57 protein-coding genes (1 of these 57 running past the window's edge) are annotated in these 57,323 nt (G+C 55.7%); 39 read left to right on the forward strand and 18 right to left on the reverse strand.

What is annotated here, in order from left to right; translation table 11 throughout:
* On the reverse strand, positions 1–170 hold a 170-nt coding region (locus B5M42_RS25705), incomplete at its 3' end, for a transposase (RefSeq protein ID WP_407946119.1).
* Between the two features lie 133 nt (positions 171–303).
* On the opposite strand from B5M42_RS25705, the gene B5M42_RS08155 reads away from it, so the two are divergent.
* The 6 genes from B5M42_RS08155 to B5M42_RS08180 all read left to right on the forward strand — a co-directional run bounded on the left by B5M42_RS08155 (position 304) and on the right by B5M42_RS08180 (position 8,125).
* A complete protein-coding gene (locus tag B5M42_RS08155) occupies positions 304–1,029 on the forward strand; it encodes a hypothetical protein (protein ID WP_230632805.1) in 726 nt (241 codons plus the stop codon).
* Positions 1,030–1,114: 85 nt separating this feature from the next.
* On the forward strand, positions 1,115–1,681 hold the full coding sequence (locus tag B5M42_RS08160; RefSeq protein WP_134755205.1) for a hypothetical protein: 567 nt from the start codon (positions 1,115–1,117) through the stop codon (positions 1,679–1,681).
* A gap of 215 nt (positions 1,682–1,896) precedes the next feature.
* Entirely contained in the window at positions 1,897–2,298 is a 402-nt protein-coding gene (locus B5M42_RS08165) for a hypothetical protein (RefSeq protein WP_134755207.1), read from the forward strand.
* Positions 2,267–5,518 (forward strand): polymorphic toxin-type HINT domain-containing protein, encoded by a 3,252-nt coding sequence (locus B5M42_RS08170; protein WP_134755208.1) that lies wholly within the window; start codon positions 2,267–2,269, stop codon positions 5,516–5,518. Before B5M42_RS08165 ends, B5M42_RS08170 begins: the two co-directional genes overlap by 32 nt.
* Positions 5,519–5,527: 9 nt before the next feature.
* Positions 5,528–6,079 (forward strand): hypothetical protein, encoded by a 552-nt coding sequence (locus B5M42_RS08175; protein ID WP_134755210.1) that lies wholly within the window; start codon positions 5,528–5,530, stop codon positions 6,077–6,079.
* Positions 6,080–6,757: 678 nt separating this feature from the next.
* Positions 6,758–8,125, forward strand: a complete 1,368-nt coding sequence (locus tag B5M42_RS08180) for a hypothetical protein (protein ID WP_134755212.1) — start codon at positions 6,758–6,760, stop codon at positions 8,123–8,125.
* 172 nt (positions 8,126–8,297) lie between these two features.
* On the opposite strand, the gene mtnA is transcribed toward B5M42_RS08180, so the two are convergent.
* Both mtnA and mtnK read right to left on the reverse strand, forming a co-directional pair.
* The gene (gene mtnA, locus B5M42_RS08185) at positions 8,298–9,374 is read right to left on the reverse strand and encodes an S-methyl-5-thioribose-1-phosphate isomerase (RefSeq protein ID WP_134755214.1); all 1,077 of its coding nucleotides are present in this window, start codon (positions 9,372–9,374) and stop codon (positions 8,298–8,300) included.
* 165 nt (positions 9,375–9,539) lie between these two features.
* Positions 9,540–10,763, reverse strand: coding sequence for an S-methyl-5-thioribose kinase (gene mtnK / locus B5M42_RS08190; RefSeq protein ID WP_134755216.1), 1,224 nt, complete (start codon positions 10,761–10,763; stop codon positions 9,540–9,542).
* A 216-nt stretch (positions 10,764–10,979) separates the two neighbouring features.
* On the opposite strand from mtnK, the gene B5M42_RS08195 reads away from it, so the two are divergent.
* Positions 10,980–11,429: a Dps family protein gene (locus tag B5M42_RS08195; RefSeq protein ID WP_134755218.1), complete on the forward strand. Its 450-nt coding sequence runs from the start codon at positions 10,980–10,982 to the stop codon at positions 11,427–11,429.
* A gap of 135 nt (positions 11,430–11,564) precedes the next feature.
* Here B5M42_RS08195 and B5M42_RS08200 read toward each other — a convergent pair whose 3' ends face one another.
* Positions 11,565–11,741, reverse strand: coding sequence for an asparagine synthase (locus tag B5M42_RS08200; RefSeq protein WP_134755220.1), 177 nt, complete (start codon positions 11,739–11,741; stop codon positions 11,565–11,567).
* 163 nt (positions 11,742–11,904) lie between these two features.
* Here B5M42_RS08200 and B5M42_RS08205 point away from each other — a divergent pair, with 163 nt between their 5' ends.
* The 7 genes from B5M42_RS08205 to B5M42_RS08235 all read left to right on the forward strand — a co-directional run bounded on the left by B5M42_RS08205 (position 11,905) and on the right by B5M42_RS08235 (position 20,308).
* Entirely contained in the window at positions 11,905–12,474 is a 570-nt protein-coding gene (locus B5M42_RS08205; RefSeq protein WP_134755222.1) for a DUF1802 family protein, read from the forward strand.
* Between the two features lie 244 nt (positions 12,475–12,718).
* Positions 12,719–13,549 (forward strand): Fe-S cluster assembly ATPase SufC, encoded by an 831-nt coding sequence (gene sufC / locus B5M42_RS08210; RefSeq protein ID WP_134755224.1) that lies wholly within the window; start codon positions 12,719–12,721, stop codon positions 13,547–13,549.
* A gap of 13 nt (positions 13,550–13,562) precedes the next feature.
* Entirely contained in the window at positions 13,563–14,855 is a 1,293-nt protein-coding gene (gene sufD / locus B5M42_RS08215; RefSeq protein WP_134755226.1) for a Fe-S cluster assembly protein SufD, read from the forward strand.
* Positions 14,852–16,078 carry a cysteine desulfurase gene (locus B5M42_RS08220; RefSeq protein ID WP_134755228.1) on the forward strand — a complete coding sequence of 409 codons (1,227 nt, stop codon included), beginning with the start codon at positions 14,852–14,854 and terminating at the stop codon, positions 16,076–16,078. Before sufD ends, B5M42_RS08220 begins: the two co-directional genes overlap by 4 nt.
* Entirely contained in the window at positions 16,065–16,496 is a 432-nt protein-coding gene (sufU, locus tag B5M42_RS08225; protein WP_134755230.1) for a Fe-S cluster assembly sulfur transfer protein SufU, read from the forward strand. Before B5M42_RS08220 ends, sufU begins: the two co-directional genes overlap by 14 nt.
* 31 nt (positions 16,497–16,527) lie before the next feature.
* Positions 16,528–17,925 (forward strand): Fe-S cluster assembly protein SufB, encoded by a 1,398-nt coding sequence (gene sufB, locus B5M42_RS08230; RefSeq protein ID WP_134755232.1) that lies wholly within the window; start codon positions 16,528–16,530, stop codon positions 17,923–17,925.
* 262 nt (positions 17,926–18,187) lie between these two features.
* Positions 18,188–20,308, forward strand: coding sequence for a methyl-accepting chemotaxis protein (locus B5M42_RS08235; protein ID WP_167690127.1), 2,121 nt, complete (start codon positions 18,188–18,190; stop codon positions 20,306–20,308).
* A 314-nt stretch (positions 20,309–20,622) separates the two neighbouring features.
* Here B5M42_RS08235 and B5M42_RS08240 read toward each other — a convergent pair whose 3' ends face one another.
* A complete protein-coding gene (locus B5M42_RS08240) occupies positions 20,623–21,003 on the reverse strand; it encodes a hypothetical protein (protein WP_134755236.1) in 381 nt (126 codons plus the stop codon).
* 178 nt (positions 21,004–21,181) lie between these two features.
* Here B5M42_RS08240 and B5M42_RS08245 point away from each other — a divergent pair, with 178 nt between their 5' ends.
* The 6 genes from B5M42_RS08245 (at position 21,182) to B5M42_RS08270 (ending at position 25,727) form a co-directional block, all read left to right on the forward strand.
* On the forward strand, positions 21,182–22,282 hold the full coding sequence (locus B5M42_RS08245; RefSeq protein ID WP_134755237.1) for a C40 family peptidase: 1,101 nt from the start codon (positions 21,182–21,184) through the stop codon (positions 22,280–22,282).
* Positions 22,283–22,431: 149 nt separating this feature from the next.
* On the forward strand, positions 22,432–22,662 hold the full coding sequence (locus tag B5M42_RS08250) for a hypothetical protein (protein ID WP_230632806.1): 231 nt from the start codon (positions 22,432–22,434) through the stop codon (positions 22,660–22,662).
* Positions 22,663–22,703: 41 nt separating this feature from the next.
* Positions 22,704–23,495: a hypothetical protein gene (locus B5M42_RS08255; RefSeq protein ID WP_134755241.1), complete on the forward strand. Its 792-nt coding sequence runs from the start codon at positions 22,704–22,706 to the stop codon at positions 23,493–23,495.
* The gene (locus tag B5M42_RS08260) at positions 23,495–24,700 is read left to right on the forward strand and encodes a glutathionylspermidine synthase family protein (RefSeq protein WP_134755242.1); all 1,206 of its coding nucleotides are present in this window, start codon (positions 23,495–23,497) and stop codon (positions 24,698–24,700) included. Before B5M42_RS08255 ends, B5M42_RS08260 begins: the two co-directional genes overlap by 1 nt.
* Complete coding sequence (locus tag B5M42_RS08265; RefSeq protein WP_230632807.1) at positions 24,697–25,338, forward strand: hypothetical protein; 642 nt, start codon at positions 24,697–24,699, stop codon at positions 25,336–25,338. Before B5M42_RS08260 ends, B5M42_RS08265 begins: the two co-directional genes overlap by 4 nt.
* On the forward strand, positions 25,338–25,727 hold the full coding sequence (locus tag B5M42_RS08270) for a DUF350 domain-containing protein (protein WP_134755244.1): 390 nt from the start codon (positions 25,338–25,340) through the stop codon (positions 25,725–25,727). The genes B5M42_RS08265 and B5M42_RS08270 overlap by 1 nt, the downstream gene beginning before the upstream one ends.
* Positions 25,728–25,881: 154 nt before the next feature.
* Here the strand turns inward: B5M42_RS08270 and B5M42_RS08275 are convergent, their stop codons facing one another.
* The 3 genes from B5M42_RS08275 to moaD all read right to left on the reverse strand — a co-directional run bounded on the left by B5M42_RS08275 (position 25,882) and on the right by moaD (position 29,088).
* Positions 25,882–26,937 carry an HD-GYP domain-containing protein gene (locus tag B5M42_RS08275; RefSeq protein WP_134755246.1) on the reverse strand — a complete coding sequence of 352 codons (1,056 nt, stop codon included), beginning with the start codon at positions 26,935–26,937 and terminating at the stop codon, positions 25,882–25,884.
* A 93-nt stretch (positions 26,938–27,030) separates the two neighbouring features.
* Complete coding sequence (locus B5M42_RS08280; protein WP_134755248.1) at positions 27,031–28,119, reverse strand: ThiF family adenylyltransferase; 1,089 nt, start codon at positions 28,117–28,119, stop codon at positions 27,031–27,033.
* A gap of 225 nt (positions 28,120–28,344) precedes the next feature.
* Positions 28,345–29,088: a molybdopterin converting factor subunit 1 gene (moaD, locus tag B5M42_RS08285; RefSeq protein WP_134755250.1), complete on the reverse strand. Its 744-nt coding sequence runs from the start codon at positions 29,086–29,088 to the stop codon at positions 28,345–28,347.
* 160 nt (positions 29,089–29,248) lie between these two features.
* On the opposite strand from moaD, the gene B5M42_RS08290 reads away from it, so the two are divergent.
* The 9 genes from B5M42_RS08290 (at position 29,249) to B5M42_RS08330 (ending at position 40,631) form a co-directional block, all read left to right on the forward strand.
* Positions 29,249–29,710 (forward strand): molybdopterin-binding protein, encoded by a 462-nt coding sequence (locus tag B5M42_RS08290; RefSeq protein ID WP_134755252.1) that lies wholly within the window; start codon positions 29,249–29,251, stop codon positions 29,708–29,710.
* 68 nt (positions 29,711–29,778) lie between these two features.
* Positions 29,779–31,260, forward strand: a complete 1,482-nt coding sequence (locus B5M42_RS08295) for a bifunctional metallophosphatase/5'-nucleotidase (RefSeq protein ID WP_230632808.1) — start codon at positions 29,779–29,781, stop codon at positions 31,258–31,260.
* Positions 31,261–31,585: 325 nt separating this feature from the next.
* Positions 31,586–32,395 carry an undecaprenyl-diphosphate phosphatase gene (locus B5M42_RS08300; RefSeq protein WP_134755254.1) on the forward strand — a complete coding sequence of 270 codons (810 nt, stop codon included), beginning with the start codon at positions 31,586–31,588 and terminating at the stop codon, positions 32,393–32,395.
* A 262-nt stretch (positions 32,396–32,657) separates the two neighbouring features.
* Positions 32,658–33,758 carry an HD-GYP domain-containing protein gene (locus tag B5M42_RS08305; protein ID WP_329959274.1) on the forward strand — a complete coding sequence of 367 codons (1,101 nt, stop codon included), beginning with the start codon at positions 32,658–32,660 and terminating at the stop codon, positions 33,756–33,758.
* 67 nt (positions 33,759–33,825) lie between these two features.
* Positions 33,826–36,069: an MMPL family transporter gene (locus B5M42_RS08310; RefSeq protein ID WP_134755258.1), complete on the forward strand. Its 2,244-nt coding sequence runs from the start codon at positions 33,826–33,828 to the stop codon at positions 36,067–36,069.
* Positions 36,070–36,305: 236 nt separating this feature from the next.
* Positions 36,306–37,433, forward strand: coding sequence for a radical SAM/CxCxxxxC motif protein YfkAB (yfkAB, locus tag B5M42_RS08315; RefSeq protein WP_134755260.1), 1,128 nt, complete (start codon positions 36,306–36,308; stop codon positions 37,431–37,433).
* 45 nt (positions 37,434–37,478) lie between these two features.
* A complete protein-coding gene (locus B5M42_RS08320; protein ID WP_134755262.1) occupies positions 37,479–38,813 on the forward strand; it encodes a hemolysin family protein in 1,335 nt (444 codons plus the stop codon).
* A 16-nt stretch (positions 38,814–38,829) separates the two neighbouring features.
* Positions 38,830–39,876 (forward strand): sporulation integral membrane protein YtvI, encoded by a 1,047-nt coding sequence (ytvI, locus tag B5M42_RS08325; RefSeq protein ID WP_134755264.1) that lies wholly within the window; start codon positions 38,830–38,832, stop codon positions 39,874–39,876.
* Positions 39,877–39,929: 53 nt separating this feature from the next.
* Positions 39,930–40,631, forward strand: coding sequence for an HAD family hydrolase (locus B5M42_RS08330; protein WP_167690129.1), 702 nt, complete (start codon positions 39,930–39,932; stop codon positions 40,629–40,631).
* A gap of 80 nt (positions 40,632–40,711) precedes the next feature.
* Here the strand turns inward: B5M42_RS08330 and B5M42_RS08335 are convergent, their stop codons facing one another.
* Positions 40,712–41,392 (reverse strand): C40 family peptidase, encoded by a 681-nt coding sequence (locus tag B5M42_RS08335; protein ID WP_134755268.1) that lies wholly within the window; start codon positions 41,390–41,392, stop codon positions 40,712–40,714.
* 189 nt (positions 41,393–41,581) lie between these two features.
* Between B5M42_RS08335 and B5M42_RS08340 the strand changes: the two genes are divergently transcribed.
* From B5M42_RS08340 to B5M42_RS08355, 4 genes are all read left to right on the forward strand, one after another.
* Positions 41,582–41,812 carry a spore coat associated protein CotJA gene (locus tag B5M42_RS08340; RefSeq protein ID WP_134755270.1) on the forward strand — a complete coding sequence of 77 codons (231 nt, stop codon included), beginning with the start codon at positions 41,582–41,584 and terminating at the stop codon, positions 41,810–41,812.
* Positions 41,805–42,074, forward strand: a complete 270-nt coding sequence (locus tag B5M42_RS08345) for a spore coat protein CotJB (RefSeq protein ID WP_134755272.1) — start codon at positions 41,805–41,807, stop codon at positions 42,072–42,074. The genes B5M42_RS08340 and B5M42_RS08345 overlap by 8 nt, the downstream gene beginning before the upstream one ends.
* An 18-nt stretch (positions 42,075–42,092) precedes the next feature.
* Positions 42,093–42,662: a manganese catalase family protein gene (locus tag B5M42_RS08350; protein ID WP_134755274.1), complete on the forward strand. Its 570-nt coding sequence runs from the start codon at positions 42,093–42,095 to the stop codon at positions 42,660–42,662.
* Positions 42,663–42,910: 248 nt separating this feature from the next.
* Positions 42,911–43,153, forward strand: a complete 243-nt coding sequence (locus B5M42_RS08355; protein WP_230632809.1) for a hypothetical protein — start codon at positions 42,911–42,913, stop codon at positions 43,151–43,153.
* 116 nt (positions 43,154–43,269) lie between these two features.
* Here B5M42_RS08355 and nagA read toward each other — a convergent pair whose 3' ends face one another.
* The 3 genes from nagA to B5M42_RS08370 are packed head-to-tail and all read right to left on the reverse strand — an operon-like array spanning position 43,270 to position 46,082.
* Positions 43,270–44,457, reverse strand: a complete 1,188-nt coding sequence (gene nagA, locus B5M42_RS08360) for an N-acetylglucosamine-6-phosphate deacetylase (protein ID WP_134755276.1) — start codon at positions 44,455–44,457, stop codon at positions 43,270–43,272.
* Entirely contained in the window at positions 44,454–45,182 is a 729-nt protein-coding gene (nagB, locus tag B5M42_RS08365) for a glucosamine-6-phosphate deaminase (protein WP_134755278.1), read from the reverse strand. The genes nagA and nagB overlap by 4 nt, the downstream gene beginning before the upstream one ends.
* Before the next feature lie 42 nt (positions 45,183–45,224).
* Entirely contained in the window at positions 45,225–46,082 is an 858-nt protein-coding gene (locus tag B5M42_RS08370) for a MurR/RpiR family transcriptional regulator (RefSeq protein WP_134755279.1), read from the reverse strand.
* A gap of 184 nt (positions 46,083–46,266) precedes the next feature.
* Between B5M42_RS08370 and B5M42_RS08375 the strand changes: the two genes are divergently transcribed.
* The 5 genes from B5M42_RS08375 to B5M42_RS08395 all read left to right on the forward strand — a co-directional run bounded on the left by B5M42_RS08375 (position 46,267) and on the right by B5M42_RS08395 (position 49,184).
* Positions 46,267–46,959, forward strand: coding sequence for an HAD family hydrolase (locus tag B5M42_RS08375; protein ID WP_230632810.1), 693 nt, complete (start codon positions 46,267–46,269; stop codon positions 46,957–46,959).
* A gap of 66 nt (positions 46,960–47,025) precedes the next feature.
* Positions 47,026–47,250: a spore germination protein gene (locus tag B5M42_RS08380; protein ID WP_134755281.1), complete on the forward strand. Its 225-nt coding sequence runs from the start codon at positions 47,026–47,028 to the stop codon at positions 47,248–47,250.
* A gap of 312 nt (positions 47,251–47,562) precedes the next feature.
* Entirely contained in the window at positions 47,563–47,877 is a 315-nt protein-coding gene (locus tag B5M42_RS08385; protein ID WP_230632811.1) for a hypothetical protein, read from the forward strand.
* Positions 47,853–48,695: a cation diffusion facilitator family transporter gene (locus B5M42_RS08390; RefSeq protein ID WP_230632812.1), complete on the forward strand. Its 843-nt coding sequence runs from the start codon at positions 47,853–47,855 to the stop codon at positions 48,693–48,695. The genes B5M42_RS08385 and B5M42_RS08390 overlap by 25 nt, the downstream gene beginning before the upstream one ends.
* Before the next feature lie 42 nt (positions 48,696–48,737).
* Positions 48,738–49,184, forward strand: coding sequence for an ArsR/SmtB family transcription factor (locus tag B5M42_RS08395; protein WP_134755283.1), 447 nt, complete (start codon positions 48,738–48,740; stop codon positions 49,182–49,184).
* A gap of 43 nt (positions 49,185–49,227) precedes the next feature.
* On the opposite strand, the gene B5M42_RS08400 is transcribed toward B5M42_RS08395, so the two are convergent.
* The 5 genes from B5M42_RS08400 to B5M42_RS08420 are packed head-to-tail and all read right to left on the reverse strand — an operon-like array spanning position 49,228 to position 55,526.
* Positions 49,228–50,385, reverse strand: a complete 1,158-nt coding sequence (locus tag B5M42_RS08400; protein ID WP_134755285.1) for a YheC/YheD family endospore coat-associated protein — start codon at positions 50,383–50,385, stop codon at positions 49,228–49,230.
* 6 nt (positions 50,386–50,391) lie between these two features.
* Positions 50,392–51,519, reverse strand: a complete 1,128-nt coding sequence (locus B5M42_RS08405; RefSeq protein ID WP_134755287.1) for a YheC/YheD family endospore coat-associated protein — start codon at positions 51,517–51,519, stop codon at positions 50,392–50,394.
* Positions 51,519–52,883, reverse strand: coding sequence for a YheC/YheD family endospore coat-associated protein (locus B5M42_RS08410; RefSeq protein WP_134755289.1), 1,365 nt, complete (start codon positions 52,881–52,883; stop codon positions 51,519–51,521). Before B5M42_RS08410 ends, B5M42_RS08405 begins: the two co-directional genes overlap by 1 nt.
* A gap of 12 nt (positions 52,884–52,895) precedes the next feature.
* Positions 52,896–54,143 (reverse strand): YheC/YheD family endospore coat-associated protein, encoded by a 1,248-nt coding sequence (locus B5M42_RS08415; RefSeq protein ID WP_134755291.1) that lies wholly within the window; start codon positions 54,141–54,143, stop codon positions 52,896–52,898.
* A 9-nt stretch (positions 54,144–54,152) separates the two neighbouring features.
* Positions 54,153–55,526, reverse strand: coding sequence for a YheC/YheD family endospore coat-associated protein (locus B5M42_RS08420; protein WP_134755293.1), 1,374 nt, complete (start codon positions 55,524–55,526; stop codon positions 54,153–54,155).
* 176 nt (positions 55,527–55,702) lie between these two features.
* Between B5M42_RS08420 and B5M42_RS08425 the strand changes: the two genes are divergently transcribed.
* Positions 55,703–56,038, forward strand: coding sequence for a YlbF family regulator (locus B5M42_RS08425; RefSeq protein WP_134755295.1), 336 nt, complete (start codon positions 55,703–55,705; stop codon positions 56,036–56,038).
* Between the two features lie 257 nt (positions 56,039–56,295).
* Here the strand turns inward: B5M42_RS08425 and B5M42_RS08430 are convergent, their stop codons facing one another.
* Positions 56,296–57,323: the 3' portion of a sensor histidine kinase gene (locus B5M42_RS08430; protein WP_134755297.1), read on the reverse strand. It continues 562 nt past the right edge of the window; 1,028 of the gene's 1,590 nt are visible here — the last part of the coding sequence; the start codon falls outside the window, past its right edge; its stop codon occupies positions 56,296–56,298.

The following is a 57,323-nucleotide window of genomic DNA, read 5'->3' on the forward strand; positions in this document are numbered from 1 at the left end:
TAAGCGCGTCCGCTCCCGATATGCGCTCCGTCTCCGTGCAGGGTTCTTCGCTTTCTCCACTCTTGCAACGTATAGTAGGATACGCCTAGCTGCTCGGCAGCTTTCTTGGGTCCCATCTCATCGCTCAATCTTACGGCTTCTTCTTTGAATGCTTTGTCGTATCGATTCATTGTCTCCCGTCCCCTCGTCAACTTTCATTTTATTTCATACGAGGGTATTTTTCGACTGCATTTTTATCGTATCACTCCAAATCATTCTGTATTGAGAAAAGCATCATTCATTACATTCATCGTTGTTATGGTATTGAGTACAACGGCTTTAGCCAAATCAGACACACCTCAAAATGGTGAAAAAGGAAATAAAAATAACAAGTCTGTTACGTATAGCGATGGTTTGCAGTACACGCCAGATCAAGCTACAGTCATTGATGAAAGTAATATTTTGAAAGCTTATTCAGTGGACTCAGATGGAAAAATTACAAAGGGTTATCAAAACATCCCGAGTAAATCAAACGGGGGTGTGAGTGTTCAAGGTTTCACGGATGGTTCATATTTCTACGATTGGGCTTATTACAATCCTAATACATACCAGACATCCTGGCAGGACCGGAAGCACTTTCCGATTGGATCTGTTTATGCGCAGAATAATAGTCCAAATCCGATGGTAATTTCTTATTCACAAGCTAATACGAAGACGACTACATGGACCTTTACCGGTAAAGTATCTGGCGAAGCTGGATTTACAGTTGCAGTTTTGGCATCGGCTAAACTTACGGTAGGTTTTGATGTAAGTACACAACGCACCACGACTTCTACTTCCACAATTACGTCTACAGCAACGATTTCTGCTTATAAACAAGGGGAAATCGATGCCTATCACACCGGTGTGTATAGTGGTGGATACGGGGTCTGGAATAAATATTATGTGACTCCGCAAGGAACTCATATTAACGCAGGGACGTATAATGAGTTTGGTTCGGCATGGACGGTAGGACTGAACAACATTAATTATTTCTTTACACAATGGTAAGATAATTTCGTTTTATGAATTTACTGAAGATACCACTAACAGAGTGATTTACAGAGATAAAATCATCAAGACTAAGGAGCAGGATATGAGAAAATATACTTTAATGATATTCGTACTGATGCTTTTGCTTGCAGGTTGTGAAGATGAACTGAAAGTATCTAGGGAGACTGTCTCACCGAGTCCGAGTCCTACCAATCAATATGAGGAATATCAGAAGCTTTACAACAAAATGGTCGATTCTCTGCAAATTCCAGACTTTAAAAAAATTGAAGACAACAAAGAATTTCCATATCTGATTCAGATTGATAAATCGGTTTCTTTTGATAAAAGGGAGTATATGAGCGTTACAGGAGATGCTACGAACCAACCGACGCAAAACAGGATTGTGTATTCAAGCAATGACGGGAACTATACGCTCTATATGGATTTGATTTATTTGACGAAGGACATCGGAAACGATATGGTTTACTCTGATGTTGTATCCAAAAGTACGTTGAATAATGAGAATGCACAAAGATTTCGTCAAGATATTCTAAGTTATAAAAACAATCTCGTCAGAATTACTCTTTTTTCTAACAAAGACCAAGCGGTTAGTATTGAAATACATAATCGTATTGACAGGGCGATCGTTGATTTTTTGAAAAAGGAATAAAGAATCAAATGAATATGAAAGAAGCTGCAATTTCTTTTTCGAAATGTAGGCTTCTTTTTTATTTCTCGAAAAAGGTCATCGTAGTCTGCGGATAGCGTAAAAACATGCGATAAGGCTGACGAGGGGCATAAAGCCAAGAAAAAACTGTAGAAATCTCTAATAGCGAGAACGACCTACTCGTATAAAAATCGTATCTGAACGATACGACGCCTTCGGTGTTCTACAACCAGAAAATCACGCAGCAAGCAGGGACGGAGAAGCAGGAGACCCAGCAAACCTTTGACGAGGCTCATCAGCGCGCTGTACCGACACAGCTGACCGTAACGCATACAAGCGGTACAACGGTATCCCCGGCGACAACAGTCACTCGCACCTTCGATGATTATGGCAATGTGACCAGTGAAACCGATCCGGACAATCATACGAGCATCTACACCTATGACGTGAATACACATCTGCTGCTCAGTCAGCTCGAACCGATCAACAGCACCTTGTCACGTTTGGTTCAATACCAGCGCAACGTACAGGGGCAGCGTCACACAGCTTGCTATTCGCGACGCTTCGCCAGCCGGAGCGGCTGGAGAGTTGAAGTCGCAGGTCAATTACGCCTACGATAGCTTTGGTAATGCCGTGCAGATCACGATCAAGGATGACAACAATCGAAACACGGTCATCAACCGCAGTTACGGTACGGTATACATTAATGGATTCTTGACCAGTCAATCGACAAGCGTTACGGATGTGAACGGTCAGGCGTCTACGGTGACAGAGAATATGCAATACAACCTGTTGACTGGAGCTATGACAAGCTATTCGGATGGCAAGGGAAACGCAACCTCCTACCAGTACGACGTTTTGGGCCGGCTCAAGAAAGCGACTTTTGCCGATAACAGTCCAATCAACGTCACGTATGACGATGTGAATAATCGGGTTACAGCGGTAGACCCCACAGGTTTGACGACGATCACCCAGTGGGACCCGCTTGGTCGCAAAACCTCGGAAGGGATTAGCGGTAGCGGTACGATCACTTACGGCTACGATGCTTACGTTCGCAACGTTTGGGTGCAGGATGCGCTGGGGCATCGGACCTCGTTTGGCTATGACGCTTGGGGACGCTTGACGCAAACGGTATATCCCGATGGTTTTGTGGCAGGCGTAGCCTATGACGATGTTCATTTGACGGTTACCCCGACGGATGCGGAAAGCAATCAGACGCGGGAAACCTACGACCGGATGAAACGATTGATGAAAAAGGAATGGCTCCAAGCAGGCGGTCCGGTCACGTTGGGTAGCTATACGTATGATTATGCCAGCGATCTGCTGACCAGCACGGATGGCAAGCAGCAGACGACGACGTATACCTACGATAGCTTGAATCGCTTGACGGCGGTGACGGATGCGCTGGCTCAGACCACCTCCTACACGTACAACTTGGCCAGCCAATTAACGCACATTCACTATGCCGACGGCAATACCCTGCAAAAGCAATATGATGAAATGGGCCGCTTAATCAGAAGCATCGATCCGTCCGGGCAAGCGGAAACGTACACGTACGATGCCAACAGCAACCTGATTAAGCAGGTGGATCGCAACGGGAACGTACAAACGAATGCATACAACAACCGCAATCTGCTTACCAGCAGCCAACTGGGATCAGAAATGATCACGTACAGCTACGATCTGGCAGGTCGCCGTGTAACGATGCAGGACGCAACGGGTACGACCGCTTACGCCTATGACCCGGTAACCAAACGAGCCAACTCCGTGACTTTCCCGGATGGCAAGAGCATTGCGTATCAATTCGACGCACAGGGCAACCGGACACAAATGACGGATCCGTTCGGCCATACAACGGCCTATGGCTATGATAGCCGCAATCGCTTGACCGGCGTCGGAGCGGCTATTGGCAACTGGGATGAAACGTACACGTACCAAAAGGATGACCTGCTGGCAGGCGTCCAGCAAGCCAACGGGATCAACTGGACGTACGGATATGAGGGCGCCAACCTGACGAGCCTGATTCAGCGGAAGGGCAGCACCCTCGTAAACAGCTTTGGTTATGGATACGACAACAACTTCAACCAGATCAACAAAACGGAGAACGGCACAACCAGCACGTATACGTATGACCCGCTGAACCGGATCGCTACGGCCAGTCCGTTCCAGGAGCAGTACAGCTATGACGCGCGGGGCAATCGACAGACGCTACAAACGGGCAAGCTGCTGGATTTGAGCGGAGCGAACTACACGTATGACGAGCGGAATCGGCTGAAGCAAGTCACCACAGAAGATGGCAAAACGGTCTCTTACAGGTATAATGGAGATGGGATGCTTTACGAACGCACCGAAAATGGTGTGACCACGCGATATTACTACGACGGGACGAGCATGATCGCAGAGGGGACGGTTGCCGGAGGCACGGTCGCTTTGAAGGCTCGATACATCCGTGGTAACGGCTTGGCTGCACGTGTAGATGCGTTGGGCAGCAAGCAATATTACCTGACTAACGGTCACGGTGACGTGGTGGGGCTGGCAGATGCGACAGGAAATGTGATCAACCAGTACACCTACGATCTGTGGGGCGGTCCGCTGACGACAAGCGAAACCGTGGGGCAGCCGTTTCGTTACAGCGGAGAGATGTGGGATAGCAGCGCTAATCTGCAATATCTCCGAGCGCGTTGGTATAGCCCGGCAATGGGGAGATTTATTAGCGAAGACACGTATGAGGGGCAGATTGATAATCCGTTGAGTTTGAATCTGTATACGTATGTTCATAATAATCCATTGACGCAGATCGATCCGACAGGTCATATGCCATTCTTTCCCGTAAGCACTTATGTTTGCATGGTTTCTAAAGGGGATTGTCAACGGCAAATTGAGGTAGAGAAAGCCATAAGTGAAGAATTTATTAGTGATATAAAGACGCTTCTAAATCCAGATGCGTCAATAGCTGATAAGGTTTTAGCAGGGGCTGGGTTTATCCCCTATTCTAAGATTATCCGTGGTGCCAAACTATTTATACGGCTTACAAATGGAGAACGATACGCTCAAAAGGCCGTTGATATCAGCGGAGAGGCAATTGAATATGCGAAAAATCTACCTTGTAATTGCTTTACTGCCGGCACTAAAGTCCAAACGGACAAAGGGGAGACTAATGTTGAGGACATCAAAGTGGGAGACAGGGTTCTTTCCAAAAATGAAGAAACCGGCGAAATAGCTTACAAGGAAGTTACTGCAACATTCAATCATGAAACGGATGAGATATATAAAATTTATGTAGGCGAGCAGATTATCGAAGCAACTTTTAATCATCCGTTTTGGGTTCAGGGCAAGGGATGGACGTTTGTTAAAGACCTAAAAGTTGGTGACTTGCTGGTTCAGAGTGACAATAACACCCTGAAAATCGATATAATCGAAAAAGAAAAGAAACAAGTTAAGGTCTACAATATGACTGTAGATGGATTCCATACTTATTTCGTCAGTGATCTTAGTATCTGGGTGCATAATACAGACTGTGGGTTCATACTAAGCAAGAATAATATTGAACACTTTAAAAAGCACATTGCAAGTGAGTTTGCAAATCAAGTTGGTTATCTTTCCGACAAACAACTGGAGTCGAAACTGGCGAAAAACAGTTTTTTTAATCCAAACTGGTCAAAAGATGACGTTATAATTGGAGTTCAAAATGGAGTAAACGAAGCAATAGAAAACGGGGTTAGCAATGGATACTACTACTATCAATACCGGGGAGAAACTATTTCGATTTTTATGAAAGATGGAAATTTTGACACAGCGTTTGGTTTACATAAATTAACCCCGGCTGATTTTGGAAGGTAGGAGAAGGCTTTGTTTAAAATTAGTTACCGCATTATTACTGAATCAGACTATTGGAAAAAACTAGAGCCCGAACAGATTGAGAGAGAAGGAGGAATTTCTGGTTTCTTTCAGATGAGATTCTGTACTGAAGAATATGGTTACTATCATGAAAGGGACTTAGCTTCGGGAGAGGAAGGCTTTGACATCATTTCTACTTGGCTTGATAATTTGCTTTGGGTGTGTAAATCAATTCATATTGCCGACTATACTGCGTTAAAGGATATTGAGTCATACAACACATGGATTGAATTTGTTCGTAAAGGCGATTATTTAGCGGTAAGTATGATGGAATCGGACGAATTAATAACTGAATATTTAGTGACGTGTCCACCGAGTAACCGGACCTACCCTCAATGGAAAGACGTCCTTGTCTCAAGGGATGAATTTCAGAATGAGGTGCTTGAGGTCACAGAAAGTTTCATCAGGGAAGCTGCGACATTGAACGCATTTCTCCCCCATTGTACTAGATTTAAAAAAATGGCCCAGCTACTCAACGAAATAAAGGGTCATATTGGAAGGTAAATTAACTCTGCAGAGACCGTTAAGAATTTTGAATAGTTCTACGAACCGCCTGGTGATCATCGCTGGCGGTTTTTTCTTGTCGGTCATGCTACCGACAAGAAGTCGCTTTTGGCGCTTCACATACCGAAGCGCTGCCCCCGAAGGATCACAGCCGATTGCCTTCGGCAGCCAGCTATGGCCTCACCGCGCCTTCGGCGGGACCGGCGATCTGTGGAGTGCTACGATAAAAATGCAGTCGAAAAATACCCTCGTATGAAATAAAATGAAAGTTGACGAGGGGACGAGAGACAATGAATCGATACGACAAAACATTCAAAGAAGAAGCCGTAAGATTGAGCGATGAGATGGGTCCAAAAAAGCCGCCGATCGTTGATTTTTTGAAAAAGGAATAAGAAATCAAATGAATATGAAAGAAGCTGCAATTTCTTATTATAAATTGAGGCTTCTTTTTTTATTTGCGCGAAAATAGGTCGTCGCAAGCTGAGCAGAGCGCAAAAAAATTGCGTAATGCGAAAAAATATGTGATACGGTCGACGGGGGCGTAGCTCGCATTTTGTAGAAGGTGGAGGTCTCATTATGAATCATATCAGCAATAGGCCAGAGCCGTGAAAACTTCCTCCGATTTCACCTGGATTTCACACAACGTGTGTAAGCTAATTGAAAAGGGAGGCGATTCATATGACAAGAAAACCCCTAATCACAATGATACTGGTCACGGCTGTTTTGACGGCTGTCTCCACATCCGCGATTGCCGCAGCATCCTATAAGCAAGCCAATCGCCCGTCTTCCAACGCAGCTGTTAAGCCCGCGGCAAAAGACAATAAAGGCTACTCGCTGGAGCAGGCGATGAGCGATAACGCGCAGCTTTCCACCATTGCTTTTAACGGGTTGGCGTTTATTACGGGAAGCAGTGGTGCGGACAGCTTTATGCCGCCGGGCAAGGTGGCCGATTTCTTCGGTTTCCAGTACATGCGAGACGTCGACACGGCACAATATGGACACAACACGACATTCCTTACGCGGGTCGCGAGCAACGTATTGTTCATTCTGAACAGCGAGCAGCGAGCCAAGCTCATTGCGCTGGCGAAGGTACAGGCACCGTTGTACGACAGCTTCGCTTATAATCGCCTTCCGTTGATGGATGCATTTCGCCGTAACCTCGAAGGCAAGCTTCCATCGGGAGCCACGGGGCTGGATCAGGAGGCGGTGGCTGCGTATACGGCGAGTCTTTACACAACCGATGCGGAGCTAAGCTATCATCGCGCGGTGGTGACTGGAGAGATTATTCAATCCTTTACGGAGAAGCAGAAGGCTTATTTGGGCAAGATGGATTTCAATAACTATTTGACCTGGCCCGATGTTCCCGAGAATGAGGAGCTGAAGCGCGGCCTCAAAAATAGCGAATATGTTGCGTTAATGACCTATGCGAGTGAGCTTTTTTCCTGGTATAAAGGCAGTCTGGACGCGGATGTTTACTTCTGTCCAGAGCGGCACGGCACCTACTTCGGCGGTTTTTATCTGAAGGATTATCCGGCGATGGACAACCCTGGCTATTTTATCAGCACGAATTTAACCGGAGATAGCGGCCAGCAGTTCTTGCAGATTTTGAACGGGGAGCAGCGCGCACTGATCACGGGGATCGTCGAGCTGCAGCACGGTTGGCTGCAAGAAGCGGCACAAACCCGATTAGAGATTGCAACCGAGCTGCGGGGCGCCATGCAAGGCAAGAAGGTTGATAAAGAGCGAGTATTTGCGCTGATTCACAGCTATGGGGAGCTGGATGGGCGGATGTCCGGTCTGTACGCCTCGCGGTTTGCGGCTGTAAATCGTACGCTTACGGCCGAGCAGCGGGCAGCACTGGTCAAGCTTCGCAACCTGGCAGTTGTCCCAAACGGTGTCTATCGGTTTGCAACTCCGGTTGCCACGCCGCCGATCCCGAATAGCGATTTCCTGTTCGGCCAAAGCGAACTGCTTCAGCAAGCCGGCCAATTCACCCCACCGGCCAGCTTCACCTTGGAGGCGAAACAGCCGGAGCGGCAACGATGAAGAAGAAATGGGCAGTCTTAAAGATCATCTGATTGAGACGGATTTTAGAGATGGTCTGAATGAAATCGTTAAAGAAGCAATCATCCAGCGGCTAAAATCTTAAAATTCGCGCTAAAAAACGGCCTTCCTCCTGAACATCCAGAAGCGAAGGCCGTTTTTCTATTTCCTCATTCTATTCAAAAAGCTTGCGCAAATTGTCCGTATACGGGGCGCGGACAATGCCTTTTTCCGTGATGATCGCTGTCACGTATTCGTTTGGCGTAACGTCGAACGCCGGGTTGAACACCTTGACGCCCTGCGGCGCGGTACGCTTGCCGAAGCCTTGCGTGATTTCGTCCTCATGGCGCTCTTCAATCGGGATATCGGCGCCGGTAGGCGTGTTCAGGTCGATGGTCGACATCGGGCAGGCGACGTAAAACGGAATGCCGTGCGCCTTGGCCAGCACAGCTACGCTATATGTGCCGATTTTGTTGGCGACGTCGCCGTTGGCGGCCACGCGGTCCGTACCGACGATGACCGCTTGCACCCAGCCCTTGGCCATGACGGCGCCGGCCATGTTGTCGCAGATCAGCGTCACGTCAACGCCGGCCTGCTGCAGCTCAAAAGCGGTCAGCCGTGCGCCCTGCAGCACCGGCCGCGTCTCATCGGCGTACACCTTCAGGTTGACGCCTTTCTCCAAGGCCAAGTAAAACGGCGCTAACGCCGTGCCGTACTTGGCCGTAGCCAACCCGCCCGCGTTGCAATGCGTGAGGACGCCGAAGCCGTCCTCAAACAGCGTTAGCGCGTGCTCGCCGATCAGCCGGTTCGTTTCCTCATCGGCTGCCTGAATGCGAATCGCTTCATCCAGCAGCGATTCGATAATCGCGCCGGCGTCTGCTCCCGCGTCCGCCAGCGTCTGCGCGTGGGCCTGCATCCGGTCCAGCGCCCAGAACAGGTTCACCGCCGTCGGCCGCGACGTTGCCAAATAGCTGCACTGCCGCTCGACCTCCTGCAGCAGCGCAGCGACCCCGCCGTCCGCGGCAAAATCGCGGACACCCAGATACACGCCGTAAGCTGCGGCGATGCCAATGGCGGGCGCGCCCCGCACCTTCAGGTGGCGGATCGCTTCCCACACCTCGACCGGCGTCTGCAGCGGGAGGTAGACGATTTCCTCCGGCAGCAGGCGCTGGTCGAGCAAATCGAGCTGCTCGCCGCTCCAGCGGAGCGACTGGAGCGCTTCTTTTTGCCCGGATAATGCCGTGTTTGTCATAAGTAAGCCTCTTTCTATTTCATAATGAGAGGGAGGTTGGCGTCGTATCAAGCCCCGGTACCGCCCATGCGGCGGACGGTCTGACCGCCCGATTCCCTGTCGTTCCTTCCGTCAGCCGCCGTACGTTCAGCGCCGGCGCACTCCTTTTGCCAGCACAACCCGATACTATTCTTGCACGTCCGCAGCGGCGCTTGCGGCAACGTCGATCAGCGCTTCGATCGATTCGGCCGAACGGTGGCCGTGGATCAGCGCCGTGCCAATGGTCAGCGCCAGACGTTGGGCGCGCTCGCGAGCAGCGGCGTCTTCGATTTTGTCGATGTCGGCGACGTGGGCCAGACCGATGACGCGGCGGACCATTTTGGCACCGGCGAAGCCGACTGTATCCTTGAGCAGCTCGTCAAGGTAGCGGTCCTGATAACCCGGCGTTCGCGCCATACGGTCTGTGCAATGCTCGTCCCACAACGTGCGGAAGTTGCGCTCGAATTGCGTCCACACATCGCGCACGGTCGTCAGCAGGTAGCTGCGGTAATCCTTGCGGCTGCGCGCATCCGGGCTCCAGCCCTCCTGAGCGGCGAAGTTAAGCAGCAGATTGGCGATCACGGCGCCGATATCAAAGCCCATCGGGCCGTAATAGGCGAATTCGGGATCGATCACCTTGGTGGAGTCCGGCTTGATGAAGATGCTGCCGGTGTGCAGATCGCCGTGAAGCAGCGCTTGGGCGCTGGTGAGGAATTTGTACCGCAGGCCGGCCGCTTCCCGATGCAGCGCCTGATCCCGCCAGATCGCTTCCACGGCGTCGCGCAGATGCGGTTCAAAGTTATTCGTCTCGGCGTCGAAATACGGATGATAAAAAATCAAATCCTCGGTGATTTTGCACAGCTCCGGGTTGATGAAGCGGCCGAGCTGCAGCTTTTTCTCCTGCTGATTCATGCCCAAATCGGAAGTGAAAAACAGCGTATGCGCCAGAAAATGCCCGATATGCTTAGCAAACAGCGGATAGCGATTGCCCTCGATCAGCCCTTTGCGCATGATCACATGGTCGCTCAGGTCCTCCATGACGGTCAGCGCGAGATCGGCTTCGTAGACGTACACGTGCGGCACAAGCTCGGGGCACAGCTTTTCCTCGATCATCAGCGCTTCGCTTTCGATGCGGGCCCGGTCGAGCGTCAGCGGCCACGATTCGCCTACAACCTTGGCGTAGGGCAGCGCTTGCTTGAGAATGATGCTTTTGCCGGTGGTCGGCTCGGAAATATGGAAGACAAGATTCAGGTTGCCGTCGCCGATTTCGCGGCTAACCAGCTCTGCGCCCGGCGTGAACAGATCGGGAATCGAACGGGAATATTCAATGGCTTCCGCTTCAGTCAGCGGGTGATAAGGGGTAGTCGTCAAAGCAAATGACCTCCATTGTAATTGTGATCAACGCAGCCAGCGCGCGCTTTAATTCCAAGCGTTTCACTCTGTTTTAAGCTTCTGTTCCTAGTATAAGGCAAAACGCCGCTCCATGAAATACCGACTTTCCATTTTTACATAAATCGCCGCCAACCTGCGCAAAGTACGGTGTAAGCACGCGCTGAAATTGCAAGACCAACAAGGGAGGATGATCGTATGAATACAGCAACAACGGCAAGTGTCACCCAAGTGCTCAACAAGCAGGTAGCCAACTGGACGCTACTGTTTACGAAGCTGCACAACTACCACTGGTATGTAAAAGGCAATCAGTTTTTCACCCTGCACCTCAAATTCGAGGAGCTGTATAACGAAGCAGCGGCGCACATTGACGAGCTGGCGGAGCGGCTGCTGGCGATTGGCGGCAAGCCGACGGCTACGCTCAAGGATTGTCTGGCGTTAAGCTCGCTCAAGGAAGCGGGCGGCACGGAAACGGCGGCGCAAATGGTCGAGGGGCTGGTCGAGGACTTCGGTATCCTGCTTGGCGAGCTGAAGGAAGGCATGGCAGCGGCCCAGGAAAACGGCGACGAAGCGACGTCGGACATGCTGCTGGCGATTCACGGCGCGTTGGAGAAGCATCGCTGGATGCTGCGTTCTTTTTTGAGCTAGGGAGTAAAAGGAGATGAAGTCACCCGTTGCGGTGGCTTCTTTGCATTGTGCGGCCAAGCCGCCAAGCTGACCCCTGCAAGCGTTGCGACACGAATGATATGCAAAAAAGGATGGCCGCAGCCATCCCTTCCCGCATCAGGTCCATTTTTGATCGCGGTGTTCAACCAAATCGATGGCCCCTAGAACCACGTGGGCCAAGCCGAAGCCGATGACGGCCGTTGCCGCCATTTTGTACTTGCTTTTGCCGCGCAGCGTCAAGCCAGTCGCCGTTACCGCCGTACCGAGAACCGTTGGAATTAAACCTTCTCGCATGTCAGGTCACCTCTTCATTGGATTTTGAGTGAATCGCAAAGAAAATTACCCCCTTAGCATGGTCAGCCGGGGGCCAAATATACGGCGCGGACGCTGCATTGTTTTGCCTGAGCGGATTCCTTATAATTAAGGACATGATAGCGATAGATGAGGTGCATGGAGGATGGAGAGAAAACCGATTGCTTTGAAGGAGTGGGCCGCAGCGATCAGGGCGCTGGAGAGCGGCGCGCAAATGTTTATTATGCGCAAAGGCGGTATTATTGAAGAAACCCGGGATTTCCAAGTGCAAGCCGAGGCGTTTTATTTATATCCGACCTATGAGCATCAGCGCAGGGAGCTGTTGAAGGAAGCATATCGTCCGGTGATCGATCAGACGCTGGAGGGCTGGACGCTTGATGCCGCAACGGCAGCCATCACCTGTTACGCCGAGCTGGTCGAGGATATCTTAATCGAAGATCAGGAGCGGCTGGGCCGGCTGTTTCCTTATCATATCTGGACGGAGAATTTCGCCGAGGAGCGTTTGAGATGGAAGCGGAAAAATCCGCTGCACGTCCTGCTGTTGCGCGTCTACAAGCTCGACGAGCCGCAGGAGGTGCCGATTGATCCGGCATATCTCGGCTGCAAATCGTGGATCGAGCTGACCCAGCCCCTGGGCGCTACCGACATGAAGCCGGTGCTGAGTGATGCGGAATTCGCTGAACGTGTTGCGGCCATTCGGGCCGCGCTGGCCTAAGCTTCACGGAGCGAATCGTTGGCCGGACAACGCCAATCGGTCGTCCATAAGGCCATGTGGGCTGCGCCCGCGGAGCACCCGGCCCGGCGAACGACAAAAAATCGCCGCCCTTTTTCTGTAAATTCCCTTTATTGATTTCATAGGGTAAGTTATAATAAAATTAATGTACTTTGAGAATCAGTGAGAATCATTTAATAATGATTCCTAGGTAGTAGTCAATTTAACACTTTTGGAGGCGCATGACATGTCGAATTCAGTAACATTCACAATAGACGGGCTGAAAGCCAACGTCGAAGGAAAGGAAATTCTGAAAGGTCTCAACCTTTCCATCAAAGGCGGCGAGGTTCACGCCATCATGGGCCCGAACGGTACAGGCAAAAGTACGCTGGCGTCTGCGCTGATGGGTCATCCTAAATATGAAGTAACCGAAGGTACGGTTGAGCTGAACGGCGAAGACGTGCTGGAAATGGGCGTTGACGAGCGCGCGCTCGCCGGCTTGTTCCTGGCGATGCAATATCCGAGCGAAATTACCGGCGTCACGAACGCCGACTTCCTGCGCAGTGCGATCAACGCCCGCCGCGGCGAAGGCAATGAAATTTCCCTGATCAAATTCATCCGCCAAATGGAAGCCAGAATGAAGGACCTGGAAATGAATCCCGAGTTCGCGCATCGTTATCTGAACGAAGGCTTTTCCGGCGGCGAGAAGAAACGCAATGAAATTTTGCAAATGATGCTGCTGGAGCCTAAGCTGGTCATTCTGGACGAAATCGACTCCGGTCTTGACATCGACGCCCTGCGCATTGTCGCCGAAGGCGTAAACGCCATGCGCAACGAAGATCGCGGTTTCCTGATCATCACGCACTACCAGCGCCTGCTGAACTACATCAACCCTGATTTCGTACACGTCATGATGCAAGGACGCATCGTCAAATCCGGCGGACCGGAGCTGGCACAGCGTCTGGAAGCGGAAGGCTATGACTGGATTAAAGAAGAGCTGGGCATCGTGGATGAAACCGTGGGCCAAGACGCGGAAGAGTTCAAAGTACCGATGAACACGACTGCGCCGAAGTATTAAGGAGGAGCGGCCCATGAGCACACAAACTGCGCTTTCCTTGGACAACAACGCCGTCGTCGAGCTTTCCCGCAGCAAGGGCGAGCCGGAATGGATGACGAATCTTCGCTCGGAAGGGCTTGCCTTGGCGGCAACCCTGGAGCTGCCCAAGCTGGAAAAAACGAGAATCGACCGTTGGAGCATCGATGCCTACGGTTCCTATACACAGCAAGCAGCGCTTGCTTCCTTGGACGAATTGCCGGAAGTGGCCAAAGGCTTGACCAATCCGGACAATCTGATCGTGCAACGCAACTCCGGCATCGTGTACCGTCATGTCGCCGACGAGTTGAAGCAGCAAGGGGTTATTTTCACCGATCTGGAGTCGGCACTGAAGGATCACGCCGAACTGGTCAAACCTTATTTCATGAAAGCGATCGAAGCCGGCGAGAACCAGCTGACCGCGCTGCACGCCGCATTGTGGAACGGGGGCATTTTCCTCTACGTGCCTAAAGATGTGGAAGTCAGCATTCCGCTGCAGGCGCTGTTCGTCACCGATGACGCAGCCGCCACGTTTGCCCCGCACGTACTGATCGTGGCCGAAGCGAACAGCTCGGTTAACTACGTTGACAACTTCGTCTCGGCGGTCAGCGGCCCGATCGTGCAAAATGGCCTTGTCGAAGTATTCGTCAAGCCGGGCGCGAAGGTGCGCTACGCTTCGATTCACACGTTGGGCGAGACGGTAACCGACCTGACCTACCGCAGAGCGATTGTCGATAATGACGGCGCCGTGCAGTGGATCGTCGGCGAGCTGAATCAGGGCAACTCGATGTCGGACACGACCTCGGTGCTCAAAGGCAACGGCTCCGACTCCGACGCGAAAGTGATTTGCGTAGGTACGGATGAGCAGAAGCTGAACATAACGACGCGCGCCGTTCATTTCGGCAAAGTGTCGACGAGCGACATGATCACGCGCGCTGTTATGCGCGACGGCGCTACAGCGATCATCAACGGCATCACCAAGATCGAGAAGGGCGCAACAGGCTGTAACGGCCAGCAAACGGAAAAGGTGCTCATGCTGAGCCCGAAAGCGCGCGGCGACGCCAACCCGATCCTGCTGATCGACGAAGACGACGTCAAAGCCGGTCATGCGGCCAGCGTAGGCCAAGTGAATCCGGAGCAGGTGTACTACCTGATGTCGCGCGGTATTTCCAAAGAAGAAGCGCAGCGCCTGATCATTTACGGCTTCCTTGCGCCAGTCGTTTCGGAAATTCCGATCAAAAGCATTGAAGAGCAGCTCCAAAGCATGGTAGAGAGGAAGCTGGGCCAATGAATACCGCGGAGATACGTGAACTTTTTCCCATCTTGAAGCAGGAAGTGAACGGTCACCCGCTTGTATATCTGGACAGCGCGGCCACGTCGCAAAAGCCTGCCGTCGTCATTGACGCGATCAAGCGTTATTACGAGTGGGACAATGCCAACGTACATCGCGGCGTGCATACACTGGGTTCACGAGCCACGGACGCTTACGAAGGAGCGCGCGAGAAAGTCGCGCGTTTCATCGGAGCCGCCAGTGAGCAGGAAATCGTCTTCACCCGCGGCACGACGACGGCGATCAACATCGTAGCCGGCAGCTATGCGCGTTCGGTGCTGCGCGAAGGCGACGAAATCGTCATTACGCCAATGGAGCATCACAGCAACCTGATTCCTTGGCAGCAAGCGGCCAAAGCAACCGGAGCTACCCTGAAATATATTCCGCTTCAGCCGGACGGTTCGATTTCGCTAGCTGATGTGGAAAGCACGGTGACCGAACGGACTAAAATCGTTTCGGTCGTTTACGTTTCCAACGTGCTCGGCGTGATTAACCCGGTGAAGGAAATCGCTGCCATCGCGCACAAGCATGGCGCCAAGCTGATGGTCGACGGCGCGCAAAGCACGCCGCATATGAAGGTGAACGTGCAGGAGCTGGACTGCGATTTCTACGCCTTGTCCGGCCACAAAATGTGCGGCCCGACCGGCATCGGCGCGTTGTACGGCAAGAAGGAATTGCTTGAAAACATGGAGCCTGTCGAATTTGGCGGTGAAATGATCGACCATGTGGACTTGTACGAGTCGACATGGAAGGATCTTCCTTGGAGATTTGAAGGCGGCACCCCGATCATCGCGGGAGCGGTAGGCTTGGGAGCAGCCATCGATTTTCTGCAGGAAATCGGCATGGATAACGTATATCAGCACGATTTGCAGCTGACTCAATATGCGCTTGATCGTATGCTGGAGATCGAAGACCTGTCCGTGTATGGTCCGCTCAAGAACCGTGCGGGACTGGTGACCTTCAATCTCGGCGACGTGCATCCGCACGACGTAGCGACGGTGCTGGACGCCGAAGGCGTCGCCATCCGCGCCGGCCACCACTGCTGCCAGCCCTTGATGCGCTGGCTGAACGTGAGCGCTACGGCCCGGGCCAGCTTTTACCTATACAATACCGAAGCCGATATTGACCGACTGGTGGCAGCCTTACAAAAAACAAAGGAGTACTTCGGTCATGCAATTGGATGATTTGTACCGCCGCGTTATTATGGATCATTATAAAAATCCGCGCAACCGCGGCAAGTTCGATGCCTCGGAAGCGGTGACGATCGACCTGAACAACCCGACCTGCGGCGACAAAATCTCGCTGCAAATGAAGGTGGAGAACGGCACGGTCCAAGACGCCAAATTTGTCGGCGAAGGCTGCTCGATCAGCATGTCGTCTGCATCGATGATGACCGATGCGGTCAAGGGCAAAACGCTGGACGAAGCGCTGCAAATGGCCGAGAAATTCTCCGGCTTGATGAAGGGCGAAAGCGTCGAGTTTGAATACGAGGATATCGAAGCGCTGTCGGGCGTCAACAAATTCCCGGCGCGCATCAAATGTGCCACACTGGCCTGGAACGCGCTGCGCAAGGGCATTGAACATACAAAGATCAACGGGTAAGACCAATCTATTATTTTAGGAGGCATGTACAATGGCGAAGCAAATGCCCGAACTCGAAGACTACAAGTACGGCTTTAGAGACGAGCACAAAGCGGTTTTCCAAACCGGCAAAGGCCTGACTCGCGAAATCGTCGCCGAGATTTCCAAGATGAAGGGCGAACCGGACTGGATGCTGCAATTCCGTCTGAAATCGCTGGAGCAATTTTTTGCAATGCCGATGCCGCGTTGGGGCGGCAACCTTGACGACCTGGACTTCAACGACATCCAGTATTACGTCAAGCCGTCCGAAAAGCAAGGCAAAACGTGGGAAGAAGTGCCGACAGAAATCAAGGAAACGTTTGACAAGCTGGGCATTCCGGAAGCCGAGCAAAAGTTCCTCGCCGGCGTATCCGCGCAATACGAATCCGAAGTCGTATACCACAGCATGCAAAAAGAGCTTGAAGATCAAGGCGTGATCTTTACCGATACGGATACGGCGCTGCGTGAATATCCGGAGCTGTTCAGAGAATATTTCGGCACCGTCATTCCGCCAAGCGACAACAAGTTCGCTGCGCTGAACAGCGCCGTATGGTCCGGCGGTTCATTCATCTACGTACCTAAGGGTGTGAAGTGCGAAATCCCGCTGCAGGCGTATTTCCGCATCAACTCCGAGAACATGGGCCAATTCGAGCGCACGCTGATCATCACCGACGAAGACAGCTTCGTTCACTACGTAGAAGGCTGCACAGCACCAATCTACAGCACGAACTCGCTGCATAGCGCCGTCGTTGAAATCGTCTGCAAGAAAAACTCGCGTGCCCGCTACACCACGATCCAAAACTGGGCGCCTAACATTTACAACCTCGTTACGAAAAGGGCCGTTGCCGAAGAAAACGCCACAATGGAGTGGGTCGACGGCAACATCGGCTCCAAGCTGACGATGAAATATCCGGCTGTCGTGCTCAAAGGCCGCGGCGCCAAAGGTATGGTGCTGTCGATTGCCGTTGCCGGCAAAGGCCAGCATCAGGATGCCGGTGCGAAAATGACCCATCTGGCGCCGGATACGACCTCGACCATCGTGTCCAAGTCGATCTCCAAGCATGGCGGCAAAGTAACCTACCGCGGTCTTGCTTCCTTCGGACGCAACTCCCAAGGCTCCAAAGCGAACATCAAATGCGACACGCTTATTCTTGACAACGAGTCGACGTCCGACACGATTCCGTACAACGAAATCATGAACGACAACATCACGCTGGAGCACGAAGCCACGGTATCCAAAGTATCCGAGGATCAGTTGTTCTACCTGATGAGCCGCGGTCTGAGCGAAGCGGAAGCGACGCAAATGATCGTTATGGGCTTCATCGAGCCGTTCACGAAAGAGCTGCCGATGGAATACGCCGTTGAGATGAACCGTCTTATCAAGTTTGAAATGGAAGGCAGTATCGGGTAATCCTGATAAGCTGGCTTTACAAATACGCGTCCCCGGGCGCGTATTTTTTTTGCTTTTTATCGAAAACGATCATTTGCAGCTGCGCGGATTCATTGTGCTTGCATAACATTACATGTCATGTTTTCTATCTTTTTTACGTGAAAAGCATATTTCTTCAATCGAAATGTGCGTTTTCATGTCACATAAAAGAGGGATTTGTCGATCTATGTCCGAATACCTAAGCATAATACAGCTCTGTATAGGACTGGAGGAAGTAAATCTTATGGGTACATGGTTGCGGTGGTTATTCGTTCCCGGGTTGGCTGTCATGAATCTCTTGAAGTATCGCGGTAAATTTTTGCTGATCAGCTTGCTGTTTCTGAGCGTTATTGGCTACATGACGTATACGCTGCTGACGGATTTGCGAACAAGCGTTGATTTTGCCAAGCAAGAGCAGCAGGGAATCCGTTACATTGATGCGATGATTCCTGTAATGATGGATATCCAGCAGCACCGCGGCTTGGCCAATGCGGCTCTGAACGGCGATGAAGCAAGTCGTAAAGCGATGCTGGATATCGAGGCTAAAAGCGTTGCGGATGTGGAGCAGGTGAACCGGCTGGATGCGGATCTCGGCGGACTGCTGCAAACCTCGGAGAACTGGCAAGCGTTCAAAGCGCATTGGGATGAGCTGAAGCAGAAAACGCCGACCTTGAAGCCGGCAGACAGCTTTCAAAGTCATTCGGCGGTTGTAGCGGAAGCTCTGCAGCTGATTTCGCAGGTTGGAGACGGCTCGAATTTGACGCTGGACCCGTATCTCGATTCTTTTTATGCAATGGATATGTCGGTAAAACGCTTGCCGCAGCTGATGGAGACAATCGGCCAGGCTCGCGGGCAAGGCAATGGCATTGCCGCGCGTAAAGCGATTACGACAAATGAAAAAGTGCTGATTTCCGTCCTGCAATATGAAATTCAAACGAATTCGGCCGAGCTGACCAAAGCGGTCGACAAAGCGACGGCTTACAATCCGACGCTGGCCGGCAAGCTGAAAGAGGTTGCCGACACCGCGGTGAAAGCGACAGACGCTTTTGCCGGAACGATAGATCATAGCTTACTGAATGCTGCGGCTATTTCCATCAAGCCAACCGATTATTTTGCCCAAGGCACCCAGGCAATTGAGGCTGATTACGCCTTGTATAAGACGGCTTCGGGCATTTTGGCGGATTTGCTGCAAGCTCGCATAAGCAAGCTGAACGAGCAAATTCTTTCGTATGAATGGACGATTGCGCTGGTGCTCCTAGTCGCTGCGTATATGTTTGCCGGCTTTTACATGTCTGTTCGTTATACGGTCAACGAGCTGCGCCGAGCGTCGACCCGATTGGCTGAAGGAGATTTGCGCTCGCGAGTCAGCCTGCGGACGAAGGATGAGCTTCGCCAAGTGGGAGAAGCGTTTAATCTGATGGCTGAGCGAATGGGCCGCTTGATCGGCGAGAGCCGTCAGCTTATTGAACGCGTAGGCGCGTCGTCTTCGGAGTTAAGTGTTATCGCCGAGCAGACCGCCGACTCCACGGGTTCGATTTCCCAAACTACGCATGGTATCGCCACTGGCGCTGAATCGCAGGCGCGCAGCGCCGAGGAAATGGTCAACGCGATGCAGGAGATGGCTGTCGGCATTCAGCGGATTGCCGAGAACGCCAGTCAAGTGGCCGAGGTGACGCAGGAAGCGACGCGGCAGGCTCATGAGGGCAGCGAAGCGGTACAAAGCGCGACGCAGCAAATGAGCACGATTCAACATTCGGTGCTGGATCTGTCGCATACCCTGGAGCAGTTGGGCGATAAATCGCAGGAAATCGGCAACATCATCAACGCGATTACGAGCATTTCCCAGCAGACCAATCTGCTTGCGCTGAACGCGTCGATTGAAGCGGCGCGAGCCGGGGAGCAGGGACGCGGCTTTGCCGTCGTAGCCGGTGAAATCCGTAAGCTGTCTGAACAGACGCGCACTTCGACGGAAATGATCGCTCAGATGATTGCCCAGGTGCAGCAATCGACGGCTCAAGCTCGCGGCAATATGCATAAAAGCGTGGACGAGGTCGGACGGGGCTCGCAAGTGATCGCGAATCTGGTTGAGGTTTTTGGCGCGATTCGCAGCACCGTCATTGTCGTGGCGGATCAGATCCAGGAGGTGTCCGCGGCGTCAGAGGAAATCTCTGCGGGTACCGAGCAAATTGCTGCTTCCGTGGATGAAATGCTGCAAATTTCCCGCAAAACGACGAACGATACAGCGAGCCTGTCCGAAGTCATGGACGAGCAAACCGCGCTGACGCAGCAAATTGCTTCTTCGGCGGAGACGCTGAATGAAATCGCTCGCAAGCTGATGGACGAGAACGGAAAGTTCAGCCTGTAAAGCCTATCGTCTACGTCTCTGGACGGAGGTCCGACCGCACCTGCAGACCGTAGCTCTGCCATCGCCGATTATGGTAAGGTAGCTGGCAGCCGGAGCAGTAGCGATTCGCAAGCTGGCGTTGGGCGCTGTGGCGATTTGGCGCGGTCGCGCTGGGCGTCGTTGGCATCGGCGAGACCGCCTACGGGCTTGTAGCAATCGGTAACCACGGTCTCGGGTTGATTCCGATTACAGCGGATTTTGTTCGTTGGTTCTCGGGGCTATGGAAGTAGAGGGCAGCTCATGCGCATAGAAAAAGCCGCGATTCGCGGCTTTTTTTATTTGAACAACGTGGGATCGATCAAGACGGGAACGAGAAAGCTGGCCAGCCAGTAAGCGAGCACCAGCAGCGACAGCAGCGCAGTCGTCAAACCGCCCGAGCGCCGGTAGCGCGAACGGCTGATCAGGCCAAGCACGAAGGCAGTGAGCGTACAGGGCAGGCCCAGCGGCACGGTCAGCAGCAGCAAATTCAGACCAAGGCCGATCAGACCGAATACGAGCGCAAGATTAGGCAGCGGACTTTTGGGCGCGACCGGGGCGAAAGGCGGACCGCCAAAGCGCTGGGTTTCCAGCGCGGCATAGGAGAAATAAGCCGTATTCGTCGTGTCCTCCAGGCTGGGCTGCGGTGAAACGTCCGGATGATGGTGTTCAGTAGGCATCGGTCACGCTCCTTGCGGCGATTCGATTCCGGCCGCGCATCCGGCCGGTTACTTATTAGTTTACCATACAATCCCGCTCCGTTCGAATCGTTCCGGGCCTGACCGGACGCATATTTGCCCCTTGCTTGTCTCACCCTATAAAGGTCATATACTCGCGATTAAAGGAGAAGAGACCTTTATGTTCAACTTGCGGAAACAGGTGTCATGGATCAGTCTGGCGGCGCTAGTCGCTATAACGGGATGCGGCAGCGATCAGGCGGCTCCGGGCGGAACGGTTACGCCGAATGCGGCGGGAGCAGGGGGCCGCGGGACGGTTAACAGCCTGGTCTCCGAGGGCGGCGGCATGCAGATGCTGGCGACGAACGATGCGGTGGTTCCGATTCAAAGCATCCATTCAGTCAGTTATGTCTCAGCGCAAAAGCTGGCCGAGGTGCTGAAATTCCGTACCCGCTGGGAGCAAGCGGAAGGGAGGCTGCAAATCGGCGACAACGATGCCAGCTATGAGCTGCTGGCCAATTCGGCCAAAGCGGTAAAGGACGGCAATGAGCTGCAGGTCAGCGAACCGTTTTTGCTGCAGCAGGACAAGGTATATATTCCCGTTTCGGCTCTTGGCGATTTGTTTCAGGAGGAAATGACGTTTGACATTCGCGGCAGCGAGCTGCGCATCCATCCCGCGGCTGTTATACCGACTGCTGACAATGAAGATTCACCGGATGCAGGAGCAAGCAATGCCGGACTGGAATTCGGCGAAGATCCGACTGACCCGTTCAAAGCGGGCGATACGAGCAATGCCGCTGCCTGGTCGGGCGAAGAAGCGCAGCTGGCGCTGGCGGCGTGGGCCGCACAGGCGGGAGACGACGCCGTTCCCGTGCTGAAAAATATCGACATCAACGCGATGATTCAAAAAGGCAAGCAATATCTCGGCGTCAAATATTTGTTTGGCGCAGCGCCGTATCCGCAAAGCGGACGCTTCGACTGCTCGACGTTCACGCAATACGTGTACGGCAAATACGGAGTCAAGCTGCCACGACTGGCTCGCCAGCAAGCAACGACTGGCACGCTGGTCAGCCGCAAAAATTTGCGCCGCGGCGATTTGATGTTTTTCTACGTCCCCGGGCGCTTCAAAACAAACCGGACCGTTGGCCATGTCGGCATTTATATCGGCAACATGCAAATGCTGCACGCTTCACCCGAGCCGAAAAACGGCGTACAAATTTCCAGCATCAACAAAGCCTACTGGAAGGAAACGTTCCTGCGAGCCAAACGCGTAGCGTATTGATGGCCGCGACGAGCGCTCCGCTTGCAGATATGCCGCGCCTGCCCTCCGAAATGGAGGGCGGGTGTTTTTTTGCGTCAAAATTGAAACAAAACGGCCGTCTGTGCGTTTTACTATCATATGCGATGAATTATTTGAGGGAGATGGCTGAGATGAAAATTGTGTTGATGGAAAAACAAAGCGACGGGCAACTGGTGCAGATTCAGGAGCGGCCGTGGGATGCCAGCTTTATTCAGGCGCTGGATGCTGCCAATTATGTATTGCTAGGCGGCAAGGAATATGAAATGATAGAAGGACGATTGAATTTGGATACCGAGTGCTTTGAGCTGCTGCTGCTCGACGTCGAGCTGGCCGGAGAGGGCGAGGAAGGCAGCGGCGACTGAAGCCGCGGTAGGGTGCAGCAAGAGAAGGAGGGAATCAGGCTTTGAAACAACCGATGAAAGTATTATCGACGTCTCTGGGCGTCATGCTGATGGGTCATATGCTGCTCGCGCCTGCAGCCGGCGCTGCGGATGCAACCGATGCCGGGCCCCAACTTGTGGAATGGTCGAATGAAGATGTCAAGGTGTACTTCGATCCGGTCGTGGACTGGAGCTTGCCGGATATCAGCGCAATGGCCTCGCCTGCGCCTACGACCACGCCGCAGCCGGGAACCGGAACAGCGGCCAATACCGGAAGCGATACTGTGGTGATCAACAATCATTACGGCGGCTATGGCGGAAGCTTCGGCTGGGACGATTTGCTGCTGTATCATTTAATTGCGAATTCCGTAACGCCGTATTCTTCGACACGCTGGGTCTCCGATCACCGCACTTATTATTATAAAACGAATCAGACCTACGTGCCGAAAACGTACAATAATACGACGTTCGCCAACCGCTCCACGACCAAAACGCCAACAACGTCCAGCGGTACAGGCGCGTTTACGACGAAAAAATCAAAAACATCAAGCGCTTCGAAAGCAACGACGAGCAGCGCTTCGAAAGCAACGACGAGCAGCGCTTCAAAAACAACGACAGGCAGCGCGTCAAATTCGTCCAAAGCAGCGAGCTCGGGCAGCGGCAGTAGCAGTACGTCCGGCAGCTCGAAGACATCCTCGTCCTCCAGCAGCGTGTCCAGCTCGAAAACAACGACGAGCAGCTCCAAGTCGTCTTCGGCCAAGTCCGGCAGCATCGGCGGCAAATCGAGCGGCTTTAGCTCCAGCTCGGGCAGCTGATGGGCGGCGTATTTGAGACGATGGGCCTTGCTTCGGCCGCGGAGCGTCCCGCTCGCGTGCGGCAGCTCGCCGAGCTTGGATTCACGTGGGCCGATCTGGAGCAGGAGACGTATTGGCTCGACGAGCTTGTCGTGCTTCAGCGCAGCGTGTACAACGAATTGAAGCAGGCGGCGGCGTTGCTGTGGCAGGTTTTTGACAAGGCCGCGCGCTTCGTCATCGGCCGGCATGATTTGTACCAGGCGTTATCGATTCCCCAAGTGCTGTGGGACGGTCTGGACCGGCTTGAGCCGAATCCGCCCGGGCTGCTCAGCCGTTATGCGCGTTTTGACTTTTCCGTGTCTTCGGAAGGGGCCATCAAGCTGCTGGAGCTGAATGCCGACACGCCGACCGGCTATGTGGAAGCGTCGATTGCTACGCCTTGGCTGTGCGCCCAGTATGGAGTCGACTGTCCTAACGAAGCAATGCCGGAGCTCGTGCGCGCGGCTTGGGACGCGGAAGCGCCGGATTACGCGGCATGCATCGCTTACGGCGAGCATTTGGAGGATACAGGAACGATCGACGCGCTGGTTGCTCATAGCGGCCGGGCGGCTCGCTGCATCGATTGCCTGGATTTGTCGATTGACGAAGGCGTGGTCAAGGATGGCGAGCAGCGGGAGATTCGCCGGATGTTTGCGCTTTATCCCAAGGAATGGATGGGCGTCGACGACGGGGGCGAAGCGCTGGCGTATGCGCTGGAGGAAGGCTTCCTCCAGCTGTTTAATCCGCTCCACGCCGTTATCCTGCAATCGAAAGGCCTGCAAGCGATCATTTGGGGGTTGCACGAGCTGGAATCGGAGCTGTTCACTCCTGCCGAGCATGTTGCTATTGCCGCTTATATGCTGCCGACCTATACCCAGCCGGTGTTGGATGGCGCTTACGTATCCAAGTCGATGTTCGGCCGCGAAGGCGGCTCGGTGCAGCTGTTCGATGCAGACGGTCAACTGGAGACGGTCGATCGGGACGGCTTTGATACGAGCGTGTTTTTCAAGCGAATTTACCAGCGGCGGGCCGATTTGCCCGAGCTGCATTTGTCTGCGGGCAAGCTTCATTTGTTGACGGGTATGTTCGTCATTAATGGCCAGCCTTGCGGATTGCTGGGGCGAGCGGGCGGGAAAATTACCGGCAACACCAGCCATTTTGTAGCTATAGGAGTGAAGTCATCGTGAAAAATCGAGTTTTGCTGATTTTCGGTTTTTTTATACTGTTGATTGTATTGATTGCGATAATCGCATCGGCCGTAAAATCCACAGTGTCGTCGCTCAGCACGAAGCAGACTACAGCCAGCGATCAAGGCGGTGAATCCAGCACCGTTCCGTGGGATTACCAGCTCAAGGAAGCGAAGGTAGGCGATCTGATCGGCGAAGATATGGTGCTGCTGCCGGATAACGAGCGGATTTCCAATGATCAGAATTTTGCCACAGGTGATCCGGTCTGGGTGGTCAACTACATGAGCGCAACGATGCAGACGAATGAGCAGGGGCAAAACGATGTGACGTTATCGGCCTGGAAGCCGATCAAAACGTACAAAACGAAGGACGAAGCCGAGAAGGACTTGGCCGAGCTGAAAAAAGAGATCAAAACCGACGTGAAGCTGGTCGGTGAATACAAAACGGACTATGAGGGCAAATCGCGATATTTTGCGGTGATCGAAATGCCGACGGGGCAAACGGTCAAGCAGCCGATACCGGAAACCCGCTATGCGGCTTTCAAAAACAAGGATCAGGTATCGGTCGTGCTGGAGGAAGTACACGATTATGCCGATTATGATATTTCGATGGCTAAATTCCGGGGGTGGGTGCAGTGATGGATGCTTTAAATATTCTTGTCAGCTTGCTGGCGATGGTGGTGCTGCAGGGACTGGGCTTGTTCGTGTTTACTCTGATGACGCCGTTTCGCGATATGGAAGAAATCAATAAGGGCAATTTGGCTGTGGGGATTACGCTCGGAGGAAAGTTTCTATCGACGGCGATTGTGCTGGCGATTGCAGCTTACACGAATTCGTCGATTTGGCATATGAGCCTGTGGTTTGCAGTCGAGTACGTATGCTTGATCGCGACGTATTGGGTGTTTGACTGGGTGACGCCTGGCGTCAAGCTGTCCGATCAGCTGAAACAAGGAAATGTGGCTGTCGGCACGCTGCTTGCTTGCGTGTACGTCGGCATTGCGCTGGCAGTAGGAAGCCTGATCGTCTAAGACGATCAGGCTTTTTTGTTTGAAGACCGATATGAGAATAAGAAAGAGGCCGAAGCTTAGGCAAGCGACCGCGCTGCGAAACCGGGTTCCGTCAAGCTGCGATCTTGGGCGAGCTGCGTTGGATGCGCCGTCACGGACGATTCCGCTGCCGATTTTACATCGCAATTGTAGCAATCTCCAGATTGGACATATGCGACAGATCGATGAATTGGTCGTCGACTTGGATCAGCGGGCGGAAAAAATCGCTGGGATTGGTCATGACGATGGTGCCGATGCGTCCGTCGCTCAGACAGGCTTTTTTGCCGATGAAATTCGGAATCATGTGCTTGATGAACACCTGCGTAACGGCGGGGTCCAGCTCCCCGAAGCTCATACGGTGCAGCTCCTTCAACACAAAAAGCAGGTCTCGCTTTTGCTGGTAAACGCGATTGCAAATCATCGCGCTGTAGACGTCAGCGACAGCAACGATTTTGGCGATCCAGTGGATCTCGTGCGATTTTTTGCGCAGCGGGTAGCCGTTGCCGTCCATCCGTTCGTGATGCTGGAGCGCAGCGTAGGCCAGCTCTTTGTCATGCAGCGAATTGATGATGATTTCGTAGCCGTAAATCGTATGCTTTTTGATTTCGTTGTATTCTTCGGGGGTCAATTTGCCCGGTTTTTGCAGAATGCTGCTGGGAATGCGGCTTTTGCCGATATCGTGCAAATAACCGGCTTTGCCGACGAACAGGGCTTCCTGGTCGTCCTTGTGCATCCATTTGGCGATATAATAGGCCAGCATGCCGACCTGAACGCTGTGCTGATAAGTATAGTCGTCCTTGCTGTTCAGGGATAACAACAAAGATACAACATCCTTTTCGTGCTGAAAGCTTTCAATGAGCGGGCTAAAGGCGGCTTCGACCTCGTCTTCGTCGATGTTCGCGCCTTCACCGGCGTGCTGAAACAAATCCTTGATGCCCTCAATGGCGTCAAAAAACGCGAGGGCCTGTTCAGGCGTAGCCGTCGTGCTAGCGTTTTCATTGCCGTCTGCCGCCGCTTCGTCGGTTTCGCCCCGCGGCGCGATATCGACGTAATCGACATTGTGCCGATTCAACATCGTAATATCGCCGGCATCCAGAACGGCCCCGTTCGACAGCAGGTGCAGACCTATGGAGTTATAAGCATCGCTGGTTAACCGATCTCCTACGATAAGCTGCAGCACATGTACACGCATAGGATTTCCTTTCCGAGCCTGAATTTCAATGTGTCTTACGTTCATAGTATCAGCTATTGCTAGACCTTGGCAATATAAGAAATCGACCTTTTTCTACATGCCGATGTAGCGGCTGTAGAGGCTTTTGGCAGCTGTCAGATCGCTGGTTCCTTGCACAAGCGCGCGTCCGTCGGAAAAAAGCACCAGCGTGATGTCCGGGCTTGGGGCAAAGCGCAGCAGGAAACGGTTGCGCTCCACGGAACCAAGCGGGCGCAGCCGCTCCTCCCATTGCTCCAGCGTCAAGGAAGAGGGAACGGACGGTACGATCTGTACGGAATCGCGTCCGCACAGCGATTGGAGCGTGTCGCCGGCGAATTCGGCGGCGAGGTAGTCGAATTGCCCGGCTCCGCAGGCCGGGCAGTCGGGTTTGCGGGCGGAGGCGACTTGGACAGACGAGTGGTGATTGAACCACAAGTCCCACTGCTGCATCGCCGTGTTCAAGCTGCTGTCGGCGCCGACAAGCAGCTTCAGCGCTTCTGTCGCCTGGTACGAGGCGACAACGTGGATGATGCCGCCGATGACGCCGGCGGTATCGCAGGTTTCCGTCGTGCCCGCAGCCGGGGCATGCGGAAACAGGCAGCGCAGGCACGGCGTGACGCCGGGACGGATCGTCAGCGCCACGCCGCGCGAAGCGACCGCGCCGCCGTAGATCCACGGCGTGCCCGATTTGACGCTGAAGTCGTTGATCAGAAAGCGGACGGCAAAGTTGTCGCTGCCGTCGAGAATCAGATCGACGCCGCCGAGCAGCGTCTCGGCGTTAAGCGGGTTCAAGTCGGCGATATGCGGCTCGATGACGACGAGCGAATTGATGCGCGCAAGCCGCGCCGCTGCCGCCATCGCCTTGGGCGTTGCCCCGGCCGCGTCGTCTTCGTCATAGAGCATCTGCCGCTGCAGATTGCTAGCTTCGACGAAATCGCGGTCGATCAGGCGCACAAAGCCGACGCCGGCGCGCACCATATGGTTGGCGAGCACCGTGCCGAGCGCGCCCATGCCGACGATGGCGACGCGAGCTTCGCCGAGCTTGCGCTGGCCTTCGGCTCCGATGGGCGCGAATAACGTCTGCCGGGAATATCGGGCGTCGTTTGAGCTGCCCGTAGACGATACGGCAGCGGTTCCGTCGTTGTTTTCGGTAAAATTCAACATTGTGTAGATCACCTCAATGACATTTGCGCGGAACGAAGCCGCGGTTTGAGCTGTTTATAGTAAAAGAAGGAAAAAGCCGGTTGGCCGAACGGTACAGCGGTTGACGCTGCCTCGTTCGGCGGATCGAGGTCCGGTAATCGGGCACCCCGGCTCGGGAATCGCGAGGTGCCAAAAATATGCAAGCCTTCGGGATTGCCGGACAAGCGGCGACGCATTCGGACGGCGTTAGTTCGCTTGCGGGCCGTCGGCAGGGACAGCGAGCGGATTCCACGGTCCGGTCTGGCTGCCCTTCCACTCGGAGCCGTCGGCCCAGCGTTCTTTTTTCCAGATTGGCACGATTTGCTTGAGACGTTCAATGGCGTAGCGGCTAGCTTCATAGCAGGAGGCGCGATGCGGCGCGGATACAGCGATCACGACGCTCGTTTCTCCGATGCCGACCTCGCCGAGCCGATGCGTGATCGCTGTCCGCGTGCCGGGCCAACGCGCGTCGATTTCCGCGCCGATCTGCGCCAGCATGCTGAGCGCCATCGGCACATACGCCTCGTATTCCAGCAGCACGGTGCGCTGGCCGGCGGTCAGCTCGCGCGTAGTGCCGACGAATGCCAGCGCTGCGCCGTGATTCGGATCGCCGACCTTGGCCGCTACCTCGCCGACGTCGATGGGCTCGTATGAGATGACGTACAGCGGCGCCGCCGGCGGCGCCTGTGGCGTAGCGGCCTCCTGACCGCCCGATACCGGCGGGATCAAGGCGATTTCATCCTGTTCGCCCAGCGGCTCGTCGCCTGCGGCATACGTTTGATTTTTGGCGAAAAAGCACATTTCGATCCGTCCGGCGGCTTCGGGATACCGCTCGGCCAGATGCCCTTTGAGCTCGTCTGCGGTGATGGAGGACTGGGGCAGCTCTACTTGGAGCACCGGGCCGCCCAGCAGCTCGGCAAGTCCGGCAAATAGGCGAATGGTGATGTTCATGCGCGTTGTTCCTCTTTTCTGTACGTGTAGGTCGATTCCTTTCAGCATATCATATTTTGGGAGGAAGATGGTATAATGAGGACAGGCCTTGCCGGCCCTGACGGCTTCTGTCGTTGAGGGCTGCCGGCAGTAGAGGCGGGAAGGGAGAGCGGCCAGACGAATGAAGGTAACCGTATCGGACAAGCTGGTGGCGAAGGAGGCAATGACGGTGGAAGAGATGGCGGCTTTGGCGCCGGAGCGCTTGCGGCTTGAGGAGCGGGTGCCGGGAGTCCAAGGCGAAGCGTTTGATCTGAAAGCCTGGTACGCGGCTTGGGTCAGCCGCCACGGCGTTGTGCCGGAAAACGAGCCGACGCATGTGCAGGCTGACGCAGCCGATGAGTTTCGGGCGGTGCTGCCGTGGGCGCAGGCCGATCGCGCAGTGATGCAATATGCCGTCGACGGGGCTCCGCTGGACAAAGGATTTCCGATCCGGCTTTATGTACCGGACGGCAGCAGCGCCTGCCTGAATGTAAAGAGTATCATCGGGCTTCGCTTTTTGCGCGATGCTTCGCTGGGCGAGCAAGCCACGTACGGCTTTGTGAACAGCATTCCGGCGGATGCGCTTTGGAAGCCTAAGCAATAATTGCCGCAAAGACGGCATAGCATAGCATAGATAAGACCAGACATGCCTGGGGCCTGGAGGTGGGCGTTTTGTCCAAGGAGCAGCGCAACCTGATCATTTTATATACAAATGACATTCACAGCCATTTTGAGCAGATGCCCAAGATCAGCGCATATTTCCGCAGCGTTCGGGAAGCGGCTCCGCCGGACGCGGTGCTGACGCTCGATATCGGCGATCACATGGACCGGGCGCGGCCGGAGACGGAGGGCACGGGCGGCGTCGCCAACATTGAGCTGATGAACGCGACGGGCTACGACGCGATGGTGCTGGGCAACAATGAGGGACTGACGTTCACGCCGGAGCAAATGCGCGAAGCGTTCAGCAAGCACGCGGAATTTCCCGTGATCGGCAGCAATATCGTCGAAACGGCGACCGGAGCCGTTCCCGACTGGATGACGCCGACGCGTATCGTGCACCGGGCGGGCCTGGCGATCGGGCTGATCGGAGTGACAGCGGCGTTTAGCGATTTCTACGAGCTGCTCGGCTGGCAGGTCGGCGAGCCGCTCGCGGCTGTGGCCGCCCACGTCGCTGCTTTACGTCCGCAGGTGGATGTGCTGATCGTCATGTCCCATCTGGGACTGCCGCTCGATCAGCGTATGGCTGCGGAGGTTGCCGGCATCGACGTTATTCTCGGCGGCCATACGCACCACGTGCTGGAGGAGCCGCTACGCATCGGCCGCACGTGGCTGGGCGCGGCGGGCAAATTCGGCCAGTACGCCGGCCGGCTGGATCTCGCCTACGACATGGAGTCGGGCGAGATCCGGCAGCTGAGCGGCCGTCTGGCCGAGCTCGGCGACGCCGCGCCGGTTGACAGCAGCGTCGCGGCGCTGCTGGACGGCTTCCGCGAGGCGAGCCGCCTCGCGCTGGATACCGAGGTGGCGCGGCTCAAGCAGCCGCTGCACCTCGACTGGTACGGCGAATCCCCGCTGGGCAACCTGCTTGCCGCGGGCATTCGCCGCTGGACCGGCGCTGACGTGGGCGTCGTCAACGCAGGCCAGCTCCTTCAGGGCTTGAAGGAGGGCAGGGTAACCCGCGGGCGGCTGCTGGAAATTTGCCCGGGCCCGATTAATCCGTGCCGCTTGCGCCTGAGCGGCAAGGAGCTGCTGCAGGCGCTGGAGGAGTCGCTGCTGGCCGAGTTCATGCAGCGGCCGATCCGCGGCTTCGGCTTCCGCGGCGAGGTGCTCGGCGTCCTCTGTCTTGACGGGATCGACGTCTGGGTCGACGACCGGCGTCCCGCTTACGGCAAGGTCGTTGCGGCTTCGATTGGCGGCGCTCCGCTCGATCCGGACCGTGAATATACCGTCGGCTCGATCGACATGTTCACGTTTGGCGTCGGCTACTATTCGCTCAGCCGGTCCAGCCGGGTCGAATATTTGCTGCCGGAATTTATCCGCGACGTGCTGGCGGTGGAGCTGCGCGACGAGGACGCCCTGCGCGCCTGCGCCGGAGAGCGGGTACACCGGCTTGGCGGCGGGCGGGAGCAAGGCGGCGAGCTGGGCATCGAGGCGTAGCGGTGTTGCGTTGCGGAAATGCGGCCGGATGAGGAGCCGAGGGACGCATCGCGGCATGGCGGAAGTGCGTGAAGGCAAGGAGCCCAGAGATGCATCGGCGGCATCCTGCCCCAGCGTAGGGCAGCCGTTGCAACGAATGCGGGGTAAAATATGGCCAGCAGAACGTTAGCCGCCGTGGTTGCCGCGATCGCATTTGCTGCCGTCATGCGCGGCACCAGCCGCCGCCACAGCGCCGCCTGCGCAAAGCTTGTCAGCGCAAGGGCAGGCGAGTACAATGTATAGTTGGATCGGCAGCGATCCGTTATTTTTGGCATAGGGGGAAGCCATGTACGATTATTGGGTCGCCGTCATTATCGGCATTGTGGAAGGGTTGACGGAGTTTTTGCCGGTTTCGTCCACCGGACATATGATTTTAGCGGAAAAGCTGCTGGAGGTATCGGAATCCGATCCGCTGATGAAGGCGTTCACCGTCGTGATTCAGCTTGGGGCGATTCTGGCCGTTGTGCTCATTTATTGGAGGCGGCTGCTCGGCCTGTTCGGGTTGACGCGGAGCGCCAGAAGCGCGAAGGGGCCTAAGCTTAATCTGCTGCACATTCTGATCGGCATTTTGCCGGCGAGCTTGCTCGGTTTGTTTTTGAACGACTGGATTGAAGCTCATTTATTTTCGGCGCAGACGGTGCTGGTCGGGCTCGTGCTCGGGGGCATTTTGCTGATTGTCGGCGAACGGCAAAAGGAGAAGCCGCAGGCCGAGACGCTGGATCACATTACGTACCGTCAGGCGCTGTTCATCGGATTATGGCAAATCGTCTCACTGTGGCCCGGGTTCTCACGTTCCGGCTCGACGATTGCCGGGGGAATGCTCAATGGCGTAAGCCGCGCGGCGTCGGCGGATTTTACCTTCATCATGGCGATTCCGATCATGTTTGCCGCCTCGGGGCTGTCGCTGTACAAAAGCTACGACCTGCTGTCGATGGACGATCTGGGCTTTTTTGCCGTCGGCTTTGGCGTTTCGTTTGTGGTGGCGCTGCTGGCGGTGGTGTCGTTCATCAAGCTGGTGCAAAAAATGAAGCTGACTTATTTCGCCTATTACCGTTTTATTCTTGCAGCCGCTTTTGCGCTGTACATGTTCCTGTAAAAAGGGACCGGCCGGCGCTTCGCCGCTGCAGCCGGATCTCCCGTCCGGGCCGCTGGCGGACTCCTCCGGCGCCCCGGGCTGCCGCGCCTTCGCGCTTTTGGCCGTTTGCGCCCCATCCGCCGCATCCTTTGCTGGATGCGGTTTTCTATTGCTCTTTTTTGTTAAATCTATTACATTTAATAACAAGTGAGCCGAAAAAAAGCACGCTTTATGCGGGGGTAAAATAATGCGCTTAATGCCGATCAGCATGTGCCGTCCTGGGATGAGACTTGCAAAAAATGTATACAACGAAGAAGGTATGGTGCTGTTAGCTGTTCATGTGGAGCTGACGCAAAGATTGCTTGAGCGGCTGTATGAATACGGCATCGACTACTTATATATCAGTGACCCGCGCACCGAAGACGTGGTTATTGACGAACCGATTCAGGAAGAAACGCGAACGAAGGGCATTCAGGAGATCCGCACGACGTTCCGCAAGCTGATGGAGGATACGAGCAAGCGGGGAGCGGTCAGCTATTACGATTTGGGCCGGACGTTCCGCGAGCTGATGAATGCGATTATCGACGACATCAGCAGTCATCCGCAAGCGATGCTGATGCTGACGAATATGAATATCGCCGACAGCTATTTGTTCCAGCATTCGCTCAACGTGTGCATCTACGGCACGATGCTGGGCATCAGCCACGGCATGAGCCGTGACGAGCTGATGACGCTCGGACTCGGGGCATTGCTGCACGATATCGGCAAGACGCGGATTCCGATCAGTATCCTGCGCAAGCCGTCCCAGCTGACAACTGAGGAATACGAAGAAATGAAAGCCCACACGACGCACGGGTTTCACATATTGAAGGATTCGCCGAACATACCGCTGATTTCCGCGCATATCGCTTATCAGCATCACGAACGGCTGAACGGCAGCGGTTATCCGCGAGGATTGAAAGGGGATGACATTCATGAGTTCGCCCGGTGGATTGCCGTCGTCGATTCCTATGACGCGATGACCACAACGCGGGTATACCGCGGGCCGATGCTGCCGCACCAAGCGATGGAGCAGCTGTTCACCGGCTCGGGGACGTTGTACGATCAAGAGAAAATCGCCTTGTTCCGCGATAAAATCGCCATCTATCCGCTGGGGATTCCCGTGCGGCTCAACACCGGCGAGCGGGGCATTGTCGCCAGATTGAATTCGGCCGTGCCGCATCGTCCGATTGTGCGCGTGCTGCAGGACGCAGCGGGCCGCCAGCTCAAGGAAGGGCATGAAATCGACTTGTCGGTCCGGCTGTCGGTGCTGATTACGGAAATCGGCGACCGTCTGGTCAATGAGCAATATCCCGGCGATCCGGGAATAGAGGCTTGGGGTTGAGACACAATAACGACAACAGGGAGAACTCGGGAAACCGGGTTCTTTTTTTCGATCAGGAGGGATGTTCATGAGGGAGAGTTTGGAAAAAGGGTGGTTCTGGCGCTGGGGCTACGCCATGCACAAGTATCGCTGGCTCGTGGTGGCGTTGGGCCTTGCGCTGCTGATCGGCTTTGCGCCGCTGGCCCGGCTGACGCCAGGGCTGCTTAAAGACAACGGCTTCACGCCCAAGGACAGCGAATCCGATCGCGGACTGATCGAGCTGCACGAGGAGCTGGGTCTGACGACGACGCTGCTGAATCTGGTTTATGAGCAAAAAGGGGCCGATCTGACGCAGGACGCCGCCAAAACGTCGATCATGGATACGCTGCGCGCCGTCAAGGAGCTTCCGTATGTGCGCAGCGCTGAATTTTCGCCGCTGCCGCGGCTGGCCGGCCAGGTTGACGTACAGACGGTCACGGTAGCGCTGGACCTTGAGACGGATGAGGCGCTCGATAAGGTGCCGGAGGTGAAGCGGCTGATTGCGCCGCCGGCGGGCATGAGCGTCTATGTAACGGGGGGACCGGCGATTTTGTCCGACATGCAGACGGCGAGCAAGCACGACATCGCCAAGTCGGAAATGATCGGCTTGCCGATTGCGCTCGTCGTGCTGCTGCTTGTGTTCGGGACACTGGTCGGCGCGCTGCTGCCGCTGGTTGTCGGCGTAACGAGCGTGACGCTGACGCTTGGGCTGACGTATTTTATCGCCCGAGACGTCTCGTTGTCCAATTTCCTGCCCAATATGGTGACGATGCTGGGGCTGGCCGTCGGGATCGATTACGCGCTGTTCTTGGTCAGCCGCTTCCGCGAGGAGTTGAAGCGGCAGCCGGGGCGGGCCGAAGCGGTGGCGATGACGTGCCAGACGGCGGGCAAGTCGATTTTCTTCTCCGGCATTGCCGTGCTGATCGGGCTGCTCGGCATGATGTTCGTCGATCTGACGTTCTTCCGCTCGCTTTGTCTCGGCGGCGTTATCGTCGTGTCGATTTCCGTGCTTGCCGCCAACACGCTGCTGCCCGCGCTGCTTGCGCTGCTCGGCGAGCGGGTTAACGCGCTGCGCGTTGTGCCGCGCCGGCTGCGGCGCGAGGGCTCCTCGGCGCTGTGGGCGCGGATCGCTTACGGCGTCATGCGCCGGCCGCTGGTGCTGGCGCTGCTGGTCGGCGTCGCGCTCATCGCCCTGATGACGCCGCTTGGCGCGATGAAGCTCAGCGTCCCGAACGCCGAGGTGCTGCCGCCGGGCTACGCCTCGCGCTACGGATCGGATCTCATGAAGCTGACGTATGACTCGCGCCGCATGAATCCGATCCAGATTCGCCTCCACACCGCCGACGAGGTGTGGACGGACAGCTCCGTTCGGCTGGTGCGCGCTTACGCCGAACGGGTGGCCGGCACCTCCGGGGTGCTGGAGGTGCAAAGCTATCTGAACGCGCTGGGGCCGCGTTCGGAGGCCGAGCTGGCGGCGGCGCTGCGCCAGCCGGAGATTCGCGAGCAGCTGTCGTCCCGCGGCTTGGCCAAGGGACGTACCGCGCTGCTCGTGGTCGTGCCGCAGCGCGACCCGGACGACCCGGCCACTGACGGGCTCGTGCGCGCGCTGCGCGGGCTGGACGCCGCCGGGCTGGAGGCGGCGGTGACGGGCGGTCCGGCTTACCGGCTCGATATTATCGACCGGATTTCCGGCCGCATCCCCGAGGTGCTTGCCTTCGTGATGGGCATCACCTATGTGGTCTTGCTGTTTGCGTTCCGCTCGGTGCTGCTGCCGCTCAAGGCGGTGCTGATGAACGTGCTGAGCCTTGGCGCCAGCCTTGGCATCGTGGTGCTCGTGTTCCAATACGGCTATTTGGCCGACGCCTTGCACATTACGTCGATCGGCTATGTGAGCGCGACGCTGCCGGTCATTATTTTTTGCGTCGTATTCGGGATTTCGATGGACTACGAGGTGTTTCTGATTTCGCGGATCATGGAGGAATACGAGACTAGCGGCGACAATGAGCGCAGCACGGCGCAAGGGCTGATGAAAACCGGCAGTCTGATTACGAGCGCGGCGTTTATTCTCGTTGTGGTCGTCGGTTCGTTTCTTTTTACCGATATCGAGATTATGAAGGCGCTTGGCCTGGGGCTGGGGCTGGCCGTGTTGATCGACGCGACCATTGTCCGCGTCATGCTCGTGCCTGCGCTGATGAAGCTGCTCGGGCGGGCCAACTGGTGGGCGCCGCGGTTTTTGCGTATTCGCCCTGCTGACTTCAAGGGAGACGTTAGTGAAGGCGAGCGACGCGGGTAGGCCCGTTCCAAAGCCGGCCGCAGGGAAATGATGAATCCGCAGTCAGCGCGCGAAAAACGCGGTACAAACGTGTTGAAAACCTGTTTGCTTGCGGGCGAAAGCGGGTAAGTAGTTGGAAAAGCTCCTGACGCGCGCTTCACGGCCGACTCGGTTTCCTTTTTACCCCGCATCAGGTACAATAAAAGGCATAACTTGAGGTACTTATAGGAAACCATAGGTCAGGTGTGAACATCAACATGAATGTAGATTTAATTCGATCCCCCATGCCGGAGCTTTCGCCGTCCTTCGATCCGTGGGACCCGCTGCGCTCCATGCGAACATACGGGCGACATACGCTGACAAGCGTGGAGCTGACGATTACGAATTTGTGCAACATGCGCTGCGAGCATTGCGCGGTCGGCGATTCGCTGACGATGTCGGAGGGGCCCAAGCTGCCGCTGGATCAGGTGCTGCGCAGGCTGGACGAGGCCCGGCATCTGGAGACGATCAGCATTACCGGAGGCGAACCGTCGTATAACCTCCAAACGGTGCGCGATTACATCGTGCCGCTGCTTAAATACGCCCGCGAGCGCGGCATCCGTTCGCAAATCAACTCGAACTTAACGATGGATTTGGCGCGGTACGAGTTGATGGCTCCCTATCTCGACGTCATGCACATTTCGTTCAATTATTTGGACGCCGCCGATTTTCATCGCGTTGGCTTCGTCAATGCCGGTCATCCGGTCGGTCTGGAGACCGCTTCGCGCATGTACGAGCGAATGGTCGAAAACACGATAGCGCTCAGCAAGGGCGGCCTGTTCGTATCCGCCGAATCGATGATCAATACGCGAACGCATGAAATGCTGCCGGGCATACATAAGCTAATTGTAGAAATGGGCTGCAAGCGCCATGAGGTACATCCGATGTACCCAAGCTCGTTTGCCCGCCATCTGCCGCTGTTAACGCTGGAGCAGTTGCGCGCAGCGGTTCACGGGCTGCTCGACGCCCGCGATCCCGAGGTCTGGATGCTGTTCGGAACGCTGCCGTTTTTTGCCTGCGCCGAAGCGGACGCCGATCGCGAGCTGGTGCTGCGCATGCGCCGCGAGCCGAACGTGACGGTGCGCAACGATCCGGACGGCCGCAACCGTCTGAATGTCAATTTGTTTACTGGCGACGTCTACGTCACCGATTTTGCCGACGAACCGCCGCTCGGCAGCGTGCTGGAGGACGGCTTTGACACGATATTTGCACGTTGGGAGAGCCATCCGCTGAACCTGCGCGTCAATTGCTATTGCAGCGCGGCAGGCTGCTGCGGGCCGAACCTGCTTGTGGCCGATTCTTATTATCCCGCTGTTGATTTCAAAACCCGTCAAGCGCTCGTCTAGTCAGAGCGTCTGACCATTTTATGATGCAAAGGAGCTTGTCTGCCGTTGGAAACGTCATTTCAGCCTGGTCTTATCATTTGGAATCTGCTGGCCGTGCTTGCGCTTGTCGTGCTGAACGGTTTGTTCGTCGCCGCCGAATTTGCGCTCGTCAAGGTGCGGGCGACGCGATTGCAGCAATTGGTGAACGAAGGCAGCGGCAAAGCGAAATTTGCGCTTGCGGTCACGCAGAAGCTCGATACGTATTTATCTGCTACGCAGCTCGGGATTACGCTGGCGTCGCTGGGTCTTGGCTGGGTCGGAGAGCCGGCAGTGTCCAAGCTGATCATTGAACCTTTGATGCACGCCATGCATCTGGAGTACTCTGTGCTGACGCACACGCTGTCTTTTATCGTTTCATTTGCCGTGATTACGTTCCTGCATATTGTGCTGGGGGAGCTTGCGCCCAAATCGCTGGCGATTCAGAAGGCCGAAGCGACCTCGCTCTGGCTTTCGGCGCCGCTATTGTATTTTTACAAGCTGTTCCGCCCGCTGATTTGGGTGTTGAACGGGGCTGCCAACAAGTTTTTGCGCTGGGTCGGCGTTGAACCGGCCAGCGAGCACGAAGCGGCGCATACCGAAGAAGAAATTCGTATCCTGATGGACGAAAGCGTCAAAAGCGGTCATATCGATCAAGACGAAATGGTATTGTTCGATAATATTTTCGAGTTCTCCGACCGGATTGCCCGTGAAGTGATGCTGCCGCGCATGGATATGGACTGCTTGTTTCTGGATCTGGGCTTCGCGGAAAATTTGCAATTTGTGCATGAAAGCAAGCATACGCGTTATCCGGTAGCGCAAGGCGACAAGGACCAAATCGTCGGTTTTGTCCACATCGTTGATTTATTGACGGCCGATCCCGACGAGGAGCAGGAGCTGCAAACCTTCATCCGCCCGATCCTCAACGTGCCGGAATCGATGGAAATCAGCCGCGTTCTCCGACTGATGCAAAAAAAGCATTCCCAGCTGGCGATTGTCGTCGACGAATACGGCGGCACGGCAGGACTGTTGACGCTGGAGGATATTATGGAAGAAATCGTCGGCGAGCTGCATGACGAATTCGATGAAGGCGAGCAGCCGGATATTGAAGTGAAGGAGACGTATACGTCGGTAGACGGCCGCGTACTGCTGGAGGATGTCAACGACCTGCTGGATTTGAGTATCGAAGACGATGAGGTTGATTCGATTGGCGGCTGGTTGTTCAAAAAGCTGGAGGGTTCGCCGCTCAAAGGCAAAAAGGTGGAGTACGGCGAGCATGTTTTTGAAATATCCGAGGTGGACCGATTGCGCATCGTAAGAATCCATATCACGAAGGTCGGATTTGCTATACCTGGAAACGAATAAGCGGGAGGTCCGCCTGATGTCAATGAAAACCGTATTGGTCATGGTGTTCGGGTTACTGCTGATGTACGCCTTGTTTACGGTCGGCTTGCCGTTTCTGCTGGCGCTGGTCGTGGCGATTTTTCTGGATCCGCTGACTGCGCTGCTGATGCGGGCCGGGCGCATGAACCGGGTGGCTGCCGGAACCTTGATCAGCACGCTGTTTACGGTGCTGACGCTGACGCTGTTTTATTTTATCGGTCTGAATGTCGTGACAGAGCTGATCGAGCTGGGGCGCAAGGTGCCAACGTATATGAACGATGTGAATGATTATGTCGATCAGGCTGTGACGCGCACTCAGGTCTTTTACGAATCGCTGTCGCCCGATATGGCCTCGCAGCTGCAAAGCTGGCTGGAGCAAGGCACGGCATCGCTGACCGAAACGCTCAAGGATCTGATTACGGGCATCTCCGGTTTCTTTCTGGGCATTGCCGGCAAAATTCCGAATTTGTTTATTGTGTATATTATGTTTGTGGTGGCGCTCTATTTGTTTACGTACAGCTTGCCGCAGCTCAAATCGGCGTTTCTGGGATTGTTCGAAGAAAAGTCGCGTATGAAAATGAGCGATGTCCTCGGCAACCTGCGGGCAGCGATCTTCGGATTCATTCGCGCACAGCTAATTATGGCGGTGTTCACGTATCTGGTCACGTTCATGGGCTTGCTGCTGCTTGGCGCCGAATATCCGCTGGCGATCTCGCTTGTCGTGATGGTTATGGAGTTCGTGCCGGTTGTCGGGACCGGACTGGTGTTCATCCCGTGGATTGCTTATCAGCTGCTGGTCGGTCACATGGGCTTTGGCATCGGGTTGCTGGTATTGTTCCTGGCGTTGACCATTCTGAGGCGAATTGTGGAGCCCAAGGTGTTGAGCGACGCCGTCGGCATTAATGCATTATCGGCGTTGATCAGCCTGTACGTCGGCTTTGAACTGGTCGGTCTGGTCGGCTTGTTTCTCGGTCCGATGGTGGTGATCATGTATCAGGCGATGCGCAAGGCGGGGCTTTTGCAGATGAACATCAAGCTGGATTAGCTTTGTCCGGCAGGTGCCGCCAAGTCGTGTTTGGGGAAGAGATGTGGTGGGCTTTGATTAAATTGATTTTGTTCGATCTGGACGATACGCTGTTTGATTTTACCGATACGTGGAACATCGTGCTGCCGCGCATGTTTGCCGAGCATCCGGCGCTGCAGTCGGTTGACGCCCAGGCATTTTTTCAGGCATTTCAAACGAACAGCGATGCGTTGTTTGTCCACTATGAGCGGCACGTCTATACGCTGGAGCAGTACCGCAACGAGCGGCTGCTGCAAACGGCGGCAGGGTTCGGGCTCAGTTTTACTCCGGAGGAGGCTGCGGCGTTTAACGCCGGGTTTGTTGAGCGTTATTTGCTCAGCTTGCAGCCCAAGCCCGAAACGCAGGAGCTGCTCAGGCACCTGGAGCCGCGTTATCAACTTGGCATCGTGACCAACGGGCCGCATGATATGCAGGCCGGCAAGCTGGAGAAGCTGGGTTTGCAGCCGTTTTTCCCGGCGGATGCCGTGTGGGTGTCGCATGTGGTCGGCTACGGCAAGCCGGACCGGCGCATTTACGAGCTGGCGCTGGCCCGCTTTGGGGTCAAGCCGGAAGAGGCGCTGTTTGTCGGCGACTCGTGGGAAGCCGATGTGGCCGGGCCGATGCGCGCTGGCCTGCAGGCTGTGTGGCTGAACAAATACGGGCGTCCCCGTCCGCAGAGCGATGTAACGCCGCTGGCGGAAATCGCTGCTTTGCGGGAGCTGCTGGACATCGTGTAGCCGCGGCTGCACGGATTTTTGCAAGAACGTACATATGAAAAAGACCATTGCCTGATTGTCGGGCAGTGGTCTTTTGGCTTTTAATAAACGCGTTTGGCGCCCATGTAGAGGGGTCCCCAGTAGCTGCTGTCCATGCTTTGCGGATAAATACCGGCCGAGCGGGTGGCGGAAAGGAATTGATTTCCTCCCATATACAAGCCGACGTGATCGACAACGCCGTTGCCCGCGATGCTGAAAAATACCAGATCGCCCGGCTTCAAGGCATTCCGGCTGATCGAGTCGCCCATTGTCGCCAATTGGGCCGATGTGGTGCGGGTCATACTGACCCCGTGCGTTGTAAACAGATAATAGACGAAGCCGGAGCAATCAAAGCCGCTTGGCGTTGTACCGCCCCACAAATACGGCGTGCGCAGCAGATTCATGCCGTCGTCGAGCATCGCTTTTTTGATTAGTGCATGGGAGATCGCGGTTTGCGTCAGGTTGCCTGCGATACCGTCGGCAGCGAGGCCGTAAGCTTTTTGAAAATCGATGACGGCTTGCGTGGTGATGGAGCCAAAGTAACCGGTGATGGTCGGATAAGTAAAGTAGCCGAGGGTTTTCAGGTTCTCCTGCAGGCTTGAAACGGAGCTGCTGCTCATTCCTTGCGCCAGCGTAGCGCTGCTTGTCGTAGCGGCGTTGGCCGTGAGCGGAGCGTAGGCAGCGCCGGCGCTTGCCGTCAAAGCGAGCGCGGCAACAGCGAGCGCAATTTTCCTTTTCAACATGATGAATACCTCCTGATGATGGTCATGGTGCGGCTCGTTTGTTCCATTGTAAACGCAATCAAGATGTGGAAACAATACATAAATTTTGGAAATACGCATCTTGGCCAAGATGTCGCGCATATACCAGTTACGTAGGCTTTTGCCCGATGAAGGAAGGGCCTGCACCCCACAGTTAAGGAGGAAACGCTGATGCATTCGCAATTTAAGGTGTGGTTCCCTTATATCGGGCCGTGCGACCCGTGTCCGCCGATTCGGGAGAAATTTTATAATACGCCGCCCCAGCTGTATATGACGTTTCAACCGCCCGGATTGCCGCAGTTCAGTCCGTATGAAGCATTAAAGCTGGGGACGTTATGGCCTGCACTCTTCGGTCCGTATGAGTCAAAGGCAGCCGTGGAAAGGAGAGGCGCAGATGAGTAGTCAACCGTGTTTGCCGGAATCGTATTACACGCAGCTGCGCGATCTGCAGGCGGTCGATTTTGTGCTGGTGGAGCTGACGTTGTATTTGGATACGCATCCCGATGATTTGGGAGCGATTCAGCAGTACAATCAATTCGCGCACAAGCGGTCGCATATGGTGCAGCAGTTTGAGCTGGAATTCGGACCGTTGATGCCTTATGGGCACAGCTATAGCAAGCATCCGTGGCAGTGGGTGGAGACGCCCTGGCCGTGGCAGGTTTGATTCGGGGGGAGGACCGGTATGTGGGTTTATGAAAAAAAATTGCAGTATCCCGTTCGCGTCAGCAAATGCGACCCTTATATGGCAAAGCTGCTGCTGGAGCAATACGGGGGGGCGGACGGCGAGTTGGCCGCCGCTCTCCGCTATTTGAATCAGCGTTACACGATCCCCGACAAGGTAATCGGGCTGTTGACTGACATCGGCACAGAGGAATTCGCGCACTTAGAGATGATTGCGACGATGGTTTACAAGCTGACGAAGGATGCAACGCCCGAGCAAATGCGGGCTGCGGGGCTGGCCGACCATTACGTTGCGCACGATAGCGCGCTGTTTTATCAAAATGCTGCCGGGGTGCCCTGGACGGCCACTTATATCCAGGCGAAAGGCGATCCGATTGCCGATTTGTACGAGGATATCGCCGCCGAGGAGAAAGCGCGGGCTACATATCAATGGTTGATCGATATGACGGATGACGTCGATTTGCAGGACGGCTTGAAATTTTTGCGGGAGCGGGAGATTGTGCATTCGTTGCGGTTTAGAGAGGCTGTGGAAATTTTAAAAGAGGAGCGTGTAGTGAAAAAAGTATTTTGATCCGCGGGCGCTTGAGCTCGAATAAGTCCAAGCGGTTGGCCAGGAGCTAACAGCTTGGGCTTTTTTGCGTTAAACGGGGCGGGAAACAGCAGAAGGGATAGAGGAAGAGCACAAATAAAAAACGCAATAAATAGAAATATTTGTAAATTATCATTTACAAGGGAACGTGTGTTTGGTATTATATAAGAACATTAGTTTTTATTTCGGATGCCTTCAGGCGTTGCCGATAGAGAAGAAGGAGGATGCGTATGAGCGTGCGTGCAGACTTGTTGAAACGGTTGGGCGGACAAATGGAGATCATTTATATGGACCGGGAGGGCAAGCTGACGCAGCGGCGCATTCGCATTCTGGCGGTCAGCGACGAGGATGTGAAGGCGTTTTGTTATACGCAGCGCGGACCGCGGGTATTTCGGCTTGAGCGGATTCTGGCGGCTGCGGTCATTCCCAAGGTGCAGCGGCATAACGTGCAAAAGCCCCCGACAGCTGTCTAGTCAGGGGCTGAATATGGTTTCATTTGTGTGAGCGGTGGCCGCGAGCAACAGGCTTTGTTTGATTATGGGCGAAAACGCTCAAGGAGCCAATCGGCTTCGCAAGCTGTGTCCGGCGGTCAGCAATCGGCTGGAGGCTGCTGCTCTGCGCCTTGAATCCAGATACGCTCCAGCTCCAGCGAAGCGCTGACGAGCAGCAAATCGGCTTGTTTGCCTGCGGCAATCGAGCCGGTGCGGCTGTCGATGCCGAGCAAGCGGGCCGGGTTGCCGCTGGCGTAGCCGCTCGCTTGCGGCACGCTGACGCCAACTTCGCGGACCATATAACGGAACGCGTCGATCATCGTCAGCGTGCTTCCAGCCAGACTGCCGCCTTCGGTCAGTCTGGCCACTCCTGCGCGGACTGTAACGTCGAGGCCGCCGAGCTCGTATTGACCGTCGCCAAGTCCGGCCGCGGAGATGGCGTCGGTAATCAGCAGCAGATTGCGTTGCTGCTTGACTTGCGTCAGCAGGCGGATCGCCGCCGGATGGACATGGTGTCCGTCCGCGATCACTTCGCCGCTGAGGCGTTGGTCGGCCAGCACGGCGCCGACCGTGCCCGGTTCGCGATGATGAAGCCCCTTCATCGCGTTGAAGGTGTGGACCGCATGCGTGAGCCCGGCGCCAACAGCCGACTGCATATCGGCGTAAGTGGCGTCGGTATGACCGCATGCGGCCACGATGCCGTGATCGCGCAGCCACGCGATCAGCTCCAGCGCACCCTCGCGTTCGGGGGCGAGGGTGAGCAGGCGCACGAGCGCAGGGTAGCGCTCGTGCCAGTCCTGCAGCCAGCTTAACTGCGGCAGCGTGATATGCTGTGTGTTCTGGGCGCCGGGCCATTTCGGTGAAATGAACGGCCCTTCCAGATGCACGCCTAGCAGCTGCGCGTAAGGCATGGGCTGCTCCGTATAGGCGCGGACAGCAGCCAGCACGCGCTCCAGCTCCTCGCGCGGCGCGGTCATCGTGGTGGCGAGCATCGCCGTCGTACCGTTCGCTGCGTGAAAGCGGGTAATCGTGTCCAGCGTCTGCGGACTCGCTTCCATGAAGTCCGCGCCGTAGCCGCCGTGTACATGCACGTCGATAAATCCGGGCAGTACCCAGCCGCCGCGCGCGTTGATAACGCGAACCTCTGAGTCCGCAGCAGACCAGCCTGCTTCGCTGCGGCTGCCTGCTTCGATAATGACGCCATTGGCAAATTGGACGAAGCCGTCTGCAATGACGCCGTTTTCTGTAACTACGTTAGCATTGACGATCAGCACGCTGTCGCTCATTCGAAATACCTCCCGGCTTCGGCGTCCAGGAGAACGACCAGATGAGGATGTGTTTGCAGCAGGCTGGCGGGCAGTTCGGTTGTAATCGGACCTGTCAACGCTTGATGGACAATTTCCGCTTTATCAGCACCGCGTACGACGAGCAGGATCGTTTTGGCTTTGAGAATCGTGCCGACGCCCATCGTCAGCGCATGCGTGGGCACCTCGTCCGGCGAATTGAAGAAGCGGGCATTCGCTTCCCGGGTAGCAGGCTTCAGTTCAACCAGATGCGTACCGCTAACCAGAGAATGATCAGGTTCGTTAAAGCCGATATGACCGTTGTGCCCCAATCCGAGTATTTGCAAATCGATTTGCTTCGCTTCATCCAGCAGCCGGTCGTAATTCAGGCATTCTGCAGCCGGATCGGCGGCATTGGCATTGGGGATATGCGCTTGAGCGGGAGGAAGATCGACATGATTGAACAAATGATGATTCATATAGGAGCGGTAGCTTTCCGGATGTCCTTCAGGCAGTCCGACATATTCGTCGAGATTGAAGGAGGTCACGCCTTTGAAGCTGATGCGACCCTTTCGATACGCCTTGACCAACTCCTCGTAGATACCGACCGGCGTTCCTCCGGTAGCAAGGCCAAGCACGACGCGCGGCTGCAGTTGCACCAACCCGGCGATAATGCCGGCTCCGGCTTCGTTTAGCTCCTGTGTGTTTTGAAAACGATGAATATTCATGCGTTCCCGCCTCCTTCTTTGAGTTAAAACGGCTTCTGCGATCTATTTGCTGCCTTTTCCGCGATATTTATGGACCATTTGATAGGACTGCTCCAGTCTTGGCACCAGCTCGCCAAATTGCTCGCTGACCAGACCTGCAAATAAAATGTCGACGACATGCAGCTGCGCAATGCGTGAAGCCATATCGCCGCGGCGGATACCTTCTTCCAGCGTAGACGTAAACAGCTTGATATCCGACAGGTCGGACAAGCGATTCGAACCGTATTTGGTCAAGCTGATTGTAGTTGCGCCCTGTTCTTTGGCGCACAGCAGAGCCTGAATGGTTTCGGTTGTTTCCCCCGAATAGGAGATCGCTAACGCAACATCGCCTGGCTCAAGCGTCGAAGCGGAAGTAATCTGCATGTGCGGGTCGCTGGACGCGGTCGTTCGTTTCCCGATCCGCACGAGCTTTTGGTAAAAATCCTGTGCAACGACGCCCGATGTAGCTACGCCGTACAAATCGATATGACGCGCTTGACCAAGCGCGTCCAGCGCCAGACGAAGCTGTTTGCGGTCGAGCAGTCGCGTGGTATCGGATATCGATTTAAGATGATTCGCTTCCATCGCGGCAATGATTTTATCGAGCGGGTTGCCGGCGACAATATCCTGATAGGACGGAGCCGAATCGGGCTGCGCCAATTCAGCGGCCAGCTTCATCTTGAAATCGGCGAAGCCTTGAAAATACATGCTTTTGCAAAAACGTGAAATGGTAGCTGCACTGGTAGCTGACCGTTCGGCCAGCTCGGTGATGCTTAACTCGACCGTTTCCAGCGCATGGTCGATGATGTAGGCGGCAAGAGCCTGCTCTTGACGATTCAAGCTGGTCTTGCGCTGTTTGATGGCTTGCAAAATGCCAGACATAGCGTTCAACTCCGATAATTATTTTCATCATATTTATTATAAAAAGAAAATTATTTTCATATTGATCATAGCCGATTTTCTTCTCGTTGGCAATGTCCTTTTGTCTTCATTGACATCGCGTAGCAGCTTTGCCATGCTAATGAAGATGAAGAGACAAGATTCAACGGAAAAGGAGAGGGAACAGATGTTGGAAACCAAAACTACGCAGCCGGAAGCCATGTTGTTTGATCTGGACGGGACGTTGTTCCGCACGGAGACGTTGCTGTTGCCTGCCTATCGGGCCACGTTTGACGAATTGCGCCGCCAAGGGCTTTATTCCGGCGAGACGCCGCCCGAGGAGCGGATTCTCAGTTGTCTGGGCATGCTCCTGGACGAAATTTGGCTCCGCGTCATGCCTGAAGCTTCAGCCGAGGCGCGAGCCGAAGCGGATAAGCTGCTGCTGCGTTATCAAATCGAAGGTTTGCATAGCGGAGAAGGCGAGCTTTACGAAGGGGTGGCCGAAACGCTCCGTGAGCTGCAGGCGCGGGGAATTCGCCTATTCGTAGCCAGCAACGGTTTGGAGCATTACGTAAAGCATGTCGTAGAAGCCAAGAGGATTGGCGTTTTTTTCGAGGATCTGTACAGTGCCGGGCGATTCCAGACACGTTCCAAGGTAGATCTGGTCAAGCTGCTGCTCGATCATTCGGGTGTCCGTTCCGCGTGGATGGTCGGGGACCGCTCGTCCGACGTGGAGGCAGGTCTTCGCAACGGCTTGACGGTAGCGGCTTGCGACTACGCAGGCTTCCGGGCTCCCGGCGAGCTGGACGGGGCGCAATTGCGTATTTCGCGCTTTGCCGAGCTGCTGGAGCATCTTCCGGCTGCGGCGCAGCAGAAATAAGTCGCATCGCTCCGCATTTGGGCATATACTGGAGCATACTTGAATTTAAAGGATGCTGATGCCAGAATGCCATGCTTTGTCGGTGCGTTTAAAGTGGTCAGTAACGAGGGCAATCTGATTAACGGCGATACGCTTGTTGTTTCACCGACAAGCGCAAGCAAATCGTATTCGGGTGCCGGCGGAGGCATTACCGGCGATTTTTCGGTATCGAATACGCTATTTAGCGCTACGGTGACATTCGACCCTGATGTGGTGGAAGCCGGCGCCAATAAAATCGCAACCGGAACATAGCAGTAGAGCGCGGGCCGCAAGCCTGGACTCGTCCTAGGACGCAGTCCGGCGCGGTCTTTTTTTTCGGGAATTGACAGACGACTTCGTCCTCTTATATATTTATTATAAATATATGAGCATTTGTTCATATATTGAGTGTATACATAAGCCGGACTTCATGATCTCATGCTAATGGACAGATATAAGGGGGAATTTGGATGATACGACGTGTGCTGCAACCAGAATCGCCCAACATGTATTGGGCTCACGATCGCGGAGCGAACGGAGGAGCAGACCGCGAATCCGATCACCGTTTAGATCAGTGCCACGACGATGTGCAAGGCCGAGACAAAGACGATGCTCACGCGAAAGGCTGCAATGACAGTCACGGCCACCATGACAGTCATAACCATAGCCACGACGATAGCCACGGTCATAACCATAGCCACGGACATAACGACAGACATAACCACGGACATAGCCACGGACATAACGACGGATATAAAGACAGACATAACCACGGACATAACGACAGACATAACCACGGCCATAGCCACGGACACGGACATGGTCATGGTCATCACCATCATCACGGTCATAGGGGGAATAAACGCGGGCTGGCTATGGCGCTTGGAATTACGCTTGTGATTATGCTGGTGGAATTTATCGGCGGTCTGGCTACGGACAGCCTGGCGCTTTTGTCGGACTCCGGGCATATGCTGAGCGACGCCGGAGCGCTTGCATTAAGTTTGCTGGCGTTGTGGTTTGCTGGCAAACCGGCTTCCCCGCAAAGGACGTTTGGGTTTCACCGCTTTGAAATTTTGGCGGCTTGTTTGAATGCGCTCATGTTGTTTATTATTGCCGGTTTTATTATTTGGGAGGCGATTGGCCGCTTTATGGAGCCGCCGAAAGTGGCTAGCGGTCCGATGATGCTGGTCGCTTCAGTCGGATTGATTGCCAATCTGCTGAGCATGTGGTCGCTGATGAAGCAAGGCGATGTACACGGCAATATGAATATTCGAAGCGCCTACTTGCACGTTATCGGCGATGCGCTGGGTTCGGTGGGCGCGTTGTTGGCTGGCGGACTTATGCTGCTGTTCGGCTGGTACGTGGCCGATCCGATCATTAGCGTGGTCGTGGCGCTGCTGATTTTGAAAAGCGCTTGGTCGGTGCTGAAAATGAGTGTCCATATCTTAATGGAAGGCGCGCCGGTGTCGGTCAATTGCAGCGAAGTCCAACAAGCGTTGGAGGGCATTGAGGGCGTGCTTGACGTGCATGATCTGCACATCTGGACGATTACCTCGGGGCTGGATTCATTAAGCTGCCATGTGCGAATTGAAGATTCGCATAACGGCCAGCACATTTTGCAAAAAGCGATCGAGCTGCTGGAGCAGCGCTTTTCGATTACCCACGCTACGATTCAAGTGGAGACGTCGCTGACGCGTCACGGCGAATTCAAGGTGTGAGCAAGTGGGGGGAAGGCAGTGGGAGAGAGGGAGGGTCGGACGATGAGGAACGAGCTGCAAGAAAAACAGATCGGGCAAACGGAATGGCAAAATCAGCAGGAGCAGAACGCTTGGGAGCTGCCGGAAAATCAGCCAGATCAGCAGTTGGGCTGTGAAAGCAGTTGCACGGGTACAGAAGCGAAGACGGCGCTGAAGGAGCGTCAATTGACGGAGGAAACGGCGGTTGGTGTTGCGGAGCTGTTCAAGGCACTGGGCGATCCGACGCGGGTAAAGCTCATCTACACGCTGCTGCAGCGTGAGCTGTGCGTACATGATTTATCCGAAGCGCTTGATATGGGGCAATCGGCAATCTCGCATCAGCTGCGTTATTTGCGCAATTTGCATATCGTGAAGCGGAGGAAGGCGGGCAAAACGGTGTATTACTCGCTGGATGACATGCATATCGAGCAGATCTTCGTGCAGACGCTGCAGCATTTGCAGCATATGTAAGCGGAAGCGATGAAACGAGTCATCGGTTCCGTCCAATTTTCTTTTAATCGCCGGCCGTTCCGCTGCTGCTGCCGCCGCTGCGGCTGCCGCTTGCGCTGCTCTCGCTTCGCCTGCTTTTGCGCTGCTTCAACAGCCACACTGCGTATTCCAGCGGCCGTGTGACGGCTCTGCGATAGGTGACGCTTTCGCCGATCCGGCGAAAAATTTCCCGCGACGGCTTGGGATTGACCTCAAGCAGCCAGATACCGCCCTTGGGATCGACGGCGATGTCGAGGCCCAGCTCACATTGTCGGCCGAAGCGGCCTTCCAAATACGTAGCCAGCTCGTAAGCAAAGCTGTACATATCGTCTTTGATCCGTTCGATTTTATCGGCTTCACTGAAGCGGTAAGCCAGCATTTTATCCAGCGATACGGCACTGCCGCCGCCGTGCAGGTTGCTCGTAATGCTTTTGCGCGGGCCGATACGCCCGGCGCAGCCAGTCACTTCCCATTCGCCCTCGCCGTTTTTTTGAATCAGCAGCCTGTAATCGTGCACCCGTCCGTCTTTGAGCGTAAGCGGGATGCCCTGCTGCACCACGTAGTCGGAGCTCAGCTGCATCGCGTTCAGCCGGATGGCCAGCTGCTTTTCGGAGGCCCGCACCGGAGCGAGAATGGTGCGCTGCTGATTCCGTCCCTGCAACAAAAACAAATTGCGCGAGATTTGCTCGATGCGCAAAATACCCCGCCCGCCGGTGCCATTTTTCGGCTTGAGGTAAATCAGCTTATGCTTTTTTAAAAAGCGCATCAGCTCGTTGGTGCCGGTATACCGAAATGTTTCGGGAATGTAGCGGCGAATCGATTCGTCTTCACTCAAAACCTGATGCATCGTCCACTTGTTGGCAAGCGGTCGGCCCAGATAACGCAGCCGCGTATATTTGCTGCGGAACGCTTTGAGCACCCGATAAGTCGCTACCCCATGATAGCGGCAGCGGTCATAGATCAGCGGCGGAAAAGTCGTGCGCTGGCGCACCCATTTGCCACGGGCCGCATCGTAAGTGAGCGTCCGCACGATTCTGCCTTCTTCAACGTCGGTTGGCGTGAACACCTCGACCTTCAGCCCCAGCCGTTCTCCCTCCAGACAAAGCCGGCGGAAAAACCCTAGCTCTTCCAGCCGAGCGTTGTTCAAATAAACGGCCAATACGCCCAGTCGCTCCAGAGCCATGCGTCATCACCTTCTTTTGCCCTTTTTGTATAAATACAAGCTGTATCGGATGATGCGTTCCAGTGATTTTTGCCGGATATGCGGTTCGTCGAATTTCATCGGCTTGGAATTGGCTTCAAAAAACCAGATGCGGCCGGACGTATCAATGCCCAGATCCATCGACATCTCACCGAGCTGATGGCCCGAAGCGCTTTCGATGTGGGAAGCCAGCTTCAATGCCGTCTGATGTACCCGTTTGAGCAGCCGTTTGGCTTCGCTTGCGCCAAATGCGTGCGTCAGCAGCTTCAGCGGGTCGTCGATCGAGCCGCCGCGAGGCACGTGGGTTGTGATGCTGCGGCGTCCCGCGACGCGCGCGCCGATGCCCGTGACGGCCCAGCGGCCGCGGCCGGTTTTCTGGACCAGCGCTCGCAAATCGTAATTGCGCTGCTTGAAACGCGAGAGCGTAATGCCCTGCTGCACGATATATTCCTTGCTGCCCCGCTGCTCGCTGACCTGCTGCCAAAGCGCATCCAGCGAGCTGTGCGCAAAGCGATTCATCTGCTTGTCATCCTGCACGAACAGCAGGTACTCTGTCTGTTGTCCCTTCGAGATCCGCCGCTCAAGCCGCATAATGCCGCGACCGGCCTTGCCCTTGACCGGCTTCAAGTACACGAAATCGTGCTCGCGGAGCATCCGGTCGAGCTCTTGTGCCGAGCTGAGCTGCAGCGTTTCCGGTATGAACGGCCGGCTTTCCCGCGATTGGTTCAGCCATTCGAACAGCGTCCATTTATTGAAAAAGGACGGGTTGAACAGGCTGAGACTTTTGCTGCGCGAAATGGCCTGCAGCGTTTGCTGCACATCGGGCAGCAGCTCCATTTTACGATAAGGGACGCGGTTATAAATAACGTGCGGAGCGGGAACGAGTTCCCGGCTCCAGCGTTTTTTCTCAAAGTTGTAGCGGTAGCCGGACACCTGCTTGGCGGTCAGGCTCAAATCGGCGGCGGCCACGACATAGACGTCGGCGCCCAGCGCCTGGCCGGTGCGGATCAGGTCGACAAAATTGTCGGCATTGCCGCGAAACTGACGTTGATCGTTTTTGACCGTCAAAATCGCCAGCACGGGCTTTTGGCCCTGGTCATGGAGCGTCACATCCATTATACGTCCCTCCTGGTGCGGAAACGGCTCAGATACAGGCAGTGTTCATAGATGTTGGCGAGCGAGTCGCGGTCCTGATCCTTCAACGATGGATGCTTGAAGATGGAACGTCCGGGTTTGGCGTTGGCTTCAAACATCCAGATTTTTTCATTCTGGTCAATGCCGATATCGAAGCCCAGCTCGCCAAGCAGGTGATTGTAGTTGTTTTCGATGGCCTCAGCCAGCGTGACCGCCGTTTCCTTGGCGTTGTTCAGCACCGCTTCGGCGCGTGCGCCATACAGCTGGCGAAGCGCCTGCTCGGGAGTCATCAGTTGACCGCCGGTACGGATATGCGTCGTGACGCTGCCTTTGCCGGCTTTTTTCGCGCCGATGGCGGCAACGACCCATTGGTCGGCTCCGGTTTTGGTCATATGAAAGCGGAAGTCGATCGGACAGCCGTCGATTTCGATCAAGCGGATGCCTTGCTGAGCAACGTAGTTCTGTAAACGACCACGCTCGGCGCCGAGCATGCCGACGAGGCCCTCGAACTTATTGTAGCGCAGCAGCACATTGCGCCCGCCCTTGCGGTAGCGCACGAAGTAGCCGCGTTTGGGGTTGTAGGTGACCCGGTAAATACCGATGCCGAGACTCCCGGCCGTAGGCTTGAGGTAGATGAATTTATGCTTGTCGAGCATTTCGCGAATTTGTTCGGGTGACGGGTTGATGCGCGATTCCGGTACATATTTGAAGGCGTCGTCGCCGTCGAGCATTTTATAAACATCCCATTTGTCGAAAAAGCTCCAGTTGAACAGCGGAATGCCCCGACGGACAAAACGTTCCTTGAAGCCTTCCATGCCGGCGGATTTCTCCGCCTTGCGGCTGGAGAGCCGGTTGTAGACGACATCGGGCAGAGGTACGGTTTTTCGCGTCCAGCCGCCGCCTTCACGCGGAATCAGTGCGTGGACGGTGCCCGTCTGCCAGTTGACGTCCCGCGGACTGAAGGCGACGGGGAATGAGCGGCCCGAGCCGGTGGCAATCACTTGCCGGATAAAACCGGTTTTCGAGCCGAACGGAGCGCTGCCCGACGTGATATTGGTCAACACGCCGATGACCGGACCCAGGCGCACTTCCCTGGCGGTATTGCTGATGGCCAGGCAGCTGCCGATCCGCGGCAGGCGCAGGCTCGCCATCAGGCTGAGCGGCAGGAAGAGCTGCTGGCCGGGGCGTTGGATGAGCCGCATCGGTACGGTTGCCGATTTGCTGCCGACTTTGACGGTAATCGTTTTGGCCCCGGTTAACCGCAAAGCTTTGACGAGCTCTCTGGTTACGTAGACAGATTTATCCGTTCGCTGTACGGCGTGAATCGTGCAAGTTGTCAAACTCATTAGGTTACCCTCCTAAACTTGTTGCCCTGCGGGCTTTAACGGGCCTGTCGCAGCGGATTGTTGAAGCAAAAATCGGGCGTATCGCACCGGATTGGCCAATGTCCGCGCGCGCACCTCGCGATCGGCGAGCTGCTTGAAGGCGGCGCGGCCGGGCTTGGAGTTGGCTTCCAGCAGCCACACCCGGCCCTCACGGTCGACGCCGAAATCGAGCCCCAGCTCGGCGAGCCGGCCATGCGCCGCTTCCAGCGCAGGCGGAATCCGCGCCGCCAGCTCCGCAATCGTGCGGAGCGCGGCGTCAGCCTGCGCCTCGCCGCAGGCGCGGCGCAAGAACGTTGCGGCGTCGGCCGCCGCGCCCCCGCCGTGCAGATTGGACGTCACGCTGCCAGGCTGACCGCACCGCACCGCGGTGCCGGTCGTCTGCCAGCGGCCGCGGCCGTCCTTCTGCACGAGCGCGCGGACGTCGAAGGCGACGCCGTCAGCCGTGTGCAGCGACAAATAGCGCTGCACCAAATACGAGCGGCCGCGCGCGAAGCCGCTCAGCCACTGCCACAGTTCGCCGAAGCCGGCGAACTGCAGCGCAAGGGGCGCGTTGTCGAACGCGCGCCCCAATACGAGCCAGCCGCCCTTTGCTGCCGCGGCGTCCGGCTCGTGCAGCTGGCCCGCGCCGCCGCCCTCCTTGGCGGAGGCGGCGTTCGGGCCAGGAGCGGCGCGGCGCACGTAAAGCGCGCCTTTGCCGTGGCTGGCGCCCTGCGGCTTGAGGAAGGCGCTGCCTTCCTCAGCGAGCAGGGCGCGAAGCGGCCGCGGCCCCGTCAAGCGGCGGGTCGGCGGCAAAAACGGGCGCAGGGAGGCGTCGCGTTCGAGCATCGCCTGCACCTCCCATTTGCCCGGCAGTCCGCAGCCGAGCGCTTGCACGCCCGGCGTCCGCACAAGCTGCCGCAGCTGCTCGCGGCAACGCGTCCAGCCTGCCCTTGTGGCGGGAAAGCTGCGGTCATAGACGACGGTCGGCAGCGGTCCACGGCGCTCGCGCCAGCGGCCCTCTGTCTCGTCATACGTATAGCCGCTTGCTTCGCGGCGCTGCCAGTCGATGCCGTCGGCAGCGAAGACGAACACCTCCAGCCCTTCGCGACGTCCGAACCGGCTAAGCTGCCGGTAAAAGCCGGCGCTGGCAAACGGCGGCTCCGCGCCGGGCAGCGTGCGCGCAACGAACACGCCGAGCAGCGGCGTCGCTTGGGGGTGAGGCACATAGACGATAGCTGGCATAGGTTCACCTCAAAATTTGGCCAAATAACGGGCGTACTGCACGATTTGCTTCACCGAGGGACGGATTTTCCGCTCGGACGTAAGCGGGGTATTGTCATCCTTCGACGGCTTGGAGTTGACCTCGAGCAGCCAGACCTTGCCGGCGCGGTCGACGGCCAGATCGATCCCGAGCTCGCCGAAATGATTCGGAATTTGCGTTTCGATGCCTTTGGCGATGTCAATCGCCGCTTTGCGCAGGCGGGCCGAAGCGGCTGCGCGCTGCTGAGTCCCGAGCGACGATTTGCCCAAAGCCCCTTTCACGGTGCTGAGCGAGCCGCCGCGCGCCAGATTGGAGACGAAATGCTCGCTGCCAGCGATGCGGCCGACGATCGACGTGATCGTCCATTGGCCCTGCGCATCCTTTTGCACGAGCGCGCGAAAATCGACGGGACGTCCGTCGGAGGTAATCAGCTCCAGCCCTTGCTGGAGCTGGTAGCGCTGCGCCTTGAGCTTGCCGGACAACGCCTGGAAGACGCCGGCAATCGACGGATACGTATGTCGGCTGACCCCGCCCGCATTGGTGGCGTGCACGGCATAGCCGCTGCCTTCGCGGCGGATGCGGATGATGCCTTTGCCGAGGCTGCCGGTGATCGGCTTGAGGAACAGCACCGGATGGCGGCTGGACATCGAGCGGAGCATCTGATAATTTTTAAACAGGTACGATTCCGGCAAGTAGGTGTGCAGGTGGTCGTCTTTGCGCAGCGCGTCGAACACCTCGGTTTTGTTCAAATACTTTTCGTTGAAAATGTCGGCGTTGAACCGCGATTTGGCATCCTTCATAAACTGCTGCACATTGCTCATGTTTTCATATTTTCGGGAGGTCAGGCGGTTATAAATAACATTGGGGATCGGATACGATTTTTTGGTCCAGGTGTCGCCGACCAGCACGTAACCGGACACCGATTGGGCGGAGCCGTGCATCTCCTCAGGCGGAAAAAAAACGACCAGCGCGCCGAACTGCTTGCACGCCTCCGTCATTTCCTTGCAAAAGGCGGTAATCGCGCCGAACGGCCGATCCGGCTTATGCGCATACACGCGGCTGATCATCACGCCGATCAGCGGACCAATCGCCAAGGTTGAAGTGGCGGCTTTGTAGGTAAGGCACAGCTTGGCGCCCTGGTGCAGCCCCAGCTTGGCGGCCAGTGTGGCATGCAGCCGCAGGCTGGCCGAATAGGGGCCGGAGACGACCCTCACGTCTTGTTTGGCCGAGCCAAATTTGAGCGTAAGCGTCTGGTTGACGGGGATCTTCCACTTCTTGACGATGGCATCGCTCAATACAACGGTCCGATCTTCCAAGTAGATGCTGGTGCCTTGTACGGATATCCCGATTTTCGTCCTGATCAAAAGCGAACACTCCTTCCAGCATCAAAAATCGCATTGCTTATGCAAAGTGAACTACTTCATCATATGAGGACATATATCCCTTGGTGCTTAGGCATTCGTGGGGAAGCGCCGCAGAAGCGGCCGGACAAGGCCAAAAAACGCGACCGGGGAGGCCGCGCAAGCGAGGAGAACGTACCATGAATATGCACGACAAAGCGCACGAGCTTGCCTCGGCGATCAAGGAATTCGAAGCGTACCGGGAAATGAAGGCGGTTCGCCGCCAGATTGACGCCGACGGGGTGAGCAAGGCGATGCTCGGCGATTTCCGCCGCCTGCAGTCCGAGCTGAACCGGCAGGCGGCTTCCGGTGTTCAGCCGCAGCAGACCGAGGTGGAGCGGCTGGAGAAGCTATATGGCACGATTGCGCAAAATCCGGCGATTCGCAAGCTGTTCGAGGCTGAACGGCAGCTGTCCGAAGCGCTGGAGGAGGTGCAGCGGATTATCGCCGAGCCGCTGCGCGAAATGATGGACTGACCGCAAGGCCTGAAGCACGAAGCGCTGAAAAAAAACGACCCGATCGACCGGCAAGGGCTATGGCCCTGACCGGGAAATCGGGTCGTTATGCGTTTGTGGGAGCGGCGGAAAGCGCTGTGCAGCGCCGTGCAGCGGCACATAACCGCCGGGCAAAAGTGGCGCTTGCCGGGCAGGCGCTGTTACCGCCGCCGCGGATCTGCCAGCCGCCGTGCGGACGGCACCGCGCTCCGGTAGTCGAGGGCGGTACGGAAAGCCCGCTATTGCCCCTCCGTGTCCAGCGGCAGCAGCACCAGGAACGTCGCTCCTTCGCCGACGCGGCTTTCCACTTCAATCCGTCCGCCGTGCGCTTCGACAATCGATTGCGTAATCGCCAGCCCCAGCCCGGCTCCGCCGTATTTGCGCGCCCGCGAGGCGTCGATGCGATAGAAGCGCTCGAACAGATGCGGCACATGCTCGGCGGGAATGCCGGGACCGTTGTCGCGTATCGCGATGCCGATCAGGCTTCCGGCCGGTTTAACCTTCACCTCGATGCGGCCTTGCGCCGCGTCGGTATGCTGGACGGCATTCTGGAACAAATTCAGAATGACCTGCTTGATTTTGTCGCGGTCAAACAGCAGCGTCGATTCGTCGCCCGGGTCGACCTCAACCGTCCGCGCGCCGGCGAGCACGCGCAGCTGCGGCTCCATTTCCAGCACGACGGAACGCAGCGAGCCCGGCGATTTGCGGGGGGCCGGCGTGCGATCCATTTTGGCAAGAAACAATAAATCCTCGACGAGCTTTTTCAACCGCTCGGATTCCGAATACATGCTCGTAAGCGATCTGCGCAGCTGCTCCTCGTTGCTGGCCGCGCCGCGCAGCAAAATTTCCAGAAAACCGTGAATCGACGTCAGCGGCGTCCGCAGCTCGTGCGAAGCATCGGCGATGAAGCGGCGCATTTGCGATTGCAATTCTTTTTCGGCCAAAAAAGACGCCTCCAGCCGTTCCAGCATTCCGTTAAACGAATGCGAAAGCCGGTCGATTTCGTGCTGTCCCTGCTGATCGGGCAAGCGTTCGTCCAGCTTCCCGGCATCGATGCGTCCGACGGTTTCCACAATCTGCGATAGCGGCACAAGCGTCCGGCGCAGCACCGGCAGAAACGACATCAGCGCTGCTCCCAGCGCTACGATCGACAGGAAAATAAACGTCACCAGCACCAGCATGAGCATTTGCTGCACCGGGCCGATGCTGCAGCTTGCTTGAGCAATGCCAAGAAGTTTGCCGCGAAATTCAACCGGCTGCAGCACAA

The sequence above is a fragment of the Paenibacillus athensensis genome (assembly GCF_004514475.2).
In the GTDB taxonomy this organism is placed as follows: Bacteria; Bacillota; Bacilli; order Paenibacillales; family NBRC-103111; genus Paenibacillus_AL; species Paenibacillus_AL athensensis.

Coding starts and splice junctions, on each gene's coding strand:
- B5M42_RS08390 (WP_230632812.1), top strand. CDS start 47,853: ATGGCGCTTGGAATTACGCTTGTGATTATGCTGGTGGAATTTATCGGC.
- B5M42_RS08245 (WP_134755237.1), top strand. CDS start 21,182: ATGTTCAACTTGCGGAAACAGGTGTCATGGATCAGTCTGGCGGCGCTA.
- B5M42_RS08375 (WP_230632810.1), top strand. CDS start 46,267: ATGTTGGAAACCAAAACTACGCAGCCGGAAGCCATGTTGTTTGATCTG.
- B5M42_RS08345 (WP_134755272.1), top strand. CDS start 41,805: ATGAGTAGTCAACCGTGTTTGCCGGAATCGTATTACACGCAGCTGCGC.
- mtnA (WP_134755214.1), bottom strand. CDS start 9,374: ATGACAAACACGGCATTATCCGGGCAAAAAGAAGCGCTCCAGTCGCTC.
- sufC (WP_134755224.1), top strand. CDS start 12,719: ATGTCGAATTCAGTAACATTCACAATAGACGGGCTGAAAGCCAACGTC.
- yfkAB (WP_134755260.1), top strand. CDS start 36,306: ATGAATGTAGATTTAATTCGATCCCCCATGCCGGAGCTTTCGCCGTCC.
- ytvI (WP_134755264.1), top strand. CDS start 38,830: ATGTCAATGAAAACCGTATTGGTCATGGTGTTCGGGTTACTGCTGATG.
- B5M42_RS08235 (WP_167690127.1), top strand. CDS start 18,188: ATGGGTACATGGTTGCGGTGGTTATTCGTTCCCGGGTTGGCTGTCATG.
- B5M42_RS08415 (WP_134755291.1), bottom strand. CDS start 54,143: ATGCCAGCTATCGTCTATGTGCCTCACCCCCAAGCGACGCCGCTGCTC.
- B5M42_RS08250 (WP_230632806.1), top strand. CDS start 22,432: ATGAAAATTGTGTTGATGGAAAAACAAAGCGACGGGCAACTGGTGCAG.
- B5M42_RS08200 (WP_134755220.1), bottom strand. CDS start 11,741: ATGCGAGAAGGTTTAATTCCAACGGTTCTCGGTACGGCGGTAACGGCG.
- B5M42_RS08335 (WP_134755268.1), bottom strand. CDS start 41,392: ATGTTGAAAAGGAAAATTGCGCTCGCTGTTGCCGCGCTCGCTTTGACG.
- nagB (WP_134755278.1), bottom strand. CDS start 45,182: ATGAATATTCATCGTTTTCAAAACACACAGGAGCTAAACGAAGCCGGA.
- B5M42_RS08410 (WP_134755289.1), bottom strand. CDS start 52,883: ATGAGTTTGACAACTTGCACGATTCACGCCGTACAGCGAACGGATAAA.
- B5M42_RS08305 (WP_329959274.1), top strand. CDS start 32,658: ATGAGACTTGCAAAAAATGTATACAACGAAGAAGGTATGGTGCTGTTA.
- B5M42_RS08205 (WP_134755222.1), top strand. CDS start 11,905: ATGGAGAGAAAACCGATTGCTTTGAAGGAGTGGGCCGCAGCGATCAGG.
- B5M42_RS08290 (WP_134755252.1), top strand. CDS start 29,249: ATGAAGGTAACCGTATCGGACAAGCTGGTGGCGAAGGAGGCAATGACG.
- B5M42_RS08310 (WP_134755258.1), top strand. CDS start 33,826: ATGAGGGAGAGTTTGGAAAAAGGGTGGTTCTGGCGCTGGGGCTACGCC.
- B5M42_RS08395 (WP_134755283.1), top strand. CDS start 48,738: ATGAGGAACGAGCTGCAAGAAAAACAGATCGGGCAAACGGAATGGCAA.
- sufU (WP_134755230.1), top strand. CDS start 16,065: ATGCAATTGGATGATTTGTACCGCCGCGTTATTATGGATCATTATAAA.
- B5M42_RS08195 (WP_134755218.1), top strand. CDS start 10,980: ATGAATACAGCAACAACGGCAAGTGTCACCCAAGTGCTCAACAAGCAG.
- B5M42_RS08385 (WP_230632811.1), top strand. CDS start 47,563: ATGTGCAAGGCCGAGACAAAGACGATGCTCACGCGAAAGGCTGCAATG.
- B5M42_RS08350 (WP_134755274.1), top strand. CDS start 42,093: ATGTGGGTTTATGAAAAAAAATTGCAGTATCCCGTTCGCGTCAGCAAA.
- B5M42_RS08260 (WP_134755242.1), top strand. CDS start 23,495: ATGGGCGGCGTATTTGAGACGATGGGCCTTGCTTCGGCCGCGGAGCGT.
- B5M42_RS08280 (WP_134755248.1), bottom strand. CDS start 28,119: ATGTTGAATTTTACCGAAAACAACGACGGAACCGCTGCCGTATCGTCT.
- B5M42_RS08380 (WP_134755281.1), top strand. CDS start 47,026: ATGCCATGCTTTGTCGGTGCGTTTAAAGTGGTCAGTAACGAGGGCAAT.
- B5M42_RS08220 (WP_134755228.1), top strand. CDS start 14,852: ATGAATACCGCGGAGATACGTGAACTTTTTCCCATCTTGAAGCAGGAA.
- B5M42_RS08370 (WP_134755279.1), bottom strand. CDS start 46,082: ATGTCTGGCATTTTGCAAGCCATCAAACAGCGCAAGACCAGCTTGAAT.
- sufB (WP_134755232.1), top strand. CDS start 16,528: ATGGCGAAGCAAATGCCCGAACTCGAAGACTACAAGTACGGCTTTAGA.
- B5M42_RS08160 (WP_134755205.1), top strand. CDS start 1,115: ATGAGAAAATATACTTTAATGATATTCGTACTGATGCTTTTGCTTGCA.
- moaD (WP_134755250.1), bottom strand. CDS start 29,088: ATGAACATCACCATTCGCCTATTTGCCGGACTTGCCGAGCTGCTGGGC.
- B5M42_RS08240 (WP_134755236.1), bottom strand. CDS start 21,003: ATGCCTACTGAACACCATCATCCGGACGTTTCACCGCAGCCCAGCCTG.
- B5M42_RS08400 (WP_134755285.1), bottom strand. CDS start 50,385: ATGGCTCTGGAGCGACTGGGCGTATTGGCCGTTTATTTGAACAACGCT.
- B5M42_RS08425 (WP_134755295.1), top strand. CDS start 55,703: ATGAATATGCACGACAAAGCGCACGAGCTTGCCTCGGCGATCAAGGAA.
- B5M42_RS08300 (WP_134755254.1), top strand. CDS start 31,586: ATGTACGATTATTGGGTCGCCGTCATTATCGGCATTGTGGAAGGGTTG.
- B5M42_RS08270 (WP_134755244.1), top strand. CDS start 25,338: ATGGATGCTTTAAATATTCTTGTCAGCTTGCTGGCGATGGTGGTGCTG.
- B5M42_RS08405 (WP_134755287.1), bottom strand. CDS start 51,519: ATGGATGTGACGCTCCATGACCAGGGCCAAAAGCCCGTGCTGGCGATT.
- B5M42_RS08355 (WP_230632809.1), top strand. CDS start 42,911: ATGAGCGTGCGTGCAGACTTGTTGAAACGGTTGGGCGGACAAATGGAG.
- B5M42_RS08180 (WP_134755212.1), top strand. CDS start 6,758: ATGACAAGAAAACCCCTAATCACAATGATACTGGTCACGGCTGTTTTG.
- sufD (WP_134755226.1), top strand. CDS start 13,563: ATGAGCACACAAACTGCGCTTTCCTTGGACAACAACGCCGTCGTCGAG.
- nagA (WP_134755276.1), bottom strand. CDS start 44,457: ATGAGCGACAGCGTGCTGATCGTCAATGCTAACGTAGTTACAGAAAAC.
- B5M42_RS08275 (WP_134755246.1), bottom strand. CDS start 26,937: ATGCGTGTACATGTGCTGCAGCTTATCGTAGGAGATCGGTTAACCAGC.
- B5M42_RS08340 (WP_134755270.1), top strand. CDS start 41,582: ATGCATTCGCAATTTAAGGTGTGGTTCCCTTATATCGGGCCGTGCGAC.